The 55,863-nt window shown below is 70.4% G+C and carries 53 protein-coding genes and 2 pseudogenes (1 of these 55 only partly in view); 26 read left to right on the top strand and 29 right to left on the bottom strand.

The features are described from left to right. On the top strand, window positions 1-524 hold the 3' portion of the coding sequence (locus tag AB0B40_RS12985) for a pyridoxamine 5'-phosphate oxidase family protein (RefSeq protein WP_362263907.1). Its footprint begins 49 nt before the window's first position; 524 of the gene's 573 nt are visible here — the last part of the coding sequence; its start codon lies off the left edge, out of view; it ends in the stop codon at window positions 522-524. Between the two features lie 66 nt (window positions 525-590). On the opposite strand, the gene AB0B40_RS12980 is transcribed toward AB0B40_RS12985, so the two are convergent. Then, complete coding sequence (locus AB0B40_RS12980) at window positions 591-1,481, bottom strand: glycoside hydrolase family 19 protein (protein WP_345058490.1); 891 nt, start codon at window positions 1,479-1,481, stop codon at window positions 591-593. A 351-nt stretch (window positions 1,482-1,832) separates the two neighbouring features. Here AB0B40_RS12980 and AB0B40_RS12975 point away from each other — a divergent pair, with 351 nt between their 5' ends. Together AB0B40_RS12975 and AB0B40_RS12970 are read left to right on the top strand one after the other, a co-directional pair. Then, a complete protein-coding gene (locus AB0B40_RS12975) occupies window positions 1,833-2,045 on the top strand; it encodes a hypothetical protein (protein WP_345058488.1) in 213 nt (70 codons plus the stop codon). A gap of 58 nt (window positions 2,046-2,103) precedes the next feature. Next, a complete protein-coding gene (locus tag AB0B40_RS12970) occupies window positions 2,104-3,075 on the top strand; it encodes an SDR family oxidoreductase (protein ID WP_362263906.1) in 972 nt (323 codons plus the stop codon). Between the two features lie 58 nt (window positions 3,076-3,133). Here AB0B40_RS12970 and AB0B40_RS12965 read toward each other — a convergent pair whose 3' ends face one another. Both AB0B40_RS12965 and AB0B40_RS12960 read right to left on the bottom strand, forming a co-directional pair. Continuing rightward, window positions 3,134-4,426, bottom strand: coding sequence for a phosphatase PAP2 family protein (locus tag AB0B40_RS12965; RefSeq protein ID WP_345058543.1), 1,293 nt, complete (start codon window positions 4,424-4,426; stop codon window positions 3,134-3,136). Between the two features lie 346 nt (window positions 4,427-4,772). Further along, a complete protein-coding gene (locus AB0B40_RS12960) occupies window positions 4,773-6,845 on the bottom strand; it encodes a putative Ig domain-containing protein (protein WP_345058484.1) in 2,073 nt (690 codons plus the stop codon). Between the two features lie 516 nt (window positions 6,846-7,361). Here AB0B40_RS12960 and AB0B40_RS12955 point away from each other — a divergent pair. The 4 genes from AB0B40_RS12955 (at window position 7,362) to AB0B40_RS12940 (ending at window position 12,275) form a co-directional block, all read left to right on the top strand. Next, window positions 7,362-8,861: a Y4yA family PLP-dependent enzyme gene (locus AB0B40_RS12955; RefSeq protein WP_362263905.1), complete on the top strand. Its 1,500-nt coding sequence runs from the start codon at window positions 7,362-7,364 to the stop codon at window positions 8,859-8,861. Further along, complete coding sequence (locus tag AB0B40_RS12950) at window positions 8,858-10,195, top strand: pyridoxal-phosphate dependent enzyme (RefSeq protein WP_362263904.1); 1,338 nt, start codon at window positions 8,858-8,860, stop codon at window positions 10,193-10,195. The genes AB0B40_RS12955 and AB0B40_RS12950 overlap by 4 nt, the downstream gene beginning before the upstream one ends. A 5-nt stretch (window positions 10,196-10,200) precedes the next feature. Next, window positions 10,201-11,424, top strand: a complete 1,224-nt coding sequence (locus tag AB0B40_RS12945) for an aminotransferase class V-fold PLP-dependent enzyme (RefSeq protein WP_362263943.1) — start codon at window positions 10,201-10,203, stop codon at window positions 11,422-11,424. An 83-nt stretch (window positions 11,425-11,507) separates the two neighbouring features. After that, complete coding sequence (locus tag AB0B40_RS12940; protein ID WP_345058478.1) at window positions 11,508-12,275, top strand: class I SAM-dependent methyltransferase; 768 nt, start codon at window positions 11,508-11,510, stop codon at window positions 12,273-12,275. 30 nt (window positions 12,276-12,305) lie between these two features. Here AB0B40_RS12940 and AB0B40_RS12935 read toward each other — a convergent pair whose 3' ends face one another. From AB0B40_RS12935 to rpmG, 5 genes are all read right to left on the bottom strand, one after another. Then, a complete protein-coding gene (locus tag AB0B40_RS12935) occupies window positions 12,306-12,866 on the bottom strand; it encodes a GNAT family N-acetyltransferase (protein ID WP_345058476.1) in 561 nt (186 codons plus the stop codon). A gap of 135 nt (window positions 12,867-13,001) precedes the next feature. Next, window positions 13,002-13,244, bottom strand: a complete 243-nt coding sequence (gene rpsR, locus AB0B40_RS12930) for a 30S ribosomal protein S18 (RefSeq protein ID WP_345058474.1) — start codon at window positions 13,242-13,244, stop codon at window positions 13,002-13,004. Window positions 13,245-13,296: 52 nt separating this feature from the next. After that, on the bottom strand, window positions 13,297-14,448 hold the full coding sequence (locus tag AB0B40_RS12925; protein ID WP_362263903.1) for a GTP-binding protein: 1,152 nt from the start codon (window positions 14,446-14,448) through the stop codon (window positions 13,297-13,299). Continuing rightward, window positions 14,448-14,702, bottom strand: a complete 255-nt coding sequence (locus AB0B40_RS12920) for a type B 50S ribosomal protein L31 (protein ID WP_345058470.1) — start codon at window positions 14,700-14,702, stop codon at window positions 14,448-14,450. Before AB0B40_RS12920 ends, AB0B40_RS12925 begins: the two co-directional genes overlap by 1 nt. Window positions 14,703-14,733: 31 nt before the next feature. Next, window positions 14,734-14,898, bottom strand: a complete 165-nt coding sequence (gene rpmG, locus AB0B40_RS12915) for a 50S ribosomal protein L33 (protein WP_030801977.1) — start codon at window positions 14,896-14,898, stop codon at window positions 14,734-14,736. 68 nt (window positions 14,899-14,966) lie between these two features. On the opposite strand from rpmG, the gene rpmB reads away from it, so the two are divergent. After that, the gene (rpmB, locus tag AB0B40_RS12910; RefSeq protein ID WP_345058466.1) at window positions 14,967-15,203 is read left to right on the top strand and encodes a 50S ribosomal protein L28; all 237 of its coding nucleotides are present in this window, start codon (window positions 14,967-14,969) and stop codon (window positions 15,201-15,203) included. Next, complete coding sequence (rpsN, locus tag AB0B40_RS12905; protein ID WP_345058464.1) at window positions 15,203-15,508, top strand: 30S ribosomal protein S14; 306 nt, start codon at window positions 15,203-15,205, stop codon at window positions 15,506-15,508. The genes rpmB and rpsN overlap by 1 nt, the downstream gene beginning before the upstream one ends. A gap of 465 nt (window positions 15,509-15,973) precedes the next feature. Here rpsN and AB0B40_RS12900 read toward each other — a convergent pair whose 3' ends face one another. Further along, window positions 15,974-17,551: a Na+/H+ antiporter gene (locus AB0B40_RS12900; RefSeq protein ID WP_345058462.1), complete on the bottom strand. Its 1,578-nt coding sequence runs from the start codon at window positions 17,549-17,551 to the stop codon at window positions 15,974-15,976. A 412-nt stretch (window positions 17,552-17,963) separates the two neighbouring features. On the opposite strand from AB0B40_RS12900, the gene kdpF reads away from it, so the two are divergent. The 5 genes from kdpF to AB0B40_RS12875 all read left to right on the top strand — a co-directional run bounded on the left by kdpF (window position 17,964) and on the right by AB0B40_RS12875 (window position 23,320). Then, window positions 17,964-18,053, top strand: coding sequence for a K(+)-transporting ATPase subunit F (kdpF, locus tag AB0B40_RS12895; protein ID WP_016434100.1), 90 nt, complete (start codon window positions 17,964-17,966; stop codon window positions 18,051-18,053). A gap of 8 nt (window positions 18,054-18,061) precedes the next feature. After that, a complete protein-coding gene (kdpA, locus tag AB0B40_RS12890; protein ID WP_362263902.1) occupies window positions 18,062-19,723 on the top strand; it encodes a potassium-transporting ATPase subunit KdpA in 1,662 nt (553 codons plus the stop codon). Then, window positions 19,723-21,849, top strand: coding sequence for a potassium-transporting ATPase subunit KdpB (gene kdpB / locus AB0B40_RS12885; protein ID WP_345058458.1), 2,127 nt, complete (start codon window positions 19,723-19,725; stop codon window positions 21,847-21,849). Before kdpA ends, kdpB begins: the two co-directional genes overlap by 1 nt. Before the next feature lie 24 nt (window positions 21,850-21,873). Further along, a complete protein-coding gene (locus AB0B40_RS12880; protein WP_362263901.1) occupies window positions 21,874-22,506 on the top strand; it encodes a potassium-transporting ATPase subunit C in 633 nt (210 codons plus the stop codon). 130 nt (window positions 22,507-22,636) lie between these two features. Beyond that, window positions 22,637-23,320, top strand: a complete 684-nt coding sequence (locus AB0B40_RS12875; protein ID WP_345058453.1) for a response regulator transcription factor — start codon at window positions 22,637-22,639, stop codon at window positions 23,318-23,320. Between the two features lie 45 nt (window positions 23,321-23,365). Here AB0B40_RS12875 and AB0B40_RS12870 read toward each other — a convergent pair whose 3' ends face one another. Continuing rightward, entirely contained in the window at window positions 23,366-23,872 is a 507-nt protein-coding gene (locus tag AB0B40_RS12870) for a hypothetical protein (protein WP_345058451.1), read from the bottom strand. Window positions 23,873-24,232: 360 nt separating this feature from the next. Here AB0B40_RS12870 and AB0B40_RS12865 point away from each other — a divergent pair, with 360 nt between their 5' ends. The 4 genes from AB0B40_RS12865 to AB0B40_RS12850 all read left to right on the top strand — a co-directional run bounded on the left by AB0B40_RS12865 (window position 24,233) and on the right by AB0B40_RS12850 (window position 27,541). Continuing rightward, entirely contained in the window at window positions 24,233-24,763 is a 531-nt protein-coding gene (locus AB0B40_RS12865; protein ID WP_362263900.1) for a hypothetical protein, read from the top strand. A 79-nt stretch (window positions 24,764-24,842) separates the two neighbouring features. Next, entirely contained in the window at window positions 24,843-25,688 is an 846-nt protein-coding gene (locus AB0B40_RS12860; RefSeq protein WP_345058447.1) for a DUF4097 family beta strand repeat-containing protein, read from the top strand. Window positions 25,689-25,769: 81 nt separating this feature from the next. Next, a complete protein-coding gene (locus tag AB0B40_RS12855; protein WP_345058445.1) occupies window positions 25,770-26,753 on the top strand; it encodes an ATP-binding cassette domain-containing protein in 984 nt (327 codons plus the stop codon). Next, window positions 26,750-27,541, top strand: a complete 792-nt coding sequence (locus AB0B40_RS12850; protein WP_345058443.1) for an ABC transporter permease — start codon at window positions 26,750-26,752, stop codon at window positions 27,539-27,541. The genes AB0B40_RS12855 and AB0B40_RS12850 overlap by 4 nt, the downstream gene beginning before the upstream one ends. On the opposite strand, the gene AB0B40_RS12845 is transcribed toward AB0B40_RS12850, so the two are convergent. Then, entirely contained in the window at window positions 27,522-29,735 is a 2,214-nt protein-coding gene (locus AB0B40_RS12845) for a SpoIIE family protein phosphatase (protein ID WP_362263899.1), read from the bottom strand. The genes AB0B40_RS12850 and AB0B40_RS12845 overlap by 20 nt on opposite strands. Before the next feature lie 140 nt (window positions 29,736-29,875). Beyond that, window positions 29,876-30,361, bottom strand: a complete 486-nt coding sequence (locus tag AB0B40_RS12840; RefSeq protein ID WP_345058439.1) for a universal stress protein — start codon at window positions 30,359-30,361, stop codon at window positions 29,876-29,878. 402 nt (window positions 30,362-30,763) lie between these two features. Here AB0B40_RS12840 and AB0B40_RS12835 point away from each other — a divergent pair, with 402 nt between their 5' ends. Further along, window positions 30,764-31,459 carry a YoaK family protein gene (locus tag AB0B40_RS12835; RefSeq protein WP_362263898.1) on the top strand — a complete coding sequence of 232 codons (696 nt, stop codon included), beginning with the start codon at window positions 30,764-30,766 and terminating at the stop codon, window positions 31,457-31,459. A 75-nt stretch (window positions 31,460-31,534) separates the two neighbouring features. On the opposite strand, the gene AB0B40_RS12830 is transcribed toward AB0B40_RS12835, so the two are convergent. From AB0B40_RS12830 to AB0B40_RS12800, 7 genes and pseudogenes are all read right to left on the bottom strand, one after another. Continuing rightward, window positions 31,535-32,254 carry a YoaK family protein gene (locus tag AB0B40_RS12830; protein WP_345058435.1) on the bottom strand — a complete coding sequence of 240 codons (720 nt, stop codon included), beginning with the start codon at window positions 32,252-32,254 and terminating at the stop codon, window positions 31,535-31,537. Window positions 32,255-32,326: 72 nt separating this feature from the next. Beyond that, window positions 32,327-32,977, bottom strand: coding sequence for a response regulator transcription factor (locus AB0B40_RS12825; RefSeq protein WP_362263897.1), 651 nt, complete (start codon window positions 32,975-32,977; stop codon window positions 32,327-32,329). Window positions 32,978-33,096: 119 nt separating this feature from the next. Then, complete coding sequence (locus AB0B40_RS12820; RefSeq protein ID WP_362263896.1) at window positions 33,097-34,266, bottom strand: ATP-binding protein; 1,170 nt, start codon at window positions 34,264-34,266, stop codon at window positions 33,097-33,099. A gap of 269 nt (window positions 34,267-34,535) precedes the next feature. Continuing rightward, a pseudogene (locus tag AB0B40_RS12815) lies at window positions 34,536-35,356 on the bottom strand (MerR family transcriptional regulator). A 226-nt stretch (window positions 35,357-35,582) separates the two neighbouring features. After that, complete coding sequence (locus tag AB0B40_RS12810) at window positions 35,583-35,867, bottom strand: hypothetical protein (protein ID WP_362263895.1); 285 nt, start codon at window positions 35,865-35,867, stop codon at window positions 35,583-35,585. 283 nt (window positions 35,868-36,150) lie between these two features. Next, window positions 36,151-36,336, bottom strand: a complete 186-nt coding sequence (locus AB0B40_RS12805; RefSeq protein ID WP_345058425.1) for a hypothetical protein — start codon at window positions 36,334-36,336, stop codon at window positions 36,151-36,153. A 106-nt stretch (window positions 36,337-36,442) separates the two neighbouring features. Then, complete coding sequence (locus AB0B40_RS12800; protein ID WP_362263894.1) at window positions 36,443-37,798, bottom strand: MFS transporter; 1,356 nt, start codon at window positions 37,796-37,798, stop codon at window positions 36,443-36,445. Between the two features lie 181 nt (window positions 37,799-37,979). Between AB0B40_RS12800 and AB0B40_RS12795 the strand changes: the two genes are divergently transcribed. After that, entirely contained in the window at window positions 37,980-38,432 is a 453-nt protein-coding gene (locus AB0B40_RS12795; RefSeq protein WP_345058421.1) for a helix-turn-helix domain-containing protein, read from the top strand. Between the two features lie 98 nt (window positions 38,433-38,530). Here AB0B40_RS12795 and AB0B40_RS12790 read toward each other — a convergent pair whose 3' ends face one another. Both AB0B40_RS12790 and AB0B40_RS12785 read right to left on the bottom strand, forming a co-directional pair. Continuing rightward, window positions 38,531-39,031, bottom strand: coding sequence for a hypothetical protein (locus tag AB0B40_RS12790; RefSeq protein ID WP_362263893.1), 501 nt, complete (start codon window positions 39,029-39,031; stop codon window positions 38,531-38,533). A gap of 377 nt (window positions 39,032-39,408) precedes the next feature. Next, the gene (locus tag AB0B40_RS12785; protein WP_362263892.1) at window positions 39,409-40,185 is read right to left on the bottom strand and encodes a hypothetical protein; all 777 of its coding nucleotides are present in this window, start codon (window positions 40,183-40,185) and stop codon (window positions 39,409-39,411) included. Window positions 40,186-40,572: 387 nt separating this feature from the next. On the opposite strand from AB0B40_RS12785, the pseudogene AB0B40_RS12780 reads away from it, so the two are divergent. Then, window positions 40,573-40,971, top strand: a pseudogene (locus AB0B40_RS12780) (hypothetical protein); the annotation flags it as partial. Window positions 40,972-40,990: 19 nt separating this feature from the next. Here the strand turns inward: AB0B40_RS12780 and AB0B40_RS12775 are convergent. Then, window positions 40,991-42,298 carry an MFS transporter gene (locus AB0B40_RS12775; protein ID WP_362263891.1) on the bottom strand — a complete coding sequence of 436 codons (1,308 nt, stop codon included), beginning with the start codon at window positions 42,296-42,298 and terminating at the stop codon, window positions 40,991-40,993. A gap of 313 nt (window positions 42,299-42,611) precedes the next feature. On the opposite strand from AB0B40_RS12775, the gene AB0B40_RS12770 reads away from it, so the two are divergent. From AB0B40_RS12770 to AB0B40_RS12760, 3 genes are all read left to right on the top strand, one after another. Continuing rightward, window positions 42,612-43,046: a VOC family protein gene (locus tag AB0B40_RS12770; RefSeq protein ID WP_345058413.1), complete on the top strand. Its 435-nt coding sequence runs from the start codon at window positions 42,612-42,614 to the stop codon at window positions 43,044-43,046. Between the two features lie 82 nt (window positions 43,047-43,128). After that, a complete protein-coding gene (locus AB0B40_RS12765) occupies window positions 43,129-43,788 on the top strand; it encodes an MSMEG_1061 family FMN-dependent PPOX-type flavoprotein (protein WP_345058411.1) in 660 nt (219 codons plus the stop codon). A 444-nt stretch (window positions 43,789-44,232) separates the two neighbouring features. After that, a complete protein-coding gene (locus tag AB0B40_RS12760; protein ID WP_362263890.1) occupies window positions 44,233-45,405 on the top strand; it encodes an alpha/beta hydrolase in 1,173 nt (390 codons plus the stop codon). 122 nt (window positions 45,406-45,527) lie between these two features. On the opposite strand, the gene AB0B40_RS12755 is transcribed toward AB0B40_RS12760, so the two are convergent. The 6 genes from AB0B40_RS12755 to AB0B40_RS12730 all read right to left on the bottom strand — a co-directional run bounded on the left by AB0B40_RS12755 (window position 45,528) and on the right by AB0B40_RS12730 (window position 52,065). Next, window positions 45,528-46,979: a pyridine nucleotide-disulfide oxidoreductase gene (locus tag AB0B40_RS12755; RefSeq protein WP_345058407.1), complete on the bottom strand. Its 1,452-nt coding sequence runs from the start codon at window positions 46,977-46,979 to the stop codon at window positions 45,528-45,530. Between the two features lie 31 nt (window positions 46,980-47,010). Further along, window positions 47,011-48,150, bottom strand: coding sequence for an MAB_1171c family putative transporter (locus tag AB0B40_RS12750; RefSeq protein WP_345058405.1), 1,140 nt, complete (start codon window positions 48,148-48,150; stop codon window positions 47,011-47,013). Window positions 48,151-48,233: 83 nt separating this feature from the next. Continuing rightward, window positions 48,234-49,397: a hypothetical protein gene (locus AB0B40_RS12745; RefSeq protein WP_345058403.1), complete on the bottom strand. Its 1,164-nt coding sequence runs from the start codon at window positions 49,395-49,397 to the stop codon at window positions 48,234-48,236. Beyond that, a complete protein-coding gene (locus tag AB0B40_RS12740) occupies window positions 49,394-50,008 on the bottom strand; it encodes a toxin (protein ID WP_345058401.1) in 615 nt (204 codons plus the stop codon). Before AB0B40_RS12740 ends, AB0B40_RS12745 begins: the two co-directional genes overlap by 4 nt. A gap of 118 nt (window positions 50,009-50,126) precedes the next feature. Then, entirely contained in the window at window positions 50,127-50,753 is a 627-nt protein-coding gene (locus AB0B40_RS12735; RefSeq protein ID WP_362263889.1) for an XRE family transcriptional regulator, read from the bottom strand. A 358-nt stretch (window positions 50,754-51,111) separates the two neighbouring features. After that, entirely contained in the window at window positions 51,112-52,065 is a 954-nt protein-coding gene (locus AB0B40_RS12730) for an immunity 49 family protein (protein WP_362263888.1), read from the bottom strand. A gap of 311 nt (window positions 52,066-52,376) precedes the next feature. On the opposite strand from AB0B40_RS12730, the gene AB0B40_RS12725 reads away from it, so the two are divergent. After that, entirely contained in the window at window positions 52,377-52,865 is a 489-nt protein-coding gene (locus AB0B40_RS12725) for a carboxymuconolactone decarboxylase family protein (RefSeq protein ID WP_345058395.1), read from the top strand. Window positions 52,866-52,993: 128 nt separating this feature from the next. On the opposite strand, the gene AB0B40_RS12720 is transcribed toward AB0B40_RS12725, so the two are convergent. Then, on the bottom strand, window positions 52,994-53,929 hold the full coding sequence (locus tag AB0B40_RS12720) for a LysR family transcriptional regulator (RefSeq protein WP_345058393.1): 936 nt from the start codon (window positions 53,927-53,929) through the stop codon (window positions 52,994-52,996). 133 nt (window positions 53,930-54,062) lie between these two features. Between AB0B40_RS12720 and AB0B40_RS12715 the strand changes: the two genes are divergently transcribed. Next, window positions 54,063-55,307 carry an MFS transporter gene (locus tag AB0B40_RS12715; RefSeq protein ID WP_345058391.1) on the top strand — a complete coding sequence of 415 codons (1,245 nt, stop codon included), beginning with the start codon at window positions 54,063-54,065 and terminating at the stop codon, window positions 55,305-55,307. The last annotated feature ends 556 nt before the right edge of the window (window positions 55,308-55,863 follow it).

Genomic DNA, 55,863 nt, shown 5'->3' with positions numbered 1-55,863 from the left:
CTGACTTGGACACCCGTTACAGCTCCGCGCTCCAGCCGCGTCCGGGCGCCGAACACGTCACCGCCACCGAATGGGCCGAGGCGCAGCGGCGGTTGGAGGCCGCCGAGATCTTCTGGTTGTCCACGGTACGGCCCGACGGCCGGCTGCACGTCACCCCTGTGATCGCGGCCTGGCACGAGGGGGCGCTGTACTTCTCCACCGGTCCGGGGGAGCAGAAGGCGAGGAACCTCGCCCACGACGGCCACTGCGCGCCGACCACCGGAGGCAATTCGCTCACCGCGGGCCTCGACCTCGTGGTGGAAGGCGAGGCGGAGCAGGTCACGGATCCGGCGTTGCTCGAGGAGGTGATCGCGGCGTACGAGGCGAAGTACGGGCCGCACATCACCGCGCCCGAGGGCACCTTCCACGGGATCGGGGACGCGTTCCGGAAGGGGGACGCGGTGGTGTTCGCGGTGGCGCCGGCCACGGCCTACGGCTTCGGCCGGGACGACGGGGTGTACACCCACACCCGGTGGGCGTTCTGAGTCCAGCCGACGGTGGGACGCGGCCCCGCCGTGACCGGCGGTGCGGGGCCGCGGGGCCGCGCCGGATCAGCAGTACAGGTTGTTGCCCGCCGAGGTTCCCAGGATCTGTACGAACCGCTGGTAGGCGTCGACGCGGCTCTGTACCTGTGCGGGGTTCCGGCCGTCGCACTCGAGTGAGCCGTTGATGCTGCGGATCGTCTGACCGAATCCGGCACCGTTGACCATCGCGTTGTGGGGCGTCATCGTGCCGGGGCCCGTCTGGGTGTTCCAGTACCAGAGCCCTGTCTTCCAGGCGACGGAGGCGTCGGTCTGCACGAGGTTGGGGTTGTGGAGCAGGTCGATGCCGAGTGCGTCACCCGCGGCCTTGTAGTTGAAGTTCCAGCTGAGCTGGATGGGACCACGGCCGTAGTAGGCGGACTGGCCGGCCGGACAGCCGTAGGGCTGGCTCCAGTCGCAGTAGTGCGGGTAGTTGGCGGTGTTCTGCTCCACCACGTAGACCAGGCCGCCGGTTTCGTGGCTGACGTTGGCGAGGAAGGCGGCGGCCTCCTGCTTCTTCACGGTGTCGCTGCCGGTGTTCGCGAAGGCCGGGTAGGAACTCAGCGCGGCTTTGAGGCCGGCGTAGGAGTAGAAGGAGTTCCTGTTCGGGAACATCTGGTTGAACTGCGCCTCGTTCACGACGAAGCCGCCCGAGGGGTCGGTGGAGCCACCGTCACAGGCGTAGGGCTCCCAGTACCAGGTGCTGATGACGGGGTCGTAGCCCGGGTTGTCGTGCTCTGCGATGTACGCCTTGCCGTCGGTGTACCGGACGATGTCGCCGGTGACGTACGACTTGCCGGCCGTCCAACTCGGGTAGCTGGAGCAGGATGCGGCGGAGGCCGCTGCGGCGGGCAGCAGAACCGGTGCCGCGGTTCCGATGACCACCGCGGTCAGGAGTGCGGAGAGACAGCGCTTCGACACGGAGACAACTCCTCTGCGGAGCCCGGCGACACCGGAGGCATGGCGGAGCCGACGGGTCGGCCACGGCGTCCGGGGGAGGCTCGGGTGGGGGGATGGCGAGCCATACTCAACCGCTTTGGTGTGTACCAGTCAAGGTGTAGACCAATAAGCGTGACAACGTTGGCAGGGAATCGCCGTCGGTGATCTTCGCCGAGCGGCAACTCTGTCCGCGCGGCACTTCCCGCGCCTGCGGCGAAGGCCGGGAGCCGGACGCGAGGACCCTCGTCAACCCCGATACGAGGATCCTCGTCAGGCACCGGCCGGACGGGCAGGGACGGGTCACCGCGGCGGTAAGCCTGGTGGAGGAGGCCGGTGCCGTCGCGACGGGCGAGGGCGGCGAGGTGCGCCTGGCCGAGGGCGTGTCACCCGGCCGGGCGGCACAGCGAGCGGAGCGGATGGCCGGACCGCATCACCGTCCTCTTCGACGAAGCCGGTTACCGCACCCTGTCCCTGGAAGCGGTCGCGGAGCGCGATGACCTCCTCACCGTGCTGCGCCGACCGGGCGAGGACCAGCCGGACACCTGACAGGGCGGCCGCGCGGCGGGGTAGGGAAGGTGGGTGGCAGGGGAGAGCGAGGAGCGACATGGACCGCGTCGGGGATTCGGGCGCACGGGCCTTCGGCCAGGACGCACCTCCGCGAGGGCGCGTCGCTGTCGTGACCGGTGCGGCCCGCGGAGTCGGCCGGGCGCTCGCCGAACGTCTGTCCGGTATCGGGCTGCGGGTCGCGCTGGTCGGCCGTGAAGAGGAGACCCTCCACCGCGCGGCTGCCTCCCTGCCGTCCCCGAGCATCTGCATCGAAGCGGACGTCACCGACCGCGCTGCCCTCGACCGTGCCGCTCAGCAGGTCGCCGACCGACTCGGCCCCGCGAGCGTACTCGTGGCCAACGCCGGCATCGCCGCCGGTGGACCCTTCAGCCGGACGCCGGCCGAGCTGTGGCAACGGGTCATCGACGTCAACCTGATCGGATCCGCCAACACGGCCCGGGCCTTTCTCCCACAGCTCGGCCGCACGCGCGGCTACTTCCTCCAGATCGCCTCGACCGCCGCCTTCGGCTCCGCCCCCATGATGAGCGCCTACTGCGCCTCCAAGGCGGGGGCGGAATCCTTCGCCCAGGCGCTGCGCGGCGAGGTCGAACCCGACGGTATCGCCGTCGGGATCGCCTACCTCCACTGGACCGGTACCGACATGATCAGCGGTATCGACGACCATCCCGTGCTGCGTGCCCTGCGTCAGAACCAACCCTGGTTCGCCCGCAGGGTCCACAGTCCCGCACAGGTGGCGGACTGGCTCACCGCCGGCATCATCCGGCGCGCCCACCACATCTACGCGCCCCCGTGGCTGCGCTGGTGCCAGCCTCTGCGGCCGCTCTTTCCCGCGTTGGTCAGCCGCACCGCCAGGCGCGAACTGCGGGCCCGTTCCAGCGGCGAGCTGGCCACCGACACCGGCGTTCTGGGCGCCGGGGGCCACGCGGACTGGAACGCGCACGCGGGCCGCACACACGTCGGGCACCGTCCCGGCGAGCAGGACGGGGGAACCGCTCCGACCGGTCTCTGAGAAAGGGGGTACGGGGTGGAACCGACCGCTGTCGGCCCCTTCCACCCCATCGCCGCCGTCAAACGGGTTCGGGCTGTGGTTCCGGCTGTCGCGTCGGTACGGCCTTCGGTTCCCAGAGCCTGGTGGTCCGCACGTAGCCGGAGACCACCGAGGCCATCGCCAGAATGAGCAGGGGCCCGTACACCGCAGGATGCCTCGCCAGTTCCATCGGCAGATAGCGGTACGACACCAGGAGCGCGGCGAAGACCGTGGTGCCGTGGACGACCAGCCGGACTCCCTGACGGTCCCAGCCGCGGTCGAACGAGCGCAGAGCCGCCTCGATCGTGAGCGCGAACACCACGCCGGCGACCAGGTCCGCGCCGTAGTGGTAGCCGAAGCCGAGCGTTGCGGTGAGCGTGGCGACCAGCCAGAACGTCCCCGCGTACCGCAGGACGCGCGGGCCCTTCCGGGAGTGGATGAAGATGGCGGTGGCCCAGGCCGTGTGGAGGCTGGGCATGCAGTTGCGCGGGGTGATCCCGTCGTACGGCATCGGGTGCGGGGTGTGCAGCGGCGGCGGGGTGTCCGGCCAGAGGTTGGCCACCGCCCATTGCACGCCGCCGGTGCCGGAGGCGCCGGGGCCGTACGCGAAGACCGGCCCCACCATCGGGAAGAGCATGTATATGCCCGGTCCGAGGAGGCCGATCACCAGGAAGGTGCGTACCAGGTGATGCCGGGGGAAGCGGCGTTCGACCGCCACGTCGCGCAACTGGTAGAGCGCGACGACGATCGCCGCCACCGCGAGCTGGGCGTAGACCACGCCGAGAAGATGGGTGCCGATGGGGTCGGTGGCCCTGAGAAGCCGGCCTACCAGCCATGAGGGGTTGCCCAGCGCGTGATCGACGACCGCCACGTACTGGTCGAGCACGGCCGGGCGGGCTTTCGAGGTGATCAGGAGCCAGGCGTCGCCGGTCTTGCGGCCGGTCACCAGCAGCAGGCCGAGCCCGACGCCCTTCAGCAGCAGGACGCGTTCCCCGCCGGTGCGGCGCGTGACAGCGATGACGCCACAGGCCAGCATGACCCACAAGGCGCCGTTGCCGAAGAAATGTCCGTCGGCCGGCCTGGCGCCCACCGCCCACCGCGCCAGCACGAAGACGATGTCGATGCCGACCGCGGCACCCGCGGCGATGAACCGCTGCCGCCAGGTGAGTACCACCATCGTCAAGGCCAGGCCGCCGTACAACGGCCCCGGCTTGGGGGCGAATATCACCTCCCGCACCTGGCTGGTGACCGGTCCCGGCTGACCGTAGTGACGTGCAACGACCTCCAGCGTGATGAGGATCCCGAGGCCCGCCGCACCCGCCGAGGCCCACAGAAGCGTGCGTGGCCGACTCCGTGCAACGAGCCTGACTCTGCTGACTATTGGCGGAAGTATCCGCGGCGCTCTAGATATCAATTATCTGGTCTATGCGGTCGATTTGGGTCAAATGGCCGAAAAAGGGTTATACAGGCGATCGTCGTAAGTTTGAACATGTTATCGGAGCGGTGTGCGGCTGGTTCCACCGGTTGCCGACAGTGGCTTGGTCGGCCGGTGCACCGCAGCCTGGAACGGGCCGGGGAACTGCGCGACGAACGGATCCCGCACGCGGACGGCATCCGCGTGCGGGATCGTGTGTCAGGCGTTCAGGCGTTCAGGCGGTCAGGCGGTCAGGTGGCGCGGATCAGCTGGTCGTCAGGGCGGTGTCGTCCACGACGAAGCTGGTCTGGAGGGAAGAGTCCTCCACACCGTTGAACTTCAGGGTGACCGTCTGCCCCGCGAAGGAGGACAGGTCGAAGGTCTTCTGGCTGTACCCGGAGGCCGCGTTGGCGTTCGAGTACGTCGCCAGCGTGGTCGAACCGGCGGTCACCGTCAGCTTGTCGTACGCGGTGCTGCCGCTCTCCGCGGTGTCGACGTGCAGGTAGAAGGTGAGCGACGCCTTGCAGCCGGCCGGGACGGTCACCGACTGGGACAGGGTGTCGGTGTGGCTGGAACCGTAGCCGTCCAGCCATGCCTTGTAGGAACCACTGTGGGCGGCCTCGCCGGAGTCGGTGGTGATGACGCCGCTGCTCGCACTCCAGCCGGTGCTGCCCGACTCGAAGCCGGGGTTGGCCAGCAGCTGGGAGGCGGAGCAGCCGCCGCCACCGCCGGAGCCGACCGTCCACGTGAAGGAGGTGGACCCGGTGGCGCCGGTGGAGTCCTTCGCGGTGACGGTGACCTGGTAGGTGCCGGCGGTGGACGCCGTACCGGTGATCAGGCCGGTGGAGCCGTTGATGGACAGGCCGGCGGGCAGGCCGGTGGCGCTGTAGGTCAGGGCCGCGCCCGCGCTGTCGGTGGCGTGGATCTGCAGGCTCACGGAGCCGCCGACGGTGGTGTTCTGGCTGCCGGGGTTGGTGACGGTCACCGTGTTGCCGGTGGACGTGCCCGCGGTGAAGGCGGCGGTGCCGTTCGGGGTGCCCCAGCCGGTCGGGCCGTCGTAGCCGGTGCCCGCGGTGCAGAAGTACGACGGGGAGCAGCTGCCGTTGTTGCCGCTGGTCACGTCGTACAGGTTGCCGGTGTGGGAGTAGGGGTACTTCGCCGGGTAGTCGGCCGAGCCCGGGGTGCCCGCGAGGGCGTAGACGCCGGCGACGATCGGGGCGGAGGCGCTGGTGCCGCCGTAGACCGCCCAGCCGGAGCCGCCGTAGGTGTCGTAGACCGCGACGCCGGTGGCCGGGTCGGCGACGGCGGAGACGTCGGCCTCCATGCGCTTGGCGCAGCCGGTGTCCGTCTGCCAGCTCGGCTTCGGGTCGTAGGCGGAGCAGCCGGAGCCGGTGCCCTCGGTGGAGTTGGTGTGCCAGACCGACTCGCTCCAGCCACGGGAGGTGGAGGAGGTGGTGAGCGCGGTGCCGCCGACGGCGGTCACGTACTGGGAGGTCGCCGGGTACTCGGCACCGTAGGCGGAGTCACCGGAGGAGACGGTGATCGCGACGCCCGGGTGCTTGAAGTACTGGGTGTCGAGGGTGGTCTGGTTGGACGACTCGGAGCCGCCCCAGCTGTTGGAGACGACCTTGGCACCCAGCGTGACGGCCTCGTTCTCGGCTATCCCGAGGTCGGTGTCGGTCGCGGAGTTGGCCTCGACCAGGATGATGCTGCAGTTCGGGCAGACCGCGCTGACCATGTCGATGTCCAGCGCCTCTTCACCGGCCCAGCCGCTGTCGTTCGTCGGCAGCGAGGTGGTCGAACCGGTCTGGCTGACCTGCTTGAAGCAGCCGTTGGCCTTGGTGCAGGCGGACAGGCCGTAGGTGGACCGGTAGGTGGCCAGGTCCGACTCGGCGTTGGGGTCGTTGTAGGCGTCGACGATGGCGACGGTCAGGCCCGAGCCGCCCGTGGTGGGCAGGTTGTAGGCGCTGTGCAGGTTGGCCGGGGAGAGGCCGGAGGGCGCGGCGGCGGCGAGCGCCGAGGCGAGCCGCTGCCTGATGTCGCTGCGGCGCTGGGCGAAGCACGACGCGTGGCCCGGCTTCGCGGTGGCGCACAGACGGGTCGTGGGGACCTTCTGCCCGGCCTTGCCGGTGGAGTGGAACGTCTGCCGCTTCGGGTCCGTCAGGGCCTTGGCGTTCTGCGTGACCTTGGACGCGTGGGGCGCGGGAGCGGCGGTGGACTGGGCTCCCGCTGTCGGTGCCGCCACGAGTCCGGTGACGGTGAGGGCGAGGGCGGGGAGGGCGACGGCCAGGAGTCTTCGCAGACTCCGTCTCCGCCTGCTGGGGCGTGATTCACGCATGGGGTACTGCCTCCATCGAGAAGTGGGGATTCGCACTGGATCGGCAGGCCCGTGACGCGCACAGCGGCGGCGAGTGCAGTCATGGACATGACACGGTGAAGAATGTGCATGACAGAACGGGGACGAAAGTAGCCCGGTGCCGATGCGGCCGACAGCGCCGGAGGGGATTCTTTACCCCCTCATAGGCCCTTGTGGGAAGTTGCATAACCCGCCATCCCCGTGGCACTGGTCCCCGGCACCCTCGGTCGGGGTGGGGCGGGAGCGACGCCAGTACCGTCGTCGGCCGGGGTGACTGGTCCGCGGCCCGTTCCCCCTGACGGAAGCGCAGACCACGGACTGAGGACGAGCGGCCACCACCGCGCCCCCGAGCCACCGGCCCCGATCAAGGCCCGCCGGCCGACTCGGCCGCGCGGCCCGTCGGGGCTTAATGACCTTTCGCAGGGAAATGCTTAGGCCCGGACGGCTGAGGGGAGCTTCCGTCCGGCCGGTGTGGAGGGGGAAGGGAAGGTATCTGTCGTGGGTGTGCCCTTGTATCTGCAACCACGACTGGAGCCGCCGCTCTCCGGCCTGCTGACCGACGGGCCGTTCCTGCACTCCCTCGTCGAGGCGCTCGGCTCTCCGCTCAACGTGCTGCTGCCGGAGCGGATCGCCGAGAACGCCGACCGCTTCCGTGCCGTCTACCGCGACCACCACCTCGCCGGCCGGGTGTACTACGCGCACAAGGCGAACCGGTCCAGCGCGCTGGTGCGGCGGCTGGCCGCGGCGGACCCGGCCGGCGTCGGCGTCGACGTCGCCTCGCTGGGCGAACTGCGGCATGTCCTGGGCTGCGGCATCACGCCGGACCGCATCATGGCCACCGGACCGAAGGACCCGGAGCTGCTGTGGCTGGCCGCCCGTGCCGGGGTGACGGTGAACCTCGACTCGCACGGCGAACTGGAGCAGCTCGCGGCCATCGTGAGGACGTACGACCTGCCCCGCGTCGACGTCCTCCTGCGGCTCTCGGCGTTCGAGTCCGCCGAGGGCTCCCCGGGAGCGGGCACAAGGGTGTTGTCGCGGCGCAGCCGCTTCGGCTCCCCGGTGGGAGAGGTCGGCGAGCTGCTGTCCGCAGTCGAACGGCACCGGGACGCCGTCGAGTTGACGGGTATCGCCTACCACCTGGACACGACCGCCCTGGCGGAAAAGGTCCGAGCGCTGGAACGCTGCGTCATGGTCATGGACGAGTGCCGCGCCCGGGGACTGGCACCCCGTGTCATCGACATCGGCGGCGGCTTCGGAGTCGGCTACGTCGCCGAAGCCGGGCAGTGGGAGCGGTACACCACCGCGCTGACCGAGGCGGTGCTCGGCACCCGCCCGCCCCTGACCTGGCACGGACACGCCTACGGACTGCGCAACGAGGGCGGCACGGTACGCGGGGCCGCCGCCCTCTACCCGGCGTACCGCCCCACCGCGGGGCCCGGCTATCTCGACGAACTGCTCTCGCTGCCCGCCCCCTCCCTGGGTCGCCCGGCCGCCACCCTGCTCCTGGAACACCTCTACGACCTGCACATCGAACCGGGCCGGGCCCTCGTCGACCAGTGCGGGCTCTCCCTGGCACGGGTGCAGGACGTACGCCGTACCGCGGACGGGCCCGGCGAGTATCTGGTGCGGCTGGGTATGAACGCGGGGGACGTGAGCCTGGAGGAACACGGCGTACTCGTCGACCCCGTACTGCTCCCGCGCACCGGAGCGGGAGGGGAGGGCGACGAGCGGCCGGTAGGGGTCCAACTGGTCGGGAACCTCTGCCTGGAGGCCGATCTGATCACCCGTCGCACGGTCTACCTGCCCCGCCTGCCACGCGTCGGCGATCTGCTGGCGTTCGCCAACACCGCGGGTTACGCCATGGACTTCCGCGCCCACCAGGCACAACGGCAGCCGATGGCCCGCACGGTGGCCGTCACGAGACAGGGAGGCTCCTGGCGCTGGTGCCTGGACGAGGAGTACTGGCCGATCACACACCCCGGGGAGCAAGGGGCATGAGGTACGACAGCATCACCGAGGCCATCGGCAACACGCCCTTGGTGCGCATCGATCCGGCCGTGCACGGCCTGCGGCACATCGATCTGTACGCGAAGCTGGAGATGCTCAACCCCTTCGGCTCGGTCAAGGACCGGCCCGCCTGGAACATGGCGCGCCCGCTGCTCGAGACCGCCGCCGAGGGCGGGGAGACGGTCGTGGAACTCTCCAGCGGCAACACGGCCAAGGCACTCGCCCTGTTGGCCGGGATGCACGGGCTGCGCTTCAGGAGCGTCACCAACCGCATGCGGGTGCCGGAGATCAAGGAACTGCTTCTGCTGCTCGGTGCCGAGATCGAGGAACTGCCCGGGCGGAGCGAGTGCCTGGACCCCACCGACACGGACGATCCACTGACCCGCTTCCACCAGGCACTGTCGGAACCGGGCAGCGCGTACGTGCACACCGACCAGTATTTCAACCCGCGCAACACCGAGGCGCACGCGGTGGGAACCGGTCCGGAGATCGTCAAGGACCTGGACGGCCGGCCACCGGACTGGTTCATCGCCTGCGTGGGCACGGCCGGTTCGTCGACCGGCGTGGCCAGGGTGCTGCGCGAGCACGACCCCGGGGTCCGGGTCCTCGGCCTGGTCGCCCACAAGTCGGACTTCATACCCGGCATCCGCACCATCGACGAGGTGCACCAGGTCGGCCTGTTCGACCCGGCGACGTACGACACGATCGAGTCGGTCACCTCGGACGAGGCCATCGACGGGATGCTGACCCTCATACGCCGTTGCGGTCTGCTGTCCGGCCCGACCGGAGGCGCCGCGTACCAGGGCGCGATCCGTCATCTGCGCGAGGCCGACGCGGAGTTGGACGCCTCGCAGGAGCGCCGGACAGCCGTCTTCATCGTCTGCGACCGCGCCGAGAGCTACCTCAGCTACGTACGGCAGCGCCGCCCCGAGCTCCTCGGCGGCCGGCTGCGCGGGCCGTCGGCCGCCGCTCTCACCGAGGCGGAGGTGCGGGACGAGGCCAAGGCCGTCCGCACCGACGACGCCCGGCGCTGGATGGCGGACGCGGAGCCGCGCCCACTCGTCGTGGACCTGCGGGGCCCGCACGCCTACGCCGCGCTGCACATCGAAGGGTCGGTGAACATCGTCGACGAGCTCTTCGACGAACTGGTCCGCGGCGGCCTGCCCTTCAGCAAGCGGCAGCCGGTACTGCTGGCCTGCCCGGTCGGCGAGAAGTCCGCCCGGTACGCCGCACTGCTGACCCGGATGGGTCATCCCGACGTGCGCAGCCTGGCGGGCGGCATCGTCGCGTGGCGGGACGCGGGCGCGCCGCTGGTGCGGGAGTGAGCGCGGTGCGGTCCGTCCACCGAGACGACGACCCGGCAGAGTCGGCCGACTGGCAGCGGGAGGCGCGGGCGCAGTTCCCCATCGTCACCGGCCATCCCGAGCTGGCCTACCTCGACAGCGCGGCCACCGCGCAGAAGCCCAGAGCCGTGCTGGAGGCGGTGCAGTCCTACCTCACGACCTCGAACGCCAACGCGGGCCGGGGTGCCTACCCTTGGGCCAACCGGACGACGGACCTGGTGGAACGGACCCGGCTGCGGGTCAAGGAGTTCCTGGGCGACCCGGATCCTCAGGGGTCCTCCGTCCACTTCACCAGCGGTACCAGCGAGGGACTGCGTACCGTCGCCCGGGACTGGCTCACCACCTGGCTCACCGACGGCGACGAAATCCTCGTTCCGTTCGCCGACCACCGGGCCAATCTGGATCCCTGGCTGGAGGCCCAGCGGCTGCTCGCCGGCCGGGGGATCCGCGTCCAGGTGCACGCGCTGCCGTACCAGGCAGGGTCGGGCGACTACGACCACCGGGCGTTCGACCGCCTCGTGGGACCGCGCACCCGGTTCGTGGCCGCCACGCACGTCCACCACGTGTACGGCGGCGACATGAACGTGCACCGTATCCGCGAGGCCGTGGGCCCGGACGTACCCATCTGCCTGGACGCGGCCCAGAGCATCGGCCATCTGCCGGTCCGTGTCGGCGAGTCCGCCCTCGACGTGGACTTCGTGGTCTTCTCCGGCCACAAGGCACTGGCGCTGCCCGGCACCGGCGCGATCTGGGCACGCGACGCACGCGGCCCGGCCTTCCGGCCCGGCGGCTGGCAGGGTTCCCCCAACACCGTGGGCATCGCCTCGCTGGAGGCCGCCCTCGACTGGCTGGACGCGGTCGGCACCGACCGGATCGCACAGTGGACGGCCGCCCTCACCACCCGGCTGTCCGACGGGCTGGGCCGCCTTCCGGGATACGAGATCCTGGGCTGCCAGTCCAGCCTGGCCGCCGACTCCCCGCTCCCCGCAGCGCAGCGGCGCCATGGCATTGTCACCTTCCGGCACCCTGACATCCCCTCCGACGACCTCGGCTTCATCCTGTTCAGCCATGGCTTCATGGTCCGGGCGGACAGCCTCTGCCAGGCCGGGACGGACGAGAAGAAGGACGGCTCCGTACGGGTCAGCCTGCACGTCTACAACACCCTCGGTGAAATCGACCGCCTCCTGGCCGTCCTCACCTCGCTCGGGTGAAGCCACGATGAAAACCGTTTCCAGCACCTGTACATTCGGCGGTGTCCGTGACAGGTGTGAGACGGAAGAGGTGGCGCGACCAGATGGGCGTGAGCATGGCGACGGCCAAGGAGTGGGTGGAGCGCTGGGAACTCCAGCAACAGCGCTACGCCGTCGACCGCGAGGAGCGGTTCACCGTGATCGCCGACGTGGTCGAGCACGTCACGGCCGACCGCACTCGGCCACTGCTCCTCGACCTGGGCTGCGGCCCCGGCTCCCTGGCGGCCAGGCTCGCCGCGCGCGTGCCGGACGCGGACATCGTCGCCGTCGACATGGACCCGCTCCTCCTGGAACTCGGCCGCACCCACCACGCGGGCGCCGCCCGCTACGTGGACGCGGTCGTCGGTGAGGACCACTGGACCGACGCCCTGGAACTGGACCGCCCGCTGGACGCGGCCGTCTCCACGACAGCCCTCCACTACCTTCCGGAACCGACGCTCCTCGACACCTACCGGTGCCTCGGGGACCTTCTGCGTCCGGGCGGCGCCCTCGTCAACGGCGACCACTTCGCCCAACAAGCCCCAGGCTGCTCCGAACTCACCGCCCACGTCGGCCGCCGCCGAGCCGAGCGAGCCGGCAGCCATGGCCAGGAGGACTGGCAGTCCTGGTGGCGCGGGGCGGCTCGGGACCCGGAACTCGCCGACCTGTTCACCGAGCGCGAGCAGCGCCTGGCCGGGTTCGGCGGCGGAAGCGCGGGCGACCACCTGACGGCTGCCCGCCACGCCGAACTACTGCGCGAGGCGGGCTTCTCGCATGTCGCGTCGGTCTGGCAGTTCGGCGACAGCCAGGTCCTCGTGGCGGTCAAGGACTGAAGCCCCCCGGGTGAGGGCGCCCGGGGGGTGTCAGAGGGTGAGGCTCATCAGAATCTCGTCCCGGTCGTCGCCGGGGGCCACCCGCAGCGCCCCCGGCCACCGGCCGACCTCGAGCCAGCCCAGTCTGCGGTAGAACACCTCCAGCCCCAGGCCCGCCCGCGCGCCGAGTCCGAGCCGTTCCAGGCCCATGTCGTCGCGTGCGACGTCGCGGACACGGCGCATCAGCGCGGCGCCGATGCCCAGCCGCCGGAACCGGGGGTGCGTCTGGACGTGGTTGACCACTCCGCAGTGGGCGACGAGCGGGTGCTGGTCCCGGCGCAGCAGCAGCCAGCCGGCCAGTTCACCTTCGACGGTGGCCACGAGCATTCTGCAGCGCTGCGGGTGGAGTTCCTGGACCACCTGGTCCAGCACCGGCCCGACCTGCCGCGCGGTCACCGGCGGCAGCGGAAATCCGTACGGGATGACCGCGCCGCCGGCGTTGCTCACCGTCACCCAGCAGTCGACGAGGTTCCCCCGCAGGGCGGAGGTGACCTCGCCGGGCCGGGTGAGCTGGGTGAGCCTTGGTGCGCTTTCTCTCTCCTGTGCTGCCATGACGATCTCGAGCCTCCGGGTTCAGCGTGTCCGACGGGGGTCCTGAGGCTCCATTACCCGCTCGACCGAGTCGGCGTCTGCCCGTGCGCCGGCGCTGAGCCCGTGGGGTCGGGGGTTCGCCGGGCTGAAGCGGCGTCAGTCCCGCTGGCTGGAGTACGGCAGCAGGGCCATCTCGCGGGCGTTCTTGACCGCCGCGGCGATCTGGCGCTGCTGTTGGGCCGTGACGTGGGTGACGCGCCGGCTGCGGATCTTGCCGCGGTCGGAGATGAACTTCCGCAGCAGGTTCGTGTCCTTGTAGTCGACGTAGGTGATGCCGGCCGCGACGAGCGGATTGGTCCGGGTCTTCACCGGCTTGCGGGTGGTGATGCGTCGGGTCATGCGGATTCCTCGAATCGGGATGGTGAGAGCGGTCGTTGTGCGAGCGGGTGGGTCAGGTGGCGTCGAGCAGGGAGTCGAAGGCCGCCGGCAGGCGTTGCCAGCCCTCGGGCCCGGCCGCGTACTCGGCGTCCGTGAGCAGGCAGGAGTCGAGTAGCTGCTCGACACCGGTGCGGTCGAGTCCGGGTGAGGTGAAGACGAGGTGCTGGCAGCGGTCGCCGTGCTCCTGGTGCCAGTCCAGGGCGGCGGCCGCCCGCCGTACCGGGGGGACCAGATCCCATGCCGCGTCGGGCAGCGAGGCGAGCCACGGGCCCGCGCTCTCGACGCACAGGGCGCCGCCGGCCGCGTCCCAGGCGAGCAGTGTGTCGGGGCGGTCGGCGAGCCAGAACCGCCCTCTGCTGCGTGCCGCCGCGCAGCAGAGGTCTTCCAGCGCCTGGTAGAGGCGTTCGGGGTGGAAGGGCCGGGCGCGGTGCCACACCAGCGTCGTGACACCTGCTTCGTCGGCGTCCTGCGGCAGCAGTGCACAGGCCGGGTGCTGGGCCGTGGCCGCCGCTTCCACGTCGAACCCCGCGAACGCCAGGTGCGCCAGCTCCCCCGAGGCCGCGTCGACGTGGCGGGCGGTGGGGTGCAGCTGGGTCAGCAGGGCGTGGTCCTGTTCGTCCGCCTCCTCGCTGTCCACGAGGGCGAGTACGGGCGCGTACTCCAGCTGCCGGGCCCAGGTGTCGCCGACGGTGCGTTGGTCCGTCGCCGCCGCCGCGAGGCCCGCCTCCGCCAGGTCGTCCCCGTTGGAGAGGTACGGCAGGACCAGCGCGGGATCGACCGCGGTGATCACGTTGGTGAGCGTCAGGTCCTCGCCGCTGTGCGCGGCGACGACCTCGGCCATCGCCTTGGGCTCGACCGAGTCCCACAGCTCGACGATGGCCAGCCGCGTCAGACCGTGGCCGGCCAGCCGCTCCAGTTCCGGGACGAGGTCCTCGCGTAGTGCGCAGCAGGCGCAGTCGTTGACCAGCGGTGCTTCGCCCGACGCCAGCACACCCGACGCGTCGCGGAGAAGGCGTCGTACGGTTCCCTCGCCCGCGGTCGCCAGGTCGTGGTGAAGGGCGATGCTCCCCGGCACCGCTTTCAGCAGGCGGTCGACCACCTGTGCGCGGGCGTCCGCGTGCAGGCCGCCGACGATGACGACGGGCAGTCGGCCTCCGGCGCGCATCACCGGCCTCCGGATCGGCCGTACCGGCGCTCGAAGCGCTCCACACGGCCCGCGGTGTCGAGGACGCGGGCGGTACCGGTGTAGAAGGGGTGACTCGCCGAGGAGATCTCGACGTCCACGACCGGGTAGGTGTTGCCGTCCTCCCACTCGATCTGCTTGTCGCTGGTGAGCGTCGAGCGGGTCAGGAAGGCGAAGTCGGCGGCCTTGTCGCGGAAGACGACGGGGCCGTAGGCGGGGTGGACACCGGGCTTCATGGCGGGCTCCCTTGAGCGGTAGTGGGTCGGATCAGCGTTCTTCGCGGAAGTCGACGTGCCGGCCGGCGACCGGGTCGTACTTGCGCAGCACCAGGCGGTCCGGGTCGTTCCTGCGGTTCTTGCGGGTCACGTACGTGTAGCCGGTCCCCGCGGTGGAGCGGAGCTTGATGACCGGGCGGAGTTCGTTGCGAGCCATGGGCGCTACTATATGGGAACGATTTCCATTACCGATAACTACCCCCTCACCGAGAGGCAGGCAATCCTGTGTCCGCCCACTGCCAACTGACCGGCGCCCAGCCGGGATTCGGCAACCGCATCTCCCACTCCCACCGGCGCACCTCCCGCCGCTTCGACCCGAACATCCAGCAGAAGCGGTACTGGCTGCCCAGCGAGTCCCGGTACGTCCGGCTGACGCTGAGCGCCCGCGGCATCAAGACCGTCGACGTGATCGGCGTGGAGGCGGCCGTCGCACGCATCCGCGCCCGGGGAGGGAAGGTCTGATGGCCAAGCGAAGCAAGATCGCGAAGAACGAGAAGCGGAAGGCCGTCGTCGAGCGGTACGCCGCGCGCCGCGCCGAGTTGAAGGAGATCATCCGGCGCCCGTCCTCCACGGAAGCCGAGCGCGGTGCGGCGATCGCCGAACTGCGCCGCCAGCCCCGTGACGCCAGCGCCACTCGCGTGCGCAACCGCGACAGCGTCGACGGCCGCCCCCGAGGCCATCTGCGCAGGTTCGGGCTGTCCCGGGTCCGCGTGCGGGAGCAGGCGCACGCGGGCTTCCTGCCCGGTGTCACCAAGTCGTCCTGGTGAAGCCCCACCTCTCCTCCTGACGGGAGACCGAGGGGCCGCGACTCCGTGGGGAGCAGCGGCCCCTCAGCCACTCACGTGACGGTGGATCACAGGCTCCGGCCGACCCACCTCAGGGGCTGCCGGGCGCACGCCCGGGCCCTGTCCCGGGTGATCGCGGATCAAGCCGCCGTACGGCCCCGCACGACGGATCGACTGCCTCCCGACAGCCGCCTTGCGTCCTGGCCCGCTCGCCGCTCGCCGCTCGCCGCTCGCCGCTCCGGCGGATACGGGCGCGGGCCGAACGCATGCCGAGACGCCGGGCGACGAGATGTCGCCCGGCGTCACGGCTTTCGCCGTCCGTCCGGTTCGGTCCGGCTCCGTCCGGTGGAGTCTTCCGCGCCGCAACCTCGGGGGCGGATCGGCGACCGGTGGAGCGTCCACCGCCCGACCCGGGGTCTTTCACGGAAGGTGCCCGGCCGTGAACCCTCAGACGTCCGTCAGCCGGGTCTCCTCCAGGTCCAGCGACCGCTGCAGGCGGCGGCGGGTGGTGTCACTGATGGCGTGGGCGTCGTAGAGCCGCTGGAGTTCGTCGGTCTCGACGGCGATCAGGTCGCGGCGCAGCTGGCGGTAGACCCGGTCGGCGGACTCGGTGGCCGCGCCCTCGGCTCCGTCGCTCTCGGCGAGACGGTCGCGGGCGTCGTCGAGGCGGGCGACCAGTCCCCGGCGGAGCCGGTCCAGGACGACGTCGGGTACGACTTCCAGCTCGGCGAGCTCCTCCAGGCGGGCGAGCCCGGCGTGGGCGAGGCGGGCCCGGGCCCGGGCCTCCTCGCGTGCGGTGTGCGCGGGCTCCAGGGCGATGCCGGAGGCGCGGACGACCGGGGCGAGGGTGAAGCCCTGTACCACGAGGGTCACCACCACCACCGAAGTGGTCAGCACCAGCACCAGCGGCCGGTCGGCGAGCGGCGTGCCGTTCCTCATGACCTCGGGGACGGACAGCGCGGCGGCCAGTGGCATCACCCCGCGCGTGCCCGCCCAGGTCAGCACCATCGGCACCCGCCAGTTAATCCGGCCGATGCCACCCCTGCGCTGCACGACCGCCGACAGCGGCGCGATCCACAGCAGCCGCACGGCGATCAGCGTGGCGGCGACGGCGAGGGCGTACAGCGGCCAGGCCCGGTCACCGTGGGCCAGAGCCCGTACCTCGGCGGGCAGGGCCAGCCCGATCAAGGAGAAGACCACACTCTCCAGCAGGAAGACGACCGTGCCGTACACGGCGTGCAGCTGGAGGCGGATGCGGGCGTTGGTGAGCCGGTCACCACCTCCGCCGAGAACCACGCCGGCCACCACGCACGAGGTCACGCCGGAGGTGTGCGCGGCCTCCGCCAGCAGGTAGGCGGCATACGGGGTGACCAGGGCGATCACCGTCTCCAGTACGGGATCCTCGGTCCGCCGCCGGATCAGGATGATCACTCCGCCCACGGCCGCGCCGATCACCGTGCCACCGCCTGCGAGCACCAGGAACCGGCCGCCCGCCGACTCCCAGTTCGCGGCGGCCGAGGCCGCGGCGATGCCCGCCGCCACCCGCACCAGCACCAGCGAGGTCGCGTCGTTGAACAGGCTCTCCGCCTGGACCAGGACCTGTACCCGGGGCGGCAGGGCCAGCCGGCGACCCAGCGCGGTGACCGCGACCGGGTCGGTACTGGCCAGCACCGCGCCCAGCACGAACGCCATCTGCCACGACAGCGGCGTCAGGAGAACCGCCACCGCCCCCACGGCGGCCGCCGAGGCCAGCACCAGGCCGATGGCGAGGATCCCGACCGGTTTCCATACCGCGCGCAACTCCCGCCAGGGCATGTCCTCCGCGCTCGCGTACAGCAGCGGCGGCAGGACGACGAGTCCGATGATCTCCGGACTGATCTCGATCTGCGGGGTGCCCGGCAGCAGCGCCACGGCGAGGCCGGCGACCACCAGCAGGGAGGGAGCGGGAATGCGCCATCGGCGGGCGAAGGTGGCGACCACCGTGGCGAGGACCACGAGGGCGAGAACCGTACCGACGCTGCGCATGCCGTCCCCCTGGGACTGCGGAAGCCGCTCCGGCTCCCGGCCGACCAGACTTCCCGGCGCACCACCGCTCACGCTATCGGATCAGATCGCGTCAGGACAGCGTCAAGGTCACCGCTGTCGCCGCCAAGGAACCGGCAACAGCGGTGCGCCGCCTCCCCGAGCCGCTCTCTTGAAGGAGGAACCCGTGCTCGCCGCCGGCATCGAGGTCGTAAGAGTCCCGTCAAAGGGGTGGGAGCCGGCGTAAGGGAGCCGTCAACGGCGGCCGGATCCGGCCATGGAGGCGGTTTCCTCTAACCGTCCCCTTCAACCGAACCTCACTCCAGGAGTTCGCGATGGCCGATCTGGCCTTCGTCGTCACCGTGCTCGCGGGTTTCGCGCTGGTGGCCCTCATCGCCAAGGGGGTGACGAAGCTGTGACCGCCGAGAACATCGTCGGCCTCGTCGTGGCCGTCGCCCTGCTGGGCTACCTCGTCCTCGCCCTGATCTTCCCGGAGAGGTTCTGAGAGCCCACATGACTCCCGTACTGGCCGGCGTGCTCCAGCTGCTCGCCCTGATAGGCGCGCTGGCGCTCGTCCACGTCCCGCTCGGCACCTACATGGCCGGGGTCTACTCCTCGAAGAAGCACCTGCGGGTCGAGAAGTGGATCTACCGGGGCATCGGCGCCGACCCCGACACCGAGATGACCTGGCCCGCGTATCTGCGGGGCGTGCTGGCCTTCTCGGCCGTCAGCGTCCTCTTCCTCTACCTGCTCCAGCGGCTCCAGGGCGTCCTGCCCGGCTCGCTGCACTTCGCCTCGGTCGACCCGGCGCAGTCGTTCAACACGGCCGTCTCGTTCGTGACCAACACCAACTGGCAGTCGTACTACGGCGAGCAGACCATGGGGCACGTCGTGCAGACCGCCGGCCTCGCGGTACAGAACTTCGTCTCCGCGGCCGTCGGTATCGCGGTCGCCGTGGCCCTGGTGCGTGGCTTCGCCCGCTCGCGCAGCGGTGAGCTGGGCAACTTCTGGTCCGACCTGGTGCGCGGCACCCTGCGCATCCTGGTGCCGGTCGCCGCCCTCGCCGCGGTGATCCTGGTCGCCTGCGGGGCGGTCCAGAACTTCTCCGGCATCCACGAGGTCGGCCAGTTCATGGGCGGCTCGCAGCAGTGGAACGGCGGTGCGGTGGCCTCCCAGGAGGCGATCAAGGAAGTCGGCACCAACGGCGGCGGCTACTTCAACGCCAACTCCGCCCACCCCTTCGAGAACCCCACCCCCTTCACCAACCTGCTCGAGATCTTCCTGATCCTGGTCATTCCGTTCTCCCTGACCCGCACCTTCGGTGTGATGGTCGGCAACGTGAAGCAGGGCTACGCGATCCTCGCCGCGATGTTCACGATCTGGCTGGGCTTCACCGCCCTGATGATGTGGACGGAGTTCGCCCACCACGGCCCGGCGCTGCAGGCCGCGGGCGGCGCGATGGAGGGCAAGGAGACCCGGTTCGGGGTCGGCGCGTCGTCGATCTTCGCGGTGTCGACCACGCTCACCTCGACCGGTGCGGTGAACTCCTTCCACTCGTCCTTCACCGGCCTCGGCGGCGGCATCACGATGCTGAGCATGATGCTGGGCGAGATCGCGCCCGGCGGTACCGGTTCCGGCCTCTACGGCATGCTGATCATGGCGGTGATCGCGGTGTTCATCGCCGGTCTGATGGTCGGCCGTACGCCGGAGTACCTGGGCAAGAAGATCGGCGGCCGGGAGATGAAGCTCGCCGCCTGCTACATCCTGATCACCCCGGCGCTGGTGCTGGTCTTCACGGCGGCCTCCATGGCCCTGCCGACCCCGCCGCACTCCATGCTGAACTCGGGCGCGCACGGCTTCTCCGAGGTGCTCTACGCCTTCACCTCCGCGTCGAACAACAACGGCTCGGCCTTCGCCGGCCTGAACGCGAACACCGACTGGTTCAACACCATGACCGGACTCGCGATGCTGCTGGGCCGCTTCCTGCCGATGGTGTTCGTGCTGGCGCTGGCCGGCTCGCTCGCCGGGCAGACGCCGGTCCCGGTCACCGCGGGCACCCTGCGCACCGAGAAGCCGCTGTTCGCCGGCCTGCTGGTGGGCGCGATCCTGATCATCACCGGTCTCACGTACTTCCCCGCCCTGGCGCTGGGCCCGCTCGCCGAGGGGCTGGCGTGATGACCACCGACACCCAGAAGCACGAGGACTCCATGTCCACTCCCACCCTTGCGCCCCACCAGGACGCGCCGACCGGGCACAAGCCCGCCGAGGGCCGTGTCGGCGCGGGTCTCTTCGACCCCAGGGCGCTGGTCAGGTCCCTGCCCGAAGCCTTCCGCAAGCTCGATCCCCGGGTGATGGTCAAGTCGCCCGTGATGTTCGTGGTGTGGATCGGCTCGGTGCTGACCACGGCCTTCTCCTTCAAGGACCCCGGCGACTGGTTCGGCTGGACGATCAGCGCCTGGCTGTGGCTGACGGTGATCTTCGCCAACCTGGCGGAGGCGGTCGCCGAGGGCCGCGGCAAGGCGCAGGCCGACACCCTGCGCAAGGCCAAGACCGACACCGTCGCCCGCCGGCTGCTCCAGGACGGATCCGAGGAGCAGGTTCCGGGCACCGCGCTGACCATCGGCGACCTGGTGGTCTGCGAGGCCGGCGACGTCATCCCCGGTGACGGTGACGTCGTCGAGGGTGTCGCCTCGGTCGACGAGTCGGCGATCACCGGTGAGTCCGCTCCGGTGATCCGCGAATCCGGCGGCGACCGCAGCGCGGTGACCGGCGGCACGAAGGTGCTGTCCGACCGGATCGTCATCAGGATCACCACCAAGCCCGGTGAGACCTTCATCGACCGGATGATCAACCTGGTCGAGGGCGCGGCCCGGCAGAAGACGCCGAACGAGATCGCGCTGAACATCCTGCTGGCGTCGCTGACGATCGTGTTCCTGCTGGCCTGTGCCACGCTGCCGCCGTTCGCGGACTACGCGGGCACGCATCTGACGATGGTGGTTCTCGTCGCCCTGCTGGTCTGCCTGATCCCGACCACCATCGGCGCCCTGCTCTCCGCGATCGGCATCGCGGGCATGGACCGCCTGGTGCAGCGCAACGTGCTGGCCATGTCGGGCCGTGCGGTGGAGGCCGCCGGCGACGTCTCCACCCTGTTGCTGGACAAGACCGGCACGATCACGTTCGGCAACCGGCAGGCCGCCGAGTTCCTGCCGGTGCGCGGCACCACCGAGGCGGAGGTCGCCGACGCGGCGCAGCTGTCCTCGCTGGCCGACGAGACCCCCGAGGGGCGGTCGATCGTCGTCCTGGCGAAGGAGAAGTACGGACTGCGTGAACGCCACCAGGGCGAGCTGGCCGGCGCCGAGTGGATCGAGTTCACCGCCCAGACGCGTATGTCGGGTGTGGACGTCGACGGGCACCGGATCCGCAAGGGCGCGGCCGGCTCGGTCATCGCGTGGGTCGGGGAACTGGGCGGAACCGTCGCCGAGGACGCCGACGCGATCGCCAACCGCATCTCCGAGGCCGGTGGTACGCCCCTGCTGGTCGCCGTCCAGGACGACCTGGGTGCACGCGTCCTCGGTGTCATCCACCTCAAGGACGTCGTCAAGGACGGCATGCGGGAGCGGTTCGAGGAACTGCGCCGGATGGGCATCAAGACGGTCATGATCACGGGTGACAACCCGCTGACCGCCAAGGCGATCGCCGAGGAGGCGGGGGTCGACGACTTCCTCGCGGAGGCCACCCCCGAGGACAAGATGGCCCTCATCAAGCGGGAGCAGGCGGGCGGCAAGCTGGTCGCCATGACCGGTGACGGCACCAACGACGCCCCGGCGCTCGCGCAGGCCGACGTCGGCGTGGCGATGAACACCGGGACGTCGGCCGCGAAGGAGGCCGGCAACATGGTCGACCTCGACTCCAACCCGACCAAGCTGATCGAGATCGTCGAGATCGGCAAGCAACTCCTGATCACCCGGGGCGCGTTGACGACGTTCTCCATCGCCAACGACGTCGCGAAGTACTTCGCGATCATCCCGGCGCTGTTCGCGGCCGTCTACCCGGGCCTGGACAAGCTGAACATCATGCACCTGTCCTCGCCGGACTCCGCGATCCTCTCCGCCGTCGTCTTCAACGCGCTGATCATCATCGCGCTGGTGCCGCTGTCCCTGAAGGGCGTCCGGTACCGGCCCATGAGCGCGGACAAGATGCTGCGCCGCAACCTCGGTATCTACGGCATCGGCGGACTGATCGCCCCCTTCATCGGCATCAAGATCATCGATTTGCTCATCTCCCTCATCCCCGGGCTGTAATTTCCCAAAGGCGTGCTGATCACCATGAACAACTCCGTAATCAACACCGCCCGGTTGCTCGGTGCGGGCCTCAGGGCACTGCTCGTGCTGACCCTGGTGACGGGCGTCATCTACCCGCTGGTGGTGACCGGTATCGCCCAGGCGGCGTTCCACGACAAGGCGAACGGCTCCGAGGTCACGGCGGACGGCAAGGTCGTCGGCTCCTCGTTGATCGGGCAACAGGGGTACAGCCCCGCGTACTTCCAGTCCCGCCCGGCGAACGGCCTCGGCACGAACAGCGTCAACACCCGGTACAAGCTCATCCTGTCGGGCGCCACCAACCTGTCTGCGGACAGCAAGGTGCTTCTCAAGCAGGTCGACGACGCCAGGGCCAAGGTGGTCAAGGACAACTCGGTCCCCGGCTACACCGTCGAGCCGGCCGACGTCCCCGCCGACGCCGTCACCTCCTCCGGCTCCGGCCTGGACCCGGCCATCTCCCCGGCCTACGCCGAACTCCAGGCGCACCGGGTCGCCGCCAAGAACGGCCTGCCCGTCGCCCAGGTGGAGAAGCTGGTGAAGGACCACACCGAGGGCCGCACCCTGGGCTTCTTGGGCGAGCCCCGCGTGAACGTCCTGGAACTCAACATCGCGCTCAAGGACCTCGTGGCGAAGCGCTGACGGGATCACGCGACGTGCGCGGGAGTCGGCGGTCGGGCAGAGAGCCCGAGTCCGTCGACTCCCGCTGTCATGACGTCGGCGGTTCACTCCCGGCGCCCTCGGCCCGTCGTAGGAGAGGAAAGGCACACCCATGACCAGGGTGCTCGTGGTGGAGGACGACCCGCAGCTCGTACGGGCCCTCGTGATCAACCTGCGGGCGCGCCACTACGGTGTCGACGCGGCCCCCGACGGCGCGACGGCCCTGCGCCTGGCCGCCGCCCGTCAGCCGGACGTGGTCCTGCTGGACCTCGGCCTGCCCGACATGGACGGCGTCGACATCATCAGGGGCCTCCGTGGCTGGACCCGCGTCCCGATCATGGTCCTGTCCGCCCGCCGGTCGTCCGACGAGAAGGTCGCGGCCCTCGACGCGGGCGCCGACGACTACGTCACCAAGCCGTTCAGCATGGACGAGCTGCTCGCCCGGCTGCGCGCCGCCGTCCGCCGCACCGAGGACACGCCGCTGGTCGCCGAGACGACACTGGTGCAGACGGACGAGTTCACCCTCGACCTGGTCGCCAAGAAGGCCGTCCGGCACGGCCGCGACGTCCGGCTGACGCCGACCGAATGGCACCTGCTGGAAATCCTGGTCACCAACCCCGGCCGGCTGATCACCCAGAAGCACCTGCTCCAGGAGGTCTGGGGCGTCTCCCACAGCACCAAGACCAACTACCTGCGCGTCTACATGGCCCAGCTGCGGCGCAAGCTGGAACCGGACCCCGCCCATCCCCGCCATCTCATCACCGAGCCCGGCATGGGGTACCGCTTCGAGGAATGACATGGCACGCGGCTTGTGCGCCGGGTACGCCGCCCGGCGGAGGGGTCAGGCGGCGTAGCAGAGGGCACCAGGGGCGGCCGGGGCCGGGCCGGGCGCCACGGTCGCGGGCACGGGGCGGACGGTGGCCGCGTCCTGCGAGCGGTTCCGCGCGAAGACGACGAGGCGCAGGACCGCGAACCGTGCGACGCCCGCGAGTGCGGAGGCGGACAGGTAGACGACCTGCTCCAGCAGTGCACCGGGTGTCGCCGCCACCTGCCGCAGGACGAGCATCGCCACGCAGGTCGCCGCGTACGCGGCCGTCGCGGACCCGGCCGACTGCACATGCTGGCGCCAGGTGGCGCGCCCACCCGCGCCGAAGGTGAAGCGGGCGTGCATCTCGGTGGCGAGGAGTGTGGAGACCACGGTGATCAGGGCGTTGGCGAGGACCCAGGGCATGAAGGCGGCGAAGGACGCCACGGCGACGCTGGAGGCGAGCCCCACCCCGCCGCCGCACAGCACGAAGCGGGCGAATGCACCGGCCGCCGACTGGTGCCCGCTGTGTGCTGTCTCCATGGTTCGACCCCTTCGATGGCTCGCTCTGCGAAGTGCGCACCCTCCTGCCGCGCGAGGCGAAGGGCTGCTTGCGTGGCGCCATAGTGGCACATGAGTGGCGCCAGGGAGAGTCATTTGCGGGATGCGGTGACATCAAAGGTGGTGCGACGCCTATGACGGCCCCCGCTGGAAGGGTCGGAGACGCGGGCATGGCGAGGGGGCCCTCGCTCGCTCCTGGGCCGGCGATCGCTGTGGCGGTGATGCCCGTGCGCGTCCTTCTCGCCGTGCTTCCGCAGGTCATAGCAGTCGGAGTAGGTGTGGCGCGCAATCCGTCTCTCACGGGACTTGCATCTGGTGCCATGGTGGCGCCAGAATGACGCCATGGACCTCACGCCGTATGTCGACAACCTCCGCCGCGAACTCACGGTGGCCGCCGAAGCCGGAGGCGAAGAAGCCCGCGCGCTGGCCGAGCGGCTCACCGCACCCCTGGAGTCGGCGACCCGACTGGCAATGCTCAACGTGCTCTCCGCCGCGATGGACGAGATCACCCGCGAACTCGCCCCCGGCTCGGTCGACGTACGGCTGCGCGGGCTCGACCCGGACTTCGTGGTGACGCGGCCGGCGCGCGACGAGGCGTACGAGGACAGGAGCGCGCCCGCCGAACCGCTCACGGCACCGGCACCGGCGCCGGCCGACGGCGACGAGGGTGGCACCGCCCGCGTCAATCTGCGCCTGCCCGCTCACCTGAAGGCGCGCGCCGAGGAGGCCGCGAACCGCGAGGGCCTGTCGGTCAACGCATGGCTGGTACGAGCCGTGTCGGCCGCGGTCGGCGGTGGCACTCCGTCCCGTACGGCGGAGAAGCCCCGCACCACCCGCACTGTCGGACAGAGCTTCACGGGCTGGGCGCGCTAGCCGCACCTCGCCCCCCACTGCACCTACACCACGTCCCACCAGCAGGGACGCCACGAAGACACAAGAGGACGGAACAGCCATGCCTTCTTTCGACACTCCCCAGCCGATCTCGGTCACCGCCAACGTGGCCGCCGGTTCGATTCAGTTCTCCGCGAGCGACCGCCGCGACACGGTCGTCGAGGTGCGGCCCCGCGACCCGAAGAAGGACAAGGACGTGCGGGTCGCCGAGCACACCGAGGTCACCTACGCGAGCGGCGTGCTGACCATCAGGACGCCCAAGGGGCGCTACCTCGTCGGTCCCACCGGCAGCGTCGACGTGACGGTGGAACTGCCCACCGGCTCGCACGTGGACACGACCGGCTCCTGGACCCAGGTGCTCGGTGAGGGACGGCTCGGCGAGGTCCGCGTGAAGACGTCGTCGGGTGACGTCCGCATGGACGCCACGGGACCGCTGCAGCTGACCGCCTCGCACGGCTCGATCACCGTGGACCAGGTCGAGGGTCTGGCCGAGATCACCACCAGCTCCGGCAGCCTGCGCCTCGGCGTGGTGGACGGCCCGGCGGTCCTGAAGAACTCGCACGGCTCCACGACCGTCGGCACCGCGACCGGCGAACTGCGGGTGAACGGCGCCAACGGCGACATCGACATCCAGCGCGCGGAGAGCTCGGTCACCGCGACCACCGCCCACGGCACCCTGCGCGTGGGCGACGTGGCCCGAGGCACCATCCAGCTGGAGACCTCCTACGGCGCCATCGACGTCGGCGTCCGCGAGGGCTCGGTCGCCTGGCTCGACGTCAGCTCGGGCAACGGGCAGGTGCGCAACACGCTCGCCGCGTCCGAGAGCCCGGAGGAGACCGAGGAGACGGTCTCGGTTCGCGCCCGGACCCGCTACGGCAACATCGACGTGCGCCGCGCCCGGATCTGAGCCGCCCGAGCCCCTGCCCCGCAAAGACCGCTTCCCCGCCCACCATTCCTTCGAACGGAGGCACCCGTGCCCTCTTTTGGCATGCCCACGTCTAGTCAGGGTGATGGTCACCCGTCACCGGTCGCCGTCTCCGCCGTCGGGCTGCGCAAGTCGTACGGCGACAAGGCCGTCCTCGACGGGATCGACCTCGCCATCCCGGCCGGGACCGTGTTCGCGCTGCTCGGCCCGAACGGCGCCGGCAAGACCACTGCCGTGAAGATCCTCTCCACGCTCATCGCGGCCGACGGCGGCCACGCCCAGGTCGCGGGTCACGACCTGGCCGCCGAACCGCAGGCGGTGCGTGCCGCTATCGGTGTCACCGGACAGTTCTCCGCCGTCGACGGGCTGATCACCGGTGAGGAGAACATGCTCCTCATGGCGGACCTGCGCCACCTGTCCAGGCGGAAGGGGCGGCAGGTCACCGCCGAACTGCTGGAGCGCTTCGACCTCACCGAGGCGGCGAAGAAGCCCGCTTCCACCTACTCCGGCGGCATGAAGCGCCGCCTCGACATCGCCATGACCCTGGTCGGAAGCCCGCAGATCATCTTCCTCGACGAGCCGACCACCGGCCTCGACCCGCGGGCCCGCCACAACATGTGGCAGATCATCCGCGAACTCGTCAACGGCGGAGTCACCGTCTTCCTCACCACCCAGTACCTGGAGGAGGCCGACGAACTCGCCGACCGCATCGCCCTGCTGAACGGCGGCAGGATCGCCGCCGAGGGCAGCGCCGACGAGCTGAAGCGGCTCATCCCCGGCGGGCACGTCCGGCTCCGCTTCTCCGACCCGGCCGCCTACCGGTGCGCCGCCTCGGCCGTGCGCGAGGCCGGCCGGCACGACGAGTCGCTGTCGTTGCAGATCCCGAGCGACGGCAGCCAGCGCGAGCTGCGCTCCATCCTCGACTGGATGGACTCCCTCGGCATCGAGGCGGACGAGCTGACCGTACACACCCCCGACCTCGACGACGTGTTCTTCACGCTGACCGACTCCGGCACGCCTGGCAGGACCAAGGAGGATGTCCGATGAGCTCTCTCTCCCTCGCCGTGCGCGACTCGTCCACGATGCTGCGCCGGAATCTGCTGCACGCCCGGCGCTACCCGTCCCTGACGCTGAACCTGCTGCTCACGCCGGTCATGCTGCTGCTCCTCTTCGTCTACATCTTCGGGGACGTGATGAGCGCCGGCATCGGCGGCGGCGGGGCCGACCGCTCGCGGTACATCGCCTATCTCGTACCCGGCGTCCTGCTGATGACCATCGGCAGCACCACGGTCGGCACCGCGGTCTCCGTCTCCAACGACATGACCGAAGGCATCATCGCCCGCTTCCGCACGATGGCGATCCACCGCGGCTCCGTGATCATCGGGCACGTCGTCGGCAGCGTGCTGCAGTCGGTCATCAGCGTGGTCCTCGTCGGCGCCGTCTCCGTCGCGATCGGCTTCCGCTCCGTCGACGCCGGCTTCCTGGAATGGGCCGCGGCGTTCGGGCTGCTCGTGCTCTTCGCCACGGCACTCACCTGGATCGCGGTAGGCATGGGCCTGGTCAGTCCGAACGCCGAGGCCGCGAGCAACAACGCCCTGCCGCTGATCTTCCTGCCGCTCATCTCCAGCACCTTCGTCCCCGTCGAGGCGATGCCGGGCTGGTTCCAGCCGATCGCCGAGTACCAACCGTTCACCCCGGCCATCGAGACCCTGCGGGGACTGCTGTTGGGCAGCGAGATCGGCCGCAACGGGTGGCTGGCCGTGGCGTGGTGCCTGGGCCTGGCCGTGCTCGGCTACGCCTGGTCGAAGTCGGTGTTCAACCGCGACCCGAACTGAGCCGGCTGTCGATGTTGACCCAGATGGTCTTGCCGCGCCCGGTGGGGGTGTTGCCCCACTGGGTGGCCAGGGCGTCGACGATGAGGAGTCCGCGTCCGTGTTCGGCGTGCTGGTTGGTGTCGGGGGCGAGGGTGATGGGGGTGGGGATGGGCGGCGTGGGGTCGGTGTCATGGATTTCGAGGCGCAGGTGGTCGGGGTACTCACGGAGGCGGAGGTCGACGTCACTGTCGGCGTGGATGAGGGCGTTGGTGACGATCTCCGAGGTGAGGAGCTGCGTGTCGTCGATGAGGTCGTCCAGCCCCCAGGTGTGAAGGCTGTCGGTGATGAACTGCCGCGCGGACTTGACGGCGTTGAGGTCGTGGCGGTGGAAGTGGATGTCGGTGATACGGCGGTTGGGGCCGGGGCGGGGACCTTCGTAGTGGGCGATGAGGAGGGCGATGTCGTCGTGGTGGGTGTGGTGGGCGGTGGCCTGGTCGATGAGGTGGTCGGCGAGGTGATCGAGGGTGTCGGGTGGGGGCGTGAGGAGGGTGCGCGTGTAGGGGCTGGTGTCCAGGGGGCGGTTTTCGGTGAGGCCGTCGGTGTAGAGCAGCAGAAGGGTGTGGGGGGCGAGGGGGATGTCGGTGGTGGTGTAAGGGGTGTCGGGGTTGATGCCGAGTGGGAGGCCTGGGGGGAGGCGTGGGCTGGTCAGGACCCCGTCGGACGTGCGGAAGACGGGTGGGGGGTGCCCGGCGGTGGCGATTTCCGCGGTTCCGGTGGTGGTGTCGAGATTGATGAGACAGCAGGTGGCCATGAGGTCGGTGTCGAGCTCGCTGAGGAGCCGGTTGGCGCGGGTGAGGGTGATGCCGGGGGTATGGCCTTCGGCGGTGTAGGCGCGGACGGCACTTCTGAGTTGGCCCATCACGATGGTGCTGTCGATGCTGTGGCCTTCGACGTCGCCGACCACGAGGGAGATGCTGCCGCCGGGCAGGGGGATCATGTCGTACCAGTCGCCGCCGAGCCCCGCGGTGGAGGGGGCTGGGACGTAGCGGGCGGTCGTGATCATGCCGGGGACTTCCACGAGGTGGCGGGGGAGGAGCTTCTTCTGAAGGTTCTCGGCGAGTTGGCGGGCGTTCTCGGTGAGGGTGGCGCGTTCGAGGGCGGCTCCGAGGAAATCCATCATGAGCATGGTGACGGCTTGTTCTTCGGCGCTGAAGGTGCGGGGGTGGGGAAAGCCGAGGGTGCACACGCCCACGGGGTGGTTGTGGAGGGTGATGGGGAGGTAGGCGGTCGCTTCGAGGTCGTCGTCCACGGCGTGGGGGTAGCGCTCGAGGAGGCTGTGGCGGTCTTCGAAGTACAGGGGGGTCCGGGTGTGCAGGGCGTGGGCGTCGGGGCGGTGGCCGGTGGCGGCGGCACCGTGGAGGAGGCGGAGCGCGGTGGTGGGGTACGCGCTGTGGCCGGCGACCCATAGCCGGCCGTCCTTGAGCGTGTGAACGAGGAAGGCCGTGGCGCCGAACGGGGTCATGATGCGATGGCGGGTGACGGTCATGACGTCGCTGACGCTGGTGGCTTCGTTGAGTTCGGCGGCCAGCTGGTGGAGCTGGTACATGAAGCTGACCTCGGCGGAACCGGGGCGGTCGGGCAGGCCCCAGCCGATGTTGGTGTCCGCTGGTGGCCTCGATGTGTGCCGGTAGAAGGGGAGCAGGGCGGGTTTGGCTCCCGCGCGCATGCCGACCGCGTGGTCGGCCAGGGTGTCCAGGGTGCGGGCCAGGGTGTCCGTCCTGTCGTGCAGCCAGGCCATGTCGCGGGTGTGCAGGGGGTCGGTGCGGGGTGGGACCCAGACGAAGGTGAGGACGCCGAGACGGCCGTGATCGGTGTCGATGGGCAGGGAGATGACGGAGTAGGGGAAGGGGACACGGCCGGCGAGTCGCATGCCGGGAGAGGAAGTGTCCGTGGTGGCGAAGCCGGCTGTGGCCACGGTGCCGGTGCGGTAGGCCACGGCGGTGGCGTAGGGCTCGTCGATGTCGATGTGCTCGGGCATGGTGTAGATCGTCGGCTGGGCCCCGCCGATGATCACGGTGCGCAGGGTGTGGGAGTCGTCCGCGAGGAGGTAGACCAGGCCTGTGTTCGCGCCGAGGTGTTCGATGACCTCCCGCAGGGTGTCGGCGAGGACGCAGTCCCGGTGCAGGGTGGTGTAAGGGTCTGTCTGGTCGGTCATGGACGTGCCCCCACGTCGAGAACCTGTCTGGGACAGGGGTGAGGCGGGATGTCAGACGCCTTTTCCATGCTCTCTCCGGCGGGGGACGGGCGCATCCGTCCGTCACCGTGGTGGTCGGCGTCTGCGAGTGTGCGGTGGTGTCAGGTGGCGGGTGTGGAGTGTGTGGCGGTGGGTGCCCACTCGTCAGGGACGATGACGAGGGGCGTTGCGGCGTTGCGGATGCAGTACCGGTCGGACGAAGGGCGCAGCCAGGCCAGTGTGTGCCGGTGGCGCGGGCCGATCACCAGCAGGTCGTGCGGGCCGTGCGCCAGGTGCGCCAGGACGGGTCCGAGGACGCCCCTCTCGACCCGGCGCTCCAGTGGCAGGCCCTCGGGCAGGCCGGCACGCCTGCACGCGGTGTCGAGCAGGGACTGTGCCGATGCTTTCTGCGATGCGTCGAGTTCCGGGCAGGGCATCGTGCGTTCGGCGATGTCTCCGCCGTAGGGGCTCCATACCGTGACAGCGACGAGGACGGCATCGCGCCGTCGGGCTTCCTCGGCTGCGTACTGCAACGTCACGACGCTTTGCCTGTGGTCGTCCACGCCGGCGATGACACGTCCGGGGTGGTCGTTTCGCGCGTTCGACATGGTGTTCTCGCTTTCGGACGAGGGGTTCGGGTCCTTGCTGTCTCGACGCTAGGGGCGCCGTGCGATGCGGTGGGTCCACCATCCGAGGGAGCGGGTGGGTGACGGCCTTGTCATCCGTTCGGCGCGATCCGGGCGCGGACCCTGGGGCCAGGGGCGTGGTGGCGTGGCCGCGTGAAGTGTGGTGGTGCACGGGTCCGGGGGCTGGTGGATGATCGGAGGACCTGGGCGTGTATGCCTCGTCGGCTGGGCATGGCCGGGCCGGGAAAGGGCGCAAGGGGATACAAGGGGATGTCGGATGCCATGCCGCGGTCCGGGGGCGCTCCGAGGCCTGCGTCCGTGCCGGGGGACGGGACCGCGCGCGGGGCGGGTGCCCCGGCGACGGACCGGTCGGTGCGTCTCGGGGTGCTGCTCGCACTGGTCGGCGGCGGTCTGGACGCCTATACGTTCATCAGCCGCGGGGGAGTCTTCGCCGGTGCGCAGACTGGCAATGTGGTGCTGCTCGGGGTGGCGGCCGCACAGCGGCACTGGTGGCAGGCACTGGGCCATGTCCCTCCGCTGGTTGCCTTTCTGGTAGGGGTCCTGGTCGCCGAGACGCTCAGGAGGCCGAGGGTGGCGGCGGTGCTGCGCCGGCCGGCGTGTGTGGCCATGACGCTGGAGATCCTGGTGCTCGCGGCGGTCGGTCTGATTCCCGCCAGTGCGCCTGATGCGCTGGTCACCGTCCTGGTCGCCTTCATGGCTTCGGTACAGATGTCGACGTTCCGCACGCTCGTCGATGCTGTCTACAACAGCACGATGACCACCGGGAATCTCCGGTCGGCCATGCAGAACGCCTATGCGGCCGTGGTTGCCGGGGACCGGGAGGCCGGGCGGCGGGCGGGGCAGTTCGCCTGTGTGGTCCTGGCGTTCCTCGCGGGAGCGTTCGGCGGCGGCTGGCTGACCTTCGTCTGGGGAGTGCGTGCGGTCTGGGCCGCGTGCGTGGTGCTGGCGGTGGGTCTGTGCCTGTTCGTCCACGACGAGCGCATCGCGCGCAGGCCCGGCAGGCCCGGCAGGCCCGACAGTCCCGGCGGCTCCGGTGGCTCCGGTGAGGCGGGGCGCTGAGGGGTGCCTGTGGGGCGGCTGTCCGGCGGTGGTGTGGCGGTGTCGTGGCGAGGACGGGTGGTCAGGGGCGGGTGGTCAGCGAAGGGGCGGGCGTGGGGGCGGCGGCGACGGGGGTGTCGTCGTGTGGCGCTGCAGTTGTCGTGTCTGGTGGATCAGGGTGAGGAGGACGGAGGTGAGCAGGGCGGCGGCCGTGCCGATCGCGGGGGCGCCGACAAGGCGGGTCATGATCGCGCCGCCCGCGGCGCCGACCACGAACGCGGCGACGATCGTGCCGTAGCGTCCCGCGCGGCGCGCGTCCGCCGGTTCTCTGCTGGTCATCCACTGATGCGCGGCGACGAGGGCCTTGAGGAGGTTCCCGCTCTCAGCCAGGGTGGTGTACGGGGCGTCGCGCAGTGTGGTGAAGGTGGAGAACTGCAGTGCGGCCACGAACGACACCGTGACCGTGGTGATCTCCTCCGGCAGGTCGGCGGGCAGCGCGGCGATGGCCGCCAGAGCCGTGATCTGCAGGGTGAGTACGAGCCGCAGTGGCCGGCGTACCCGTCGTTCCACCCGCGGCAGGCCGAGTACCTCCACGAGCAGGACGCCGACGCTGAAGGCGACGATCGGCACCAGCAGAAGGACCGCCGGGCGCCAGTGCCGGGCCGTGGCCTGCACGCACAACAGCAGGAAGTTGCCCGACTGCAGGTTGGCGAAGACGTGGTGGCGGATGAACGTGTACGCGTCGAGGAATCCGCCGACGGCGGCCAGCTGCGCCCCGACGGCAAGGGTGTCGGGGCGCCGGTGGATTGTGGCCATGTAGGACAGCATGCATGAGGGGGCCCGTCCGGCCGGGGGCGGACACCCGGGACTGAGCAGGTGGCGGGGTGGTTATTCGAGGAGGCCGCGTCGCATGGCTTCCGCGACCGCGGCGGCTCGGTCGGACACTTTCAGTTTCTCGTAGAGGCGTTGGGTGTGTGTTTTGACGGTGCTGGTGCCGAGGAACAGTTCCTGCGCGATCTGGGGAATGCTGAGACCGCGGGCCATGCCGGTGAGGACCTGTCGTTCGCGCTCACTGAGCGTGGGGGTGTTCTGGGAACGGCGCAGGCGGATTTCTTCGGCGAGTCCGCCGGTGACCTCGGGCGGTACGACGGTCTGGCCGCGGGAGATCGCCCGGACGGCCTCGACGACTTCGGAGCGTTTGCTGTCCTTGGTGAGAAAGCCCGCGGCTCCTTCTTCTATGGCCCGGTACACCGAGGAACTGTCGGTGAATGCGGAGAGCAGGAGTACCCGGGTCGGGGCGTGGTCTCGCACGAGGGCGTGGAGGACCGCGATTCCGTCGAGGTCGGGCATGCGTAGGTCCAGTACGGCGACTTCCGGTTCTTCGCGGCGGATGATGTCCAGTGCTTCCCGGCCGTTCTCGGCTTCGGCCACTACGTCGATGAATCCGCTCAGTTGCAGCGCGCGTGAGATGCCTTCCCGGAACAGGGGGTGGTCGTCGGCGATGACCACGGTGATGCGGGCGGGATTCGGCGTTGCCACGGCGATCGGACCTTTCGTCTGCAGGTGCCGCTGTATATGGGGTCGACCGGCTGATCTTCGATGGCTTGAATCAAGCGTAGGTGAGTTTCGTCGTCGGGGGGCGTACCGCTGGTGAAGGGCTATCTCCGTGGAAGGACGGCTTCTACGGTGGTGCCGCCGTCGGTGTTGGTGCGCACGCTGAAGGTGCCTCCCATGCCTTCGATCCGTGCGCGGTGCGAGGCGATCCCGATGTGTCCCGATGACAGGCTGTGGGCCATGGCGTGGGGTGCCATGCCGACGCCGTCGTCGGCGACCGTCAGCCGTACGCTTCCCGGTCCGTCTTCCTGCAGGGTCACGGTGACGTTCTTCGCCTGGGCATGCTTGACGACGTTCTCCAGGATTTCGCGGGCCAGCCAGAACAGCGGCCGGTCCGCCGAACCAGCGGTGGTGATGCCGGAGCGGACCTGTGCGTGGAATTTACCCCGCTCGGATGCCTGCTGGGTCAATTGTTCCAGGGCGGGTACCAGACCTCCGGAGACCAGGACTTCGGGATGCAGGGTCCGTACCGACGAGCGGAGCTGTCTGCTCGCCGTGGTGAGCGCCTGGTCGGCACGGCGCAGGGCGTCGGCCGCTTCGGGAGTGGATGCCGCCTCGTCGATGAAGTGCCTGGCCGCCAGGATGTTCTGCAGTGCTCCGTCGTGCAGCACCTCGGCGATCTTCCGCTGTTCTCTTTCTTCGGCCGCCATTATGCGCTCCAGCAGCCGCAGGCGGTGTTCGGCCAGCTGTCTGATCGACCTGACCCGGTGCTGCTGGACGTCCGACAGAAGGACGCAGCCCGCGCAGACCACCAGGATGAACAGCGTATGGACGAGGGTGAAATGCCAGTACGGCTGTTGCAGATGCCCGATTCCGGTACCGACGGCGTAGCTCGCCGCGGCCAGCACCCCCGACGCAGCGGTGAGGGCCGGCCTCATCTGGAACGAGGCGAGAACGGGTATGAACAGAAAAATGTCGGCCGATATCGGCGAGCTCCAGTTCGGGTCGGAGAAGTTCCCGGAAACCGCCGTCAGCGCGGTCAGCAATGTCAGGTCGACCAGCGGGTACACCCAGCCCGGCAAGGGCCTGTAGGACTTCCAGGCCGCCCACAGCGCCCGAAAGGTCCAGGCCGTGTAGGCGGCGGCCAGCCCCACCGACAGCTGCAGCTGCTCGGAGGGTGGGAACACCGCCAGGTCCGCCGCGAACGCGATGACGACGGCGATACGGAGCATCGCCTGCCATCGGAAGGCCCGCTGCAGGTGCAGGGCAGGCATCTCGGCTGCGCTTGCGTGTTCGGGCGGGCGGCCTTCAGCGGGCCCGAACGCGTCCGGAGGTGTCATGGCGTCCTCTTCCGGGCCGCTTCACCGTCGGGATGACAATTTTATGCCGTAGGGAGCACGCAGGGCGGCGGGTATGCGGCTGACCAGGACGAGCCACCCCCGCCTGACCAGCCGAATTCCGGCCCACCCCCGCCGCGGCGACGCGCTCCGCCCGCCTGCTGTGCGGAGTCGGACCGCGCCGACCTGGCCGTGAAGGGGGCTGCTCAGGCCGGGGTCACCGGGGCCTGGAGTTCGGTCACCCAGTCGTCGCGGTTCTGGGGGCACTCCAGGTTGATCTCGCGGGGGTATCCGACGGACCGGTAGCCGCTGGCGTCGATCCAGCGGGTCAGTGTCTGGGCGGTGGGCAGCACTGTGTCCATCGCGCCGCGGTGCACGATGGTCGCGGCGGTTCGAGGCTGGGCAGGTCGTGAATGCGCACGGTGCCGTCCCGGGGCGGGGCACTGACCTGGACGGCGGCGTGGACGCTGATCCTTCCGTCGCCTTCGGGGGCGTCCTCGTAATAGGCGACGCCGGGGCCGGTGGGGGCGATGCCGGCGGCGTCAAGGCGCCGGAACAGCTCGTCGTAGAGCGGTGTGATGACGGGACCGATGTCCGCGGGGTCGAAACTCGCGGCGGTCGAGGTCAGCTCGGCCACTCGGATGGTGGGGACACGTTTGAGGACGACGTCGTTGGTGGGCATGCGCCCCTCGCTCTCGATCGCTCGGAGCCTGGCCTCGACCTGGACCAGCCGTGCCTGCGCGGCCGCGACGGCGGTCTCCAGTTCGGCCCGCCGCAGTCGCAGCATGCCGCGCAGTTCCTCGGCTCCGGTTTTCGCGTCCACGATGCTGCCGACCTGGTGGAGCGTGAAGCCGAGGTCTTTGAGCGCGATGATCCGGTTGAGGCGGGCGAGCTGGGCGGCGGTGTAGTAGCGGTAGCCGCTGGCGGGGTCGACATGGGCCGGACGCAGCAGTCCGGTGGCGTCGTAGTGACGCAGCATCCGCACTGAGACACGGCCGTGCCGGGCGAAGTCTCCGATGGTGAACATGATGGCTCCGAGCTGACCGCCTGACACGGTGTGAGGGTCAAGACGCTACCCGGCGCTCGGCACACCTCGGACACAAGGGGGTATGTCGAGTCGGGGTGCGGAAGGGGCACACGGTCGTCAGGCGCGCCAGGTAACCCGGGAGGCCGAGCGTAGGAGCCCGGGAACCTAGGAGCCCAGGAGCCCAGAACAGGATGGTTTCACCGGGGCCGGCCGTCACCGGTGGCCGTCACGGGGGGTTGGCCGCCATCCGGCAGGCGCCTGTCGCGGCACCACCCGCGACACCGGCCTCGGTCAGGGCGTTCACGCAGCCCCGCAGGTCGTTGTGCACACCTCGGGTGCACGCCGCTGTGACGGCGTCCGAGACGCCGACACCCGCATGCTGGACCATTTTGGTGCAGGCGGGGATGTCCGCCTGGGCGGCGGGTGCGGTGAGCGCCACGCCACCCAGGGCGATGGTCGCAGCGGTCAGGACGCCGCAGACACGGGAGAAGAAAGGGGCCGACATGCGCATGGAAAGCACCTGCTTTGCGGATGTGTCGGAGAGAAACGCGGATTCAGGCACGCCGGGCGGCAGACGCGGCCGGTAAAAGGCCGTAGGGCCCCGATCCCCCGCCCCGTCGCCTCGGCGGGACCGCCCCTCCTTCGTCCGACGCTAGAACACCCCACCCCCGCCCGCACGTTGACCCGAGGGCCGGAAGTCGCACACCTCTCCCACCGGTACGGATGCCCTCCGTCGCTGGACCACGGCCGGCTGACCAGGTGAGCCTCAGCCTTTCCTCCGGGCTCGAAGGTCTTCACCGGCCGTTTCGGGCGGTGCGTTCGGCGTGCCGCGCCAAGAGGGCAACCCGCTTTTCCGCCGCGGCCCGGACCGGATACGCCCCGAAGAACTCTCCACAGGGGTTGTAGACCTCGAATCGGTCGGCTATCTGCTGAATCATGAAACCGCCTCGACTGCGAGCGGGCGGGTACTGAATGGTCATGATTCCGATCCTTCTTCCGGCATTGCGGCTGGGCGGGGGAGGACTTCTCAGGAGCCCGTCGAAGGGGACCTGCTCACAGTCTGGACAAGGTCCCCGGCCCGTCTGATCAACCGACCGGTGGAGCGGGCGGGGGATCGCGCTGTAGACGGCACGGAGGACACCGCGAGGCCGGATGGGTGGGCGGCCCGGCGCCGACTGCGCGGCGAACCCCGGTGAAGGAGTTCTCCGGTCCCCACCGCCTGTCGGCCGTCATTTCCGCCTCTGGCACGGCGAACGCTCGGTCTTCGCGGCGGGGCGGCACTTCGGTGACGGGGTCCGGGGCGCTGCGCCGGGTGAACGCCCACAGCACCAGCCCGAGGCAGCTGAACGCGGCACCCAGCGCGCATACGGCACCCCAGCCGGCCACGCTGTAGAGGGTGGTCGCGGCGATGGCACCGGTTGCGCTGCCGATCGAGTAGAAGACCATGTATCCGCCGATCAGCCGGCTGCCCGCGTCGGGGCGCACCGCGTAGATCAGTGTCTGGTTGGTGACATGGACCGCCTGCACGGCGAGGTCGAGAAGGATCACCCCGACGACGAGGGCCCAGAGCGAGCTGCGGATGAAGGCCAGGGGCAGCCACGAGGCGGCGAGCAGTGCCAGGGCGAGTCCCGTGGTCCGACGGGGAAGACCGCGGTCGTTCAGACGGCCCGCCGCGGCCGCGGCCAGGGCGCCGGCCACACCGATCAGTCCCAGCGCCCCGATGGCGCTGTGGGGCAGGAAGTACGGGGCCTCGCTGAGCGGCAGCGCGACGCTGCTCCACAGGGTGCTGAAGGCGGCGAAGATCAGCAGACCGAACACGGCCCGGAGCCGCAGCAGCCGTTCCTGCGCGAACAGGGTGATCGTGGAGTGCAGGAGCTGTCCGTAGCGCAGGGTCGTGGGCGGAGCCGTACCGGGGCGTGGCAGCACTCGGTGCAGGATCAGGGCGAGCAGCGCGGTGAGCGATGCCGAGGAGAGGTAGACGGAGCGCCAGCCCGCGAGATCGGCGACGAGGCCGGATGCGGTCCGGGCGAGCAGGATGCCGATGACCACGCCGCTGGTGACCAGACCGACGACCCGTCCGCGTTCGGCGGGAGGGGCCAGTGAGGCCGCGAAGGCCACCAGTGTCTGCGTGACGACCGCGAGAAGCCCTGTCGCGGCCATGCCCGTGAGCAGGATCGCCGCCGTGTGGGCCGCGGCCACCACCGCCAGCGCCACCACCAGGAGCAGCAGTTGGGCCACGATGAGCCGTCTGCGGTCCGCCACGTCGCCCAGCGGCGCGAGGAAGAAGAGCCCCAGCGCGTATCCGATCTGTGTGAGGGTGACCACGCTGCCGATCAGTGCCGGGCTCATGGCGAGGTCGTGACCCATGGTCACCAGGAGCGGCTGGGAGAAGTAGACGTTGGCCACCGCTGCCCCGCAGGCGACGGCGAAGAGTGCGACCACGCCACGGGACGGGGCGAACGCGGGACCTGCCCCGCCTGGGCTTCCGTTCGGTCGTGTCACGGTCTCACCGTCTCCGGGCATCGTGCACTCCTCCGCACATTTGGTTGCATCTTGTTACCGAATGACCGTGACGGTAGTCCTGTTGGTAGCATGTTGCAACCAGATGAGAGTGAGGGACGCCATGGTGACCAGGACGCGGTTCGACGACAGCGAGTGCCCCGTTGCCCGGTCGGTGGACGCGATCGGCGACTGGTGGTCCTTGCTGATCGTGCGGGACGCCTTCGACGGAAGCCGGCGCTTCGGGGAGTTCCAGCGCAGTCTCGGCGTGGCGAAGAACATCCTCACCGCGCGTCTTCGCACCCTGGTGGCAGGCGGTGTCCTCGAATCCGTCCCCGCCTCGGACGGCAGCGCCTACCGCGAATACGTACTGACTCCGAAGGGCAGGGCGCTGTTCCCCGTCATCGTGGCACTACGGCAGTGGGGCGAACAGCACTTCTTCGCCCCCGGCGAACCGCACTCGGAATTGGTCGACCGCCGACAGGGGCAGCGCCTCCGGGCGCTCGAAGTACTCTCCGCGGACGGACGAAGGCTGAACCCCGACGACACCACCGTCCACAAGATCTCCCCCCAGTGACCCGAACCCACCCCGGAGACGACCCGACACGAAGCGGCACCCCGCAGAGATCGCCTCCGCGAGGTGCCACATTCCTTCCAACTGTCAGTTCCTACGAGTCACCCCTGGGTGCCTCCCTGGGTGTTCCCGTTGCCGCCGCCCTGGGTGCCTCCCTGGGTGTTGCCATTGCCGCCGCCCTGGGTGCCTCCCTGGGTGTTGCCGTTCCCGCCGCCCTGGGTGCCTCCCTGGGTGTTGCCATTGCCGTTGCCCTGGGTGCCTCCCTGGGTGTTGCCATTGCCGTTGCCCTGGGTGCCGCCCTGGGTGTTGCCGCGGCCGTTGCCCTGGGTGCCGCCCTGGGTGTTCCCGTTGCCGTTGCCCTGGGTGCCGCCCTGGGTGTTGCCGCGGCCGTTGCCCTGCGTGCCGCCCTGGGTGTTGCCGGCCTTGTTGCCCATGTCGTCCTGGTGGCGCTGCTGGTGATGCTGGCTGGACGCGTGCGAAGCCGTGTGGTGGTTCATCGGGGCGGCTTCGGCGCTCGCCATACCGAGGCCGCCGGCGGCCAGAGCGGCGATGCAGGAGATACCGGCGATGCGGGCGGCTATGTGACGTCGAGAGTTGTTCATGGGAAAACCTCTGATTTCTAAGTTCGGGGGGGAATGTCGTTCCCGGTGTCCCGGTGGATGAGCTTGCGTAATTCATTTCAGCCGCTGCGGTGGCTGCCGTGTGTCCCCCGATCGGCGGACCGGACGGCTGACACGTCTGTCGGCCCGTCGGCCCCTCGCCCCGACGACCCGACGACCGAGAAGGGCACACGCCCGGCTTGGGACGGCAGCCTCCGGCCAGGGCCGTACCAGAGTTCGCGCACCCGTACCCGCACCTGAGCCCGGCTCGCCCCGCTGTGGCCGGCCGCCGGAAACGGCAAGGCCCCCGGGCGGCGGTGGGGGACGTAGCACGTCCGCTCACCGGCCCGGGGGCCCCGCTCGTCACGACAGCGGCGGTCTCAAGACCTCATCGCGTCGGCAGCCACCTTGAACGAGTCCGTGATGAGCTGCTCCGTGACCTTCGCGGTGGCCTCCTCGGTGGCCATCTCCAGCGAGGAAGTGATCAGCCTCTTCGTCGTCCCGTCGATGCCCTCGGTGGCACCGGCCGTGCCGCCCTGGGTGTTGTTGGTGCCGCCCTGCGTCGCACCCTGAGTGTTGTTGTCCCCGGCGCCCTGGGTCGCTCCCTGGACGTTGTTGGTGCCGCCCTGGGAGCCGCCCAGGGTGTTGCGGGTGCCGTTCTGCGTGCCGCCCTGGACGTTGTTGGTGCCGCCCTGGGCACCGCCCTGCGCGTTGTCCTTCCCCGCCTGGGTGCCGCCCTGGACGTTGTTGGTGCCGCCCACAGTGCCGCCCAGGGTGTTGTTGCTCCCGCCGGCCTGCATGCCGCCCTGGACGTTGTTGGCCCCGCCCTGGGCAGCGCCCTGGATGTTGTGGTCCCCGCCCTGCGCGGCGCTCTGCGTGTTGCCGATACCGCCCTGGGTGTTGCCGTTGCCGCCCTGCGTGCCGCCCCGGCCGTCATCGACGACCTGGACGTTATTGCTGTTACCGTCCCCGTTGTCGACGATGTCACCGACGAACCCGCCATTATTGACGAACCCGCCGTTATTGAAGATAATAGTATACTTGGCGGAGGGTTCGGGGTCGTAGCGGAATTCCGCGGAAGCCTGGCTCGCTGTTGCGCCCGTCAGTGCCATGGCGGCGGCAAAAGACAGGGTCGTGTAGAGGCCTACCCGTTTCACGGCAGCCCTTTCTTGCGGTAGGTAGCAGATAGGATTTCCTGCCCGACCAAAGTGTCGTAAATCGTCACTCCATATCTAGAGCGACACGGTGATGTCACCCATACAGAGTGCGCACCGGCTCCACCTGTGACCGTACGAAAAACCTGTGCCTCCTTTTCTTTATGCGGTGCTTGGACAGGCCGGTCCGTATTCCCCACGGCCCGGTGCAGGACTGCGCCCATGCCGGTGGACTCGGCGGCCCGTACGCGCAACGGCCCCCGGGCAGGCTGGACATGTGCGGCACCGGCCGGCCGGAGCCGCGGCCTGACGCCCCCTCAGGCCGCTCCGCTCCGGCAGGCCGTGCCGCCGTTCGTCCACGCAGCCGGGACGTGTCGGCGCACGCTCACCGAGTGGCGGCTGTGGGTGACTACCGTCTTCCTTCCCAACATCCAGGCCATGCGCGACCTCGTCATCAAGCATGCGGACTTGCTGAGCGAAGCAGAGATGCCGCCGCTCTTGCTCCAAATGTGCGCGCATGTGTCGGGCTACGAGATCACAGCCGCCCGGTGGGCGCAGGGAAACCAGGACGAGCACCTCTCGGCGGTGTCGTTCCCCGGCGAGGAGCTCGCCGCCCATAAAGGAGTAGGGTGGCGGCCCAGCAGTTTCCCCGGTGTCCTGAATCTCCCGTCAGGAATCCAGCATGAAAGCGGCGGCCAGGATATCGGCGGCACGTCTTTCCACGGCCGCGAACTACCGGAGCCCTGCGAGCAGGGGGCCCGAACGCCTCCTGCCCCCGGCCGGCCGTGACCGGTGACGGCCGTACGGTTCAATGCGGGCGGCGCGCCTGCTCAGGCCGTTCGTCCTTTCCACGGGTCCGGGCCGGCCGGCACCGGGCGACGAGGCACGCCGGTAGTGCCACGGCGGCGCCGATGTACAGCAGCACCGGGTAGCCCAGGTCGTGCACGATCTGTCCGCCTGCGGCACCGGCCAGAGACAGCCCCACGAACAGCGCGCTGTTGTTCCACGACAACATGGTGGTCGCCCGCCGGGGGAACGTGTCGAGCAGGTGGCGCTGCTGGGCGGGGAAGAAGGCGTAGGCGGCCGGCGCGAACAGGGCCAGCGCGCAGGCCAGCGCCCAGGTGGTGGGGAACACCATGGCCACGACGGCTTCCAGTACGGCCGTCAGCGCCAGCGCCGACCTGGTGATGCGCACGGGATCGACCCGGTCGGCGAACCGGCCGCCGACCTGCCCGCCGACGACGGCGCCGACGCCGTAGACGACCAGCAGCCACGTCACGGCGGTGGCCTGGCCCTCGGTGTGCAGCGCGACGGCCAGAAAGGTGTACAGGCTGTACACGGAGAAGGCCCACAACGCGGTTACCGCGACGGCGGACGCCGCGGCACCCGCAGCGGATCGCCCGGCCCGCCGAGGTCCCCCCGGTGCCCCTTCCAGTGCTGGTGCCCCTTGCAGTGCCAGTCCCGGAGGCCCTTGCGGTCCGGACCCGTCTCGCGGCTCCGTCGGCGAGGCGGTCGCCGGGACCGGATGGGCACGCCACACGAACGCGTGCGGGAATGCCAGCAAGAACGTGCCCGCGGCCAGGATGACGAAGGCCGCCTGCCAGCCCACGTACCGCCCCAGCAGCGATCCGGCCGGCGCGCCCACCCACAGGGCGGTCAGCAGGCCCGATCCCACCACGGCCAGCACCTGTGCCCGAGCCTGGGGCCTCGCACGGCTGCTGACCAGGGCGTACACGGTGGGGCCGGTGGCGGCGGCCGCGAGGCCGGCGACGGCGCGGGCCACCAGCAGCATGCCGAAACCGGGTGCCAGAGCGGTGCCGATGTTGGCCGCTGAGAACAGCACCAGAGCGGCCACCAGGACCGTGGCGCGGTCACGTCGGTCGCAGAGCCGGCCGGCGACGGGCGAACCCACCACGTAGGCAACCGAGAAGGCGGTGACGAGCAGGCCGGTGCCGGCCGCTGATACGGCGAACGACGCTGCGATGTGGGGCAGCAGCGGTGCCACCACGAAGAGGTCGGTGCCCACCAGGAACTGCGTCAGCCAGGCCAACGCCACCGGCCCGGCGGACAGGCCGGGCACCGTCTCTTCGGCCGACTCACCGCGGGGCGAGCGCATGCTTCGACGCTAGGGCCCGCACTGGGGAGCGGCCATCGCAGACACGCACGATCCAGGACTGACTACGGGACCACCGCGTCGGCTGTGGACCGCGACGGTGCTCTCCCGGCGGTGCCGGGGCCGGTCGTGCGTCCGAGCGCTACGGTTCGGCCGGCCTCGTCCTCGCCACCCTCGGTGGTCTCACAGACCCCGTGGTATGCGAACCCGTGGGACATCCACACGACACGGCAGCGGCTCCGGAGGACCATCCACGCGTCAAACTGCCCCCGCCTACCGGGAGATGAGCAAGAGACCTCCCTGCTATGGTGCGCCGATGTCATCGATCAAGCAGTTCCAGGTCACCTTCGACTGCGCGGAGCCTGAGCGTGTCGCTCGCTTTTGGTGCGAGGTGTTGGGGTACGTCGTACCGCCTCCGCCGGAGGGTTTCACCACGTGGGACGATTTCGACCGCTCCCTGCCTGCTGAGGAGCAGGGGTCATGGTTCGCCTGCGTCGATCCCTCGGGTGTGGGTCCGCGACTGTTCTTCCAGCGTGTTCCTGAAGGCAAGGCCGTCAAGAATCGGCTGCATCTCGATGTGCGGGCCGGAACCGGACTCGTGGGTGAAGAGCGCCTGGCCACGCTTGAGGCCGAGTGCGCACGACTGGTCGCGCTCGGCGCGGTACGCGTGCGGCTACTGCCTGCCGATGACGACAACGAGTCGTGCATCGTGATGCAGGACGTCGAGGGCAACGAGTTCTGCCTCGACTGAGTACCGGAGAGGAAGGGTCACCGGCCGGTCCGCCCACCACCGACCAAGATCAACCGCAGGTCGGCCCATTAGGGTCGGAGGCATGACGACACCCCTTGCCAGCAGCGCCTTCGACTCGCTCCGCCGCGACGCCGTGCCCGACCAGGAGGCGTTGCGCCAGGTGTACGAACTTCCCGGCGACGCGGCCGTGCGTAAGCAGATGACCGAACTCACCGAGCCGACCCGGCGGTTGATCGGCTGCTCATCGCTGGTCCTGGTCGCCAGCGCGGACGCCGAGGGCAACTGCGACGTCTCCCCGCGCGGCGGCCCCGCCGGGTTCGTCGCCGTCCTGGACGCACGGACGGTGGCGATACCGGACGCTACCGGCAACAAGCGGCTGGACACACTGCAGAACGTCATCGCCACCGGACGCGCCGGGCTGCTGTTCGTCATCCCGGGACGCACCACGACGCTCAGGGTGAACGGCCGGGCCTGCGTCTCCACCCGCCCGGAGTTGCTGTCGCAGCTGACCGCCGTGGGAAAGCCGCCGGCCAGTGCGCTGGTGGTGGGGATCGAGGAGGTCTACCCGCACTGCCCCAAGTCGCTGCTGCGCAGCGCGGCCTGGAAGCCGGAGCAGTGGCTGCCGGCGGACGCCCAGCCGACCTCGGCGGAGGTGACGCTGGCCCAACTGCGCATGCCGGAACTGACGATCGCCGACATCGAGCGGGCGGAGGCGGACTCGCTGAAGTACCGGTACGAGTAACGAGCCTTGCGGGCTTCGTCAGAGAGGGCGTGCTGTGCTCCGCGCAGTGGCGCGGCGGCCAGTGGCACGATCCGGTGATCTTCTCCGTGCTCCGTGCTCCGTGCTCCGCGCGGAGCGGTCCGGCGGCGAACCGACGTGACCAGCGCGTACATGAGAGCAGCGGCCGTCACGGGCAGGGACGACACGCGCTGACGGAGCCGGAGCACGGCGTCGTCGGGGGCGTCTGCTGCGAGGCAGAGGGACTTTGCACCTCGCACCCGACGCCACTCGAGATCGATCCTGACACCGCCCTGACCTGGGCATTTCGAGGCCGCTGACAGAACCGGGCTCTCGAGCGGCGCCGTGCCGAGGTGTCCCGTCTGGCCTAACCCTGATGGTGTACGCCCTACGGACCAGTCACGATTACCGAGGGGGTCGACTCCTTCACGTAGGGAACCCGCAGACATGAGAGCAACAGACAGGGGAGCGATACGCACCCTGCCCAGGGCCCGCCGCCTGCGCCACCTCGCCGTGGCGGCGTTCCTGACCGCGACGGCGACCATGATGAGCGCCTGCGGCACCGTTCGTGAGGGCGCCGCCCCGGATACCGCCCAGGGCAGAGCGGCGGTGGCCGCAGGGGCCAAGTACGTGCCGTGCGGCAACCCGCCGCAGAAACTGGAGAAGATCGACCAGGACTTCCTGGACCAGCTCGCGGCGGCCGACGGCAAGCCGCTGTACGACCTGTCGTACCCGGCCGCCCGTGACGTGCTGAACAAGCTCCAGGCGGGCCCCGTCCCGATGCTGCCCGCGCAGATCACCCAGCGCACCGTGCCGGGCGGCCCGACGGGCCCGGTCAAGGTGCACGTCGTGCGGCCCGCGGGCGTCAAGGGGACGCTGCCCGGCATCGTCTACATCCACGGCGGCGGCTGGGTCCTCGGCAACTTCAAGACCCACGAGCGTCTCGTCCGTGAACTCGCGAACGGTGCCCGCGCCGAGGTCGTCTTCGTCGACTACACGCCCTCTCCCGAGGCCCGGTTCCCGGTCCCGATCGAGCAGGCGTACACCGTCGCCAAGTGGGTCGGCGCACACGGCGCCGAGATCAGCCTGGACTCCAGCCGGCTGGCCGTCGCCGGTGACTCGGTCGGTGGCGACATGACCGCCGCGGTCACGATGATGGCGAAGCAGCGCGGTGGCCCGCACTTCCGCCAGCAGGTCATGCTCTACCCGGTCACCGACGCCAACTTCGACACGGCGTCGTACTCCCGCTACGCGGAGAACTGCTGGCTCGCCCGAGCCGCCATGAAGTGGTTCTGGAACGCCTACGCTCCGAAGGCCGCTGACCGCGCCAACCCGCTGGCCTCGCCGCTGAAGGCGACCGTCGGGCAACTGCGCGGCCTGCCACCGGCCTTGGTCATCACCGACTCCGACGTGCTGAAGGACTCCGGCAACTCCTATGCCGCGAAGCTCAGGTCGGCGGGGGTGCACGTGACCTCGTCGCACTACAGCGGAGTCACCCACGACTTCATGATGCTCAACGCGCTGCGTGACACGCAGGCCAACAAGGCGGCGGTCGCCCAGACCACGGCGACCCTGCGCGAGGCGCTCTACGCGTCGACGACCCCCCTCGCCGGTAAGTAGGGCGGCAGTCGCACGGGGATCCGATCCCTCCGAAGCCCTTGCCGGCCCGTGCCGCACCGGTGTCCGGTGTCAGGGGCTGACGGCGGTGCCCCGGCAGTGGCCGCGTGCCGGGGCGGGGACGACTACCGGGGTCGGGACGCCCCGGACGCGCCTGGTTGAGCACCGGACTTCTCGAGCCGGTCCAGCACCTCCCGCTCGGACGGCCGTAGAGGAGGCTCGAACGTCGGGGAAAGGGCGGGCCCGTTCAGGGCGGCCAGCACCACCTTCGGGCGCAGCACCCGTGCCGGAGGCGCGGTGAGACCGGTGACGTCCCACAGGGCTGCCGCTGCGTCGAAGGAGCCCGTGGCGGCTCTGGTCAGCCGGCGTGTGTACCAGGCGGCGAGCCGGTCGGTGAAGGCCGGTTCGCCGCCGGCCACGCCCGGGTACAGGACGTCCATCGCGACGGCGGTGGACCACGCCATGTCGACGTGGCGCGCCGCGCCGCGGAGAACGCGTCGGGAGAGGCCAGGACTTGTCAGGCCGCCTCGCAGTTCCCGGGCCAGCACCTGAGCACCGAGTGCGGCGACGGACATGCCCTGCCCGTAGGCCGGGTTGAAGGTCGCCAACGCGTCGCCGAGCGTGACGAACCGCTCCGGCCACCGCACCGACTTCTCGAAGTACCGGCGGCCGTTGCTGGTGCTGCGGCCACGGCTGACCACCACATCGGTGAGGGCCTCGGCACCGCGGATGAGGTGACCGACGATGGGGTGCGGCAGGTTGAGGGTGTACTCGAGGAAACCCTCGGGATCCGCGGGGGGTTCACCGCCCCGGGTTCCGCCCGCGCTGACCATCCACCGGTTGCCTTCGATCGGCAGCACCATGGCGCTGCGGCCTGGCCGGCCGTTGTACGGGTTCGCCTGGACCAGGGTCAGGGGAAACGATTCGGCCCCGGCCGGTATGCGGTATATCCGGGTGGCGTTGGTGAGGCCGGAGTCGATGTTCCTTTCCTCGATGCCGGTGATGCCGATGTCGTGCAGCCACTTCAGGCTGCCGGAGCCCCGGCCGCTGGCGTCGACGACCAGGTCGGCTTCCAGCTCGGGGCCCAGCCGGGGGTCCGCCGCGCCGCTGATGCGGACACCCCGCACACGCTGGGCGTCGCCCAGGAGGCCGTCCACGGTGGCCTGATGGATCGAGATGTCGGGGTGGCACTCCAGCAGGGCCTGCCGCAGGACCCACTCCAGCAGGGCCCGGGTGCAGGTGATCATGTGGGGGCCGTCCCGTCTCCATCGGTGGAACCACCCGCTGTCAGGAGTGAGGGCCAGCATTCCGTTGCCGAACGCGACCTCATGTGCCCCTGCCTTGAGGAGGCGGTCACGCACGCTCACCGGCAGCAGGGACTCCATGGCGGACAGGCCGCCGGCCATGAGCAGGTGGGCGTGCCGGCCCTGGGGGACACCACGCCGGTTCGCCGGGTCCTGGGGCAGCTCGTCCTGGTCGAGAAGGTGTACCTGTAGTGCGGGTTCGGCGCGCGACAACGCGGCTGCGGCCAGCAGGCCGGCCACGCCTGCTCCGATCACGACGGCTCTGTGTGACAACTGACTCTCCTCGTAGGGTCGTGAGACGGCTTCACTGGATTCCCATCTGCTGCGGTGCCGCCCGCTGGTGGCGGTGCACCACATGCGCCAGCTCCACCAGATCGACGGTGACGCGGAACTTCTCGGGCGGATCGGCCGGGCCGGCGCCGCTGCCCGAGGCACGGCGTATGCCATCGATGATCATCGCCTTCTCCGAGGCGACGCGGGCCCGTTCCCGCCCCTCACCACGCTGCACCGCTGCCGCGTACGTCGTGTGGCCGACGCGTTGGTCGACGTACGCCGTCAGCTGCAGCAGGGCGTCACGGATGTTCGCTTCGAGCAGGTAGAGCCGGCTGCTCGGCAGCTGCCACCACAGCTGCCACCACGTCGGTTCCGCGACCGGCGGGGTCGTCGCGACGTCCTTCACCGCCAGCCACAGGGGCCGCAGGGCGCGGTAGGTGGCCAGACTCTGCCGTTCCGTGGCGGCGGCGGACGCCAGACGCGGCAGCACGAATCCGGCGGAGTAGATCAGAGCGCCGAGAGCGGCGGCCGGCGGAGCGACGTTCGTGGACAGGAAGTCCAGGTCGTAGCCGAGCCAGCGGGCGACGACCGCGGTGACCTTGGCGAGGGTGAAGCCGAGAGCGTCGAGCAGCAGGCCGGCCAGGATCAACCGCAGGCCGGTACGCAGCAGCCCGGTGACCTCGTCGCGTGCCCACTTCAGACAGACCGCGCTCAACACGATGGTGCTCGCCAGATGACCCAGGAGGTAGAGAGTGATCATCTCCCTCATGTACGGGGTGTTCGCGTAGTAGGTGTCCAGGTCTCTGAGCCGCTCCTCGTGCGAGCCCGCGAGGCAGAACAGCGCGACGATGGCGATGATCAGCGTCCCGTAGACGGCGACCGCCATCCGGGTCATGCGCCGTATCCGCTCCTGGGGGCCGCCTCTCCAGTGGATCAGCAGGATGATCAGCGAGCAGCTCAGGGCGGAGATGGAGCTGTACGTCAGCGGGGCGCCGATGTTGGAGACACCTACGGCGTGGTTGACGGCGGCGAGTGTCACCGGAGCGGACCAGAAGAAGCACACCGCGGCGATGAACGCGGTGGCCCGGGTGGCGATGGACAGCGGTGAGCGGGCAGTCCTGCGTGGCCGGCGCAGCAGCAGGGCGGCCAGAGCCAGAAGGAAAGATGCCATATACACAACGAGACTCATCTTTCGGGACTCCGTTCACGTCCGCTGGCGGTGTCTGTGGGGGGTACGTGCACCGGGATGTGCGGTCACACTGAACGGGCCTCGGCACGGCCCGGATCGGTGGCTCGCGCTTGCTGGCCGGACCGCTTCACGGCATCGGCGATCAGGACCAACGACTCGCCGTCCCGCGGATGGGAGAGCCGGGCCGGTGCGCCGGCGGCCTCCAGAAGTGGCTGGGTGCTGCGCTCCACGGCCGCGGCGATGGTCGCGGCCCACGCCGTGGAACTGGCTCTTCTCCAGTCGCCGGTTCTCTCCAGCTCCGCGTCATGGGCCTCGTCGTAAAGCGTCTCGTCGTAGAGCGTCTCGATCGCGAGGAGACCGTTGTGGATGGTGCTCCAGCGCCAGGTACCCCACAGAAACGGGGAGCGCGGGCGCTCCACCCGCAGCGCACGGTCGGTGAGAACCGGATCCAGCACGGCATCCAGGGGCGCCAGACGGAAGAAGTCACGCCACGCCGCAAGATGATGGCCTGCCATGGGAAGCAGAACCCCCACCACCGTCAGCACAGCACCCAGACCGGCACAGACAGGGGGCAGGGAAGTCCCCAGCGTCACCCAGTCGCGGCCGGCCCACCGGGCGAGGACGGCGGCCAGCTTGGACAGGCTGTACCCGGAGCTGACGACCGTGCCGGCGCCGATGGTCAGCAGACTGGCCCGCAGCCAGGGCCGTTCGCAGACCTCCGCCTCGAAGGCCCAGCGCAGCGACCAGACGGCACTGACACTCACCGCCGTCAAATGCGCGACCAGGTAGAGCACCACCATGGCGGAGATCCAGGGCGCGGTCGCGTAGTACGTGTCGAAATCGCTACGGCGTTCCTCGCCGGCGTCCCCGAGTACGAACAGGACCGCGATACCCGCCAGAACAGCGGCGTATCCGGTGATCCAGCGGCGTGCCGTCCGGCGCAGACCGGGGCCGCCGCGCCAGCAGGCGATCAGCAGCAGCAGCGCCGCGCTGTACGCGGTGATGGAGGCATAGGTCAGTGGGGCGGCCAGGTTGGGCACGCCGCTCACCCGGTTGATCACCCGCACGGAAGCGGGCGCTCCGAAGAGGAAGCACAGCGACGCGAACGCCAGCGCGCCGTTGATGGCGCGCAGCGAGGGGTCACGCCAGTGCCTGACCAGGTCCGGCAGCTTCACCAGCAGGCCGATCCACAGCAGGCCGCAGCTTATGTAGTTGATCGACCCGCTCATCTCCGGTTCCCCCGATAGTTGAGAGCGTCCGCGATGCGGCGTGCCGTCTCGCCGGTGATCACGTCCCGCTCCATCAGTGCCCGCATCTCCTGGCCGACGCGGATCCCGAACAGTTCGGCCTCCTTCTCGGGGTCCTCGTCGAAACGCGAGCGCGCGGCGGCCGACCGGGCGCCGTGCGCGTGCGCCGACTCCAGGGCGTCCCAGGCCCCGCCCGCCAGCTGCTCGGGCGAGAAGCCGTCCTTCTGCCGCATGTGCCACAGCTCGTGACCGAAGATCTGCGCCTGGTGCCAGACCTCCGCGTCCTGCTCGATGATGACGTCGTCCCGGTCCGCACGCTCCAGCCACATGCCCGTGGCCTTGAACTCGCGCGGGATGTGCACCCTGTGCACCACGAGCCTGCGCTCACCGCGCCACTGCCTGGCGGATTCCACCAGGGCCTCGAAGAGGGCTTCGGGACCTGCCGGGGTATCGCCCTGCGGTGTGCCCTCGTCCACGCCGACACCGATGAGCCGCTGCCGGACCGGAGCGATGAGCGTTTCGGCGAACTGCCGCATCTGCCTGTCGCGCTCGCGTAACCTCTGCCACTGGCGAAGCCGGGTCAGAGGAGTCATAGTCCGTCCCGGCAGCTCGGGGAAGGCCGGGCGCCGCCGGCCAGGGCAGGTTCCCGACGGGCGCCGGGGACGTCGGGGGAGTGCGCAGGGTACGGCGTCGTCCCGCCCGGCTCCCCGCTCACGGCACGCGCTCCTTGTGGTCCTGGGAGGCGTGGTCCTGGGAGGCGGCGTCGGCTTCGCCGGGCCGGGTCACGGCTTCCGCCCACTGGGCCATCGCCCGCACCCCGCTGGGTGACACGAACCCGCGCGCGGCCAGCCGAAGGATCTCCGGCGTGCGCAGCTGCCCCAGGGGATCCGACTTGTACTCCAGTTCGTGCAGGCGTTGTTGCAGCGCTTCGTGGAGCGCCTCCGGTTCGTCGGCGAAGAAGAATCCGGGCGGCAGCAGGAAGAACCTGCGCAACCGGTCGGCGGACTCCAGACTGGGCATGCCCTTCTTGCGCCACTCGCTCATCGTCTGACGGGTCACGCCCGCGGCCGCGGCGATCTCCTCGAGGGTGTACCGCTTGCCGTCGTCGCGCCGGCGGGTCTCGCGGAGGAAGTCCAGCCGCTGCCGTACGCGCTGCGCCACCGGGATCGTTTCGGCCCGGCCCCCCGCGAGCAGGGTCCGTACGGCGGGCTCGGGGATCCCCGTCTCCAGCGACAGCCCCTGCGCGTCGAGCACATCGGTCAACCGCGCGCACCCGGAGGCATGCCGGATGCGTTCCAGGGTTCCGGCCAGTCTTGCGTAGGCATCGTCTGCTGCCACCGAGCATTCTCCTGGGAGCGTCGCTGATCTGGGGTGGGACCTACGCGAGGGTATCCGCATCGCCGTAACCGGTCGACCGTGTCGGGAAAGCTGCTGAGCGGGCAGGTCTGGCCGCCCGCCCACCGGGTCGACGACGGCACCAGGCGCCCCGTACGTCGCGAGCCCTGTCGCCGGTGACGTCGGCCGGGAGCCCGGTCAACTCCGCCCGCACCGCGACCGGTCCGACATTTCCCGCCGCCGGCTTCCCCGGGGAGCCTCCCGTCCAGGCCCTCCGCACCTACCGGGGCGCCACCTGGACCGGCAAGCCCCCGCGCCCCGACGGCCGCGGACCGCCTGCGGACAGGGCTTGACGCCACGGCTACTTGGCGGCCCAGTAGCCCAGATCGCTGACGCCGATCGCCTCCGCCTGCTGTACGGCCTGGGGCGAGCCCAGCAGCTCCTGGGGCAGGTAACCGGAGCGGACGCCGAGCTGCCAGCCGTGCACCTGCACCGCGAGGGCGGCGATGGCCAGCGAGCCGAGCGGAAGCAGGGAGGCGGGGGCCGGGTCAAGCCCCGCGTTCTGCCGGTGTGCGACGAGGTGGGCCGTGAGCGCTTGTTCGAAGGCGGTCCGGTCATCGTCGAGGAGTACACGAAGCAGTTGCTGGCCGGGCGCCAGGGGGCCTGCCGCGTCCAGGCGCCGGGCGGCTTCGGCGCGCTCGTCGGCGTCCGGCTTGCACAGCGGCACAGTGGGCCAGTCGCGGGGCAGGTGTCCCGCCGCCCGGGTCAGGTAGCCGCACAGGGCGTCCATCGTCGCCGTGTCCGCCGGATCGGATGCCGGGGTCGGCTTCGAGTGCGGTCTCCCGTCGTGGACGGCCGGCGCGTAGTCATCGCGCAGGAGCAGACCTATCACCCGCTGCCAGTCCCACACCAGACCACTGACCAGACACAGCGCGAACGCATCCAGCCACGTCCTGGATACCGGAGCGAGGTCGACACCGCCGCCGAAGGTTGTGTCCTCGCTGCTGAGCCGCTCGCCGATGAGCGGGAGGGCGACCTCCTGGTCGCCGTCGGGGAAACAGCCGATGCTCAGCGCGCCCAGGGCACATTCCGCCGCGGTCCGCAGTGCGAGCCGGGAGGCGTCGTCGAGTGCACGCGCCCGCACCGTGCGCGCGGCGACGTGGTCCAGGAGTTCGGTTGCCATCTCTCGCAGTTCCTGTGAGGAGGCGCCGTCGTGGAGCAGGCGGTGCCACCGCCGCCGGACCCGTCCGGTGATGTCGTCGAGAGCCTCATCCATGCGCTGTTCGCTGATGTCGTGGCGCGTCAGATCGGACACAGCCGCCGTCCCTTCGTGATCTTGACCGGCAGGAGGCGGCACGCTATCAGTGGCCACCGACGGCCCTGCCCACACCCGGCTCTGCCATGGGCGCCGACGCGGGTTCGTCCTCACCGCCCGTGGCGGGCCCGACGCAGTCGGCCGGTCCCGCACCCCCGGCCGTGATCACGCGTCAGAGGTGTCGCGGCGGCGCCGCACTGCCGTCCTCCGGCACTGGGCCAAGAACTTCTCCGCACTCCTGTCACATCCGTGTGCGCCGATCCGTCAGTGCGCTGAAGACGCCGGTCAGGCCGAAACGAAGGAGAACAGCCATGACGAACACCTCCATCTCCCGGATGCCCGACCCGGGGAAGTTCGTGCCCGAGCTGAGCGACATCAGCGCCGCCCTCTTCCGGGCCACGGGCAACCGGTCGGTGCCGCGTACCACGATGAACCTCATCCACCTGCGCGCCGGACAGATCGTCGGCAACACCTACCTGACGATTCTCAACACGGGCTTCCTGCGCAAGGCGGGGGAGTCCGAGGAGCGCATCACCGCCGTCTCCTCCTGGCAGGACGCTCCCTACTTCACCGGCGCCGAACGCGCCGCCCTCGCCCTGGCGGAGGCGACTCTCCAGCCCGCGCCGCACGGCAAGGAGCGGGTCAGCGACGCGTTGTACGCCGAGGTGGCGAAGTACTACGACGACAAGGCGCTGGCCACCCTGACCGTCGCGATCGGCCAGATCAACTTCTTCATCGCCCTGGCCGTCATCGGCAAGCCGCAGCCGGTCAGCTCACTCGCCGACGAGCAGTGGGACTGACCGGTACAACGGCCACGCAGGTGCCGCCCCCACGTTCCACGTCCCGCCGGGTACGGCCTCACGGCCGGGCCCGGACCGGGGCGCGGTGGGGTGCGGTGCGGTGCGGGTGAACGGTGACCGGAGGGCGCTCAGCGCGGCATCACCCAGCCCGGCGTCCAGGTTCCGGCGGCGTCGTGCCTGGCCGCTGTGGCGGCGAGGTGGGCGCGGAGGGTGGCCAGCGCCGGGTGGGGGTTGTCGCGGTGCCAGAGGAGGGAGTGCGGGTAGACGGGCGTCGGGTCGGTGACCGGAATGCGGCGCAGACCGTGGCCGGCGGGCCAGATGAGGCGCGTGTGCTCGCCCATGAAGGTGGCCAGGGCGGGGGTGTCGGCGATGGTGTCGAGCAGCGCGTCGGAGCCGAAGTTGGGTCCGGTCGCCTCGATGGTGAGATCGAACTCGGCCACCAGCTCGTCGTAGTAGGCGGTCCACTCGGTTCCGGGCGCGAGGCCCGGCATCCAGATCCGGTGCCCGGCGAGCTGAGCGAGGGTCACCGACCGGGCGCCCGCCAGGGCGTGGGCGGGGCCGGTCAGGAGTTGGAGCGGTTCATCGAGTACCCGGACGGACTCGATGTCCTCGGGAAGGGGCCGACCGGGCGCGGCGACGGCGCGGAAGGACGCGTCGATCGTGCCGGAGCGGATGGCGGTGAGGGCCGTGTCGATGTCGAGCAGCATGACCACGTCGAGGTCGATCTCGGGGTGCGCGCGGTGGAAGCCGCGCATCAGGCCCGACTGCGCGCCGCGTGAGGCGATCACGTCGACGCGCAGCGGCCGGCGGCCGGTGCGCACGGAGTCGACCGCGCGCTCGGCGACGCGTAGCAGCTCGCGCGCGTGCGGCAGGAACGCCTGCCCGTCGATGGTCAGCTCGGCGCCGCGCGGAGTGCGGGTGAACAGCCGCACCCCGAGGATGCGCTCCAGCGCGGCGACCCGCTTGGACACGGCCTGCTGCGTCACCGACAGCTCGGCGGCGGCCTCCTGGAACTGCCCCGCGTCGGCGGCGGCGACGAAGGTCCGGACGATGTCGAGGTCCACCCCGACATCCTACGGCCACAACGATCGGTTGTGGCCACCGGCCCTGCGGTTGTTTGATCCCTGATCGTGGGGCTCGCTTTGATGCTTCCGATCGCGCAACGGTTGTGCGGCGATGAGCCGAGGGGTGTCGGGCATGAGGAGCGGGCAGCGGCTCGGGCGGCGGTTCGGATGGCTCTGGGGCGCGTACGGGACCAGCGCGCTCGGCACGTGGCTCGCCTTCGGCGCGTTCGAGCTGATCGCCATCCGGGTGCTGCACGCCGGACCGGCCGAGGTCGCCGCGCTCTCCGCGGTGGGGGCCGCGATGGGCGCGGCCGTGGCGGTGCCGCTCGGCCCGTGGGTGGAATTCCGCCGCAAGCGGCCGGTAATGGTCGCGATGGACCTGGTGCGGTGCGTGGCACTGCTGACGATCCCGGCGGCGTTCGCACTGGGAGCGCTCACCTTCCTGCAGCTCCTGCTGGTCTCGGTCGTCGTCGCGGCGGCCGACATCGCCTTCCGCTCCGCCTCCGGCGCCTATCTGAAGACGCTGCTGCCGGCCGAGCAACTGCTCGTCGCAGGCGCCCGGTTGGAGTCCACGGCCTGGACGACCACGATCATCGGACCGCCGCTGGGCGGCGCGGCGACCGGCCTCCTGGGCCCGGTGGCCACGGTGGTGGTCGACGCGGCCAGCTACCTGCTCTCGGCCCTGGGCATCCGTGCCACGGGCGGGCACGAGCCGCGGCCCGCGCGCCGGCCGGCCGCACGCCTGCGGGCCGGGGACCTGCTCGACGGCTGGCGCTACATCCTCGCCGACGCGACACTGCGACCGCTGTTCTTCAACACCGCCCTGTTCAACGGCCTGGTGATGGCCGCCCAGCCGCTGCTGGCCGTCCTGATGCTCGGCAGGCTCGGCTTCACCCCGTGGCAGTACGGCCTCGCCTTCGCCGCACCCTCGATCGGCGGACTGCTCGGCTCGCGGCTGGCCCGGCCGCTCGTCACCCGGTTCGGACAGCACCGGGTCCTCGTCGTGAGCGGGACCCTGCGCGCGCTCTGGTCGGTCGGCCTGGCCTTCTTCGGACCCGGCACGACAGGACTGCTGCTGGTGACGGGCGTCGAGCTCGGGCTCATCTTCTGCTGCGGGGTCTTCAACCCCGTCTACGCCACCTGCCGCCTCGAGCGCACCACCACCGACCGGGTCGCCCGCACGCTGTCCGCCTGGGCGGTGACGACCAAGGCCTCGACCGCGCTCCTGACAGCCGTCTGGGGTGTGCTGGGCGCCCTGCTCGGCCCGCGTACGGCCATCGGCCTGGCCGGCGTGCTCCTGCTGGCGACGCCCCTCCTGCTGCCCCACCGCGCGGCACCGCTGCGTCCCGAGCCGGAACCGGCACCCCACCACGCCTGACGAGTCCTGGGCGGTGACCGAACCACTGCGGCCCGAAGCCGGCCGACGGTTCCGGCAGCCCGGACGAGGGCGAGCCGGGCGATCTCCCGTCAGACCCGCCGGGCCCCCGAGGGCGAGCTCCGGACCGCGCTCGGGGCGCAGCCGCTCGGCGACGGACTGGCCGGCGACGACTGGCCGGGGGAACCGCACTGCTCCTCACGCCGGGCTGGTGCGCACCTCCTCCAGGTTGGTGCCGGGCTGGTGGCTTTCGTCGACGAGAAGGACGCTGCGGGCGGCCCCTCGTCCGCGGAAGAGGTCGGCCGGGTCCGCCGCCACGCCGGGGGTAACGGTCGTGAATGCGCTCGCTGACCGGTGGCGCGGGACTGCTGAGCCCGACCTCGCGGGGAACCGCAGGCCCCCGTCGAGCCATCCCTCAACCTCAACTCTAGCTTTACGCCGAAAACACCGTCCGCCACCGAAGCAGGTGACAGCCCCACCGGAATCGCCGTGTAGAGTGGAGGAACCGACGCGGGGTGGAGCAGCTCGGTAGCTCGCTGGGCTCATAACCCAGAGGTCG

Source organism: Streptomyces sp. NPDC042638, from assembly GCF_040647235.1.
Taxonomy (GTDB): domain Bacteria; phylum Actinomycetota; class Actinomycetes; order Streptomycetales; family Streptomycetaceae; genus Streptomyces; species Streptomyces rameus.
This window is presented reverse-complemented; position numbering and strand designations above follow the sequence as displayed.

Excerpts from the sequence above, each read along its gene's own strand:
- AB0B40_RS12745 (WP_345058403.1), bottom strand. The coding sequence starts at position 49,397 with ATGAGCGGGTCGATCAACTACATAAGCTGCGGCCTGCTGTGGATCGGC.
- AB0B40_RS12790 (WP_362263893.1), bottom strand. The coding sequence starts at position 39,031 with ATGAACAACTCTCGACGTCACATAGCCGCCCGCATCGCCGGTATCTCC.
- AB0B40_RS12725 (WP_345058395.1), top strand. The coding sequence starts at position 52,377 with ATGACGAACACCTCCATCTCCCGGATGCCCGACCCGGGGAAGTTCGTG.
- AB0B40_RS12855 (WP_345058445.1), top strand. The coding sequence starts at position 25,770 with ATGCCCACGTCTAGTCAGGGTGATGGTCACCCGTCACCGGTCGCCGTC.
- AB0B40_RS12865 (WP_362263900.1), top strand. The coding sequence starts at position 24,233 with ATGGACCTCACGCCGTATGTCGACAACCTCCGCCGCGAACTCACGGTG.
- AB0B40_RS12760 (WP_362263890.1), top strand. The coding sequence starts at position 44,233 with ATGAGAGCAACAGACAGGGGAGCGATACGCACCCTGCCCAGGGCCCGC.
- AB0B40_RS12935 (WP_345058476.1), bottom strand. The coding sequence starts at position 12,866 with ATGGCAGCACAGGAGAGAGAAAGCGCACCAAGGCTCACCCAGCTCACC.
- AB0B40_RS12770 (WP_345058413.1), top strand. The coding sequence starts at position 42,612 with ATGTCATCGATCAAGCAGTTCCAGGTCACCTTCGACTGCGCGGAGCCT.
- AB0B40_RS12970 (WP_362263906.1), top strand. The coding sequence starts at position 2,104 with ATGGACCGCGTCGGGGATTCGGGCGCACGGGCCTTCGGCCAGGACGCA.
- AB0B40_RS12805 (WP_345058425.1), bottom strand. The coding sequence starts at position 36,336 with ATGACCATTCAGTACCCGCCCGCTCGCAGTCGAGGCGGTTTCATGATT.
- AB0B40_RS12765 (WP_345058411.1), top strand. The coding sequence starts at position 43,129 with ATGACGACACCCCTTGCCAGCAGCGCCTTCGACTCGCTCCGCCGCGAC.
- AB0B40_RS12830 (WP_345058435.1), bottom strand. The coding sequence starts at position 32,254 with ATGGCCACAATCCACCGGCGCCCCGACACCCTTGCCGTCGGGGCGCAG.
- rpsN (WP_345058464.1), top strand. The coding sequence starts at position 15,203 with ATGGCCAAGCGAAGCAAGATCGCGAAGAACGAGAAGCGGAAGGCCGTC.
- AB0B40_RS12870 (WP_345058451.1), bottom strand. The coding sequence starts at position 23,872 with ATGGAGACAGCACACAGCGGGCACCAGTCGGCGGCCGGTGCATTCGCC.
- AB0B40_RS12880 (WP_362263901.1), top strand. The coding sequence starts at position 21,874 with ATGAACAACTCCGTAATCAACACCGCCCGGTTGCTCGGTGCGGGCCTC.
- kdpB (WP_345058458.1), top strand. The coding sequence starts at position 19,723 with ATGACCACCGACACCCAGAAGCACGAGGACTCCATGTCCACTCCCACC.
- AB0B40_RS12840 (WP_345058439.1), bottom strand. The coding sequence starts at position 30,361 with ATGTCGAACGCGCGAAACGACCACCCCGGACGTGTCATCGCCGGCGTG.
- AB0B40_RS12920 (WP_345058470.1), bottom strand. The coding sequence starts at position 14,702 with ATGAAGCCCGGTGTCCACCCCGCCTACGGCCCCGTCGTCTTCCGCGAC.
- AB0B40_RS12820 (WP_362263896.1), bottom strand. The coding sequence starts at position 34,266 with ATGCCTGCCCTGCACCTGCAGCGGGCCTTCCGATGGCAGGCGATGCTC.
- AB0B40_RS12950 (WP_362263904.1), top strand. The coding sequence starts at position 8,858 with ATGAGGTACGACAGCATCACCGAGGCCATCGGCAACACGCCCTTGGTG.
- AB0B40_RS12860 (WP_345058447.1), top strand. The coding sequence starts at position 24,843 with ATGCCTTCTTTCGACACTCCCCAGCCGATCTCGGTCACCGCCAACGTG.
- AB0B40_RS12875 (WP_345058453.1), top strand. The coding sequence starts at position 22,637 with ATGACCAGGGTGCTCGTGGTGGAGGACGACCCGCAGCTCGTACGGGCC.
- AB0B40_RS12715 (WP_345058391.1), top strand. The coding sequence starts at position 54,063 with ATGAGGAGCGGGCAGCGGCTCGGGCGGCGGTTCGGATGGCTCTGGGGC.
- AB0B40_RS12845 (WP_362263899.1), bottom strand. The coding sequence starts at position 29,735 with ATGACCGACCAGACAGACCCTTACACCACCCTGCACCGGGACTGCGTC.
- AB0B40_RS12925 (WP_362263903.1), bottom strand. The coding sequence starts at position 14,448 with ATGCGCGCCGGAGGCCGACTGCCCGTCGTCATCGTCGGCGGCCTGCAC.
- AB0B40_RS12795 (WP_345058421.1), top strand. The coding sequence starts at position 37,980 with ATGGTGACCAGGACGCGGTTCGACGACAGCGAGTGCCCCGTTGCCCGG.
- AB0B40_RS12960 (WP_345058484.1), bottom strand. The coding sequence starts at position 6,845 with ATGCGTGAATCACGCCCCAGCAGGCGGAGACGGAGTCTGCGAAGACTC.
- AB0B40_RS12850 (WP_345058443.1), top strand. The coding sequence starts at position 26,750 with ATGAGCTCTCTCTCCCTCGCCGTGCGCGACTCGTCCACGATGCTGCGC.
- rpmG (WP_030801977.1), bottom strand. The coding sequence starts at position 14,898 with ATGGCTCGCAACGAACTCCGCCCGGTCATCAAGCTCCGCTCCACCGCG.
- AB0B40_RS12750 (WP_345058405.1), bottom strand. The coding sequence starts at position 48,150 with ATGGCATCTTTCCTTCTGGCTCTGGCCGCCCTGCTGCTGCGCCGGCCA.
- AB0B40_RS12940 (WP_345058478.1), top strand. The coding sequence starts at position 11,508 with ATGGGCGTGAGCATGGCGACGGCCAAGGAGTGGGTGGAGCGCTGGGAA.
- rpsR (WP_345058474.1), bottom strand. The coding sequence starts at position 13,244 with ATGACCCGACGCATCACCACCCGCAAGCCGGTGAAGACCCGGACCAAT.
- AB0B40_RS12900 (WP_345058462.1), bottom strand. The coding sequence starts at position 17,551 with ATGCGCAGCGTCGGTACGGTTCTCGCCCTCGTGGTCCTCGCCACGGTG.
- AB0B40_RS12740 (WP_345058401.1), bottom strand. The coding sequence starts at position 50,008 with ATGACTCCTCTGACCCGGCTTCGCCAGTGGCAGAGGTTACGCGAGCGC.
- kdpA (WP_362263902.1), top strand. The coding sequence starts at position 18,062 with ATGACTCCCGTACTGGCCGGCGTGCTCCAGCTGCTCGCCCTGATAGGC.
- AB0B40_RS12775 (WP_362263891.1), bottom strand. The coding sequence starts at position 42,298 with ATGCGCTCGCCCCGCGGTGAGTCGGCCGAAGAGACGGTGCCCGGCCTG.
- AB0B40_RS12810 (WP_362263895.1), bottom strand. The coding sequence starts at position 35,867 with ATGCGCATGTCGGCCCCTTTCTTCTCCCGTGTCTGCGGCGTCCTGACC.